55 protein-coding genes, 6 tRNA genes and 1 other RNA gene (2 of these 62 only partly in view) are annotated in these 56,299 nt (G+C 54.1%); 31 read left to right on the forward strand and 31 right to left on the reverse strand.

Going from position 1 to position 56,299, the window contains the following annotated elements:
* Both ACIPDS_RS18520 and ACIPDS_RS18525 read right to left on the reverse strand, forming a co-directional pair.
* Positions 1-54, reverse strand: a tRNA-Ala gene (locus tag ACIPDS_RS18520) (it extends 22 nt beyond the left edge of the window).
* A gap of 38 nt (positions 55-92) precedes the next feature.
* A tRNA-Ala gene (locus ACIPDS_RS18525) sits at positions 93-168 on the reverse strand.
* Between the two features lie 216 nt (positions 169-384).
* Between ACIPDS_RS18525 and ACIPDS_RS18530 the strand changes: the two genes are divergently transcribed.
* On the forward strand, positions 385-741 hold the full coding sequence (locus tag ACIPDS_RS18530; protein WP_166516066.1) for a YfeC-like transcriptional regulator: 357 nt from the start codon (positions 385-387) through the stop codon (positions 739-741).
* A gap of 9 nt (positions 742-750) precedes the next feature.
* The gene (locus ACIPDS_RS18535) at positions 751-1,152 is read left to right on the forward strand and encodes a YfeC-like transcriptional regulator (RefSeq protein ID WP_166516065.1); all 402 of its coding nucleotides are present in this window, start codon (positions 751-753) and stop codon (positions 1,150-1,152) included.
* Between the two features lie 40 nt (positions 1,153-1,192).
* Here the strand turns inward: ACIPDS_RS18535 and gltX are convergent, their stop codons facing one another.
* A complete protein-coding gene (gene gltX / locus ACIPDS_RS18540; protein WP_400738933.1) occupies positions 1,193-2,608 on the reverse strand; it encodes a glutamate--tRNA ligase in 1,416 nt (471 codons plus the stop codon).
* A gap of 247 nt (positions 2,609-2,855) precedes the next feature.
* Between gltX and ACIPDS_RS18545 the strand changes: the two genes are divergently transcribed.
* The 6 genes from ACIPDS_RS18545 (at position 2,856) to ACIPDS_RS18570 (ending at position 3,933) form a co-directional block, all read left to right on the forward strand.
* Positions 2,856-2,931: transfer RNA gene (locus ACIPDS_RS18545), tRNA-Val, on the forward strand.
* A gap of 46 nt (positions 2,932-2,977) precedes the next feature.
* Positions 2,978-3,053: transfer RNA gene (locus tag ACIPDS_RS18550), tRNA-Val, on the forward strand.
* A 46-nt stretch (positions 3,054-3,099) separates the two neighbouring features.
* Positions 3,100-3,175 (forward strand) — tRNA-Val (locus tag ACIPDS_RS18555).
* 4 nt (positions 3,176-3,179) lie between these two features.
* Positions 3,180-3,255 (forward strand) — tRNA-Lys (locus ACIPDS_RS18560).
* A gap of 29 nt (positions 3,256-3,284) precedes the next feature.
* A non-coding RNA gene (locus tag ACIPDS_RS18565) (RtT sRNA) lies at positions 3,285-3,410 on the forward strand.
* Between the two features lie 187 nt (positions 3,411-3,597).
* Complete coding sequence (locus tag ACIPDS_RS18570; protein ID WP_400738936.1) at positions 3,598-3,933, forward strand: FlxA-like family protein; 336 nt, start codon at positions 3,598-3,600, stop codon at positions 3,931-3,933.
* Here the strand turns inward: ACIPDS_RS18570 and ACIPDS_RS18575 are convergent.
* Positions 3,924-4,850: a LysR family transcriptional regulator gene (locus ACIPDS_RS18575; protein WP_400738939.1), complete on the reverse strand. Its 927-nt coding sequence runs from the start codon at positions 4,848-4,850 to the stop codon at positions 3,924-3,926. The two genes, ACIPDS_RS18570 and ACIPDS_RS18575, sit on opposite strands and share 10 nt — an antisense overlap.
* 89 nt (positions 4,851-4,939) lie before the next feature.
* Between ACIPDS_RS18575 and ACIPDS_RS18580 the strand changes: the two genes are divergently transcribed.
* Entirely contained in the window at positions 4,940-5,935 is a 996-nt protein-coding gene (locus ACIPDS_RS18580; RefSeq protein WP_166516062.1) for a bile acid:sodium symporter family protein, read from the forward strand.
* Here the strand turns inward: ACIPDS_RS18580 and ACIPDS_RS18585 are convergent.
* The 3 genes from ACIPDS_RS18585 to zipA form a co-directional block, all read right to left on the reverse strand.
* A complete protein-coding gene (locus tag ACIPDS_RS18585) occupies positions 5,932-6,144 on the reverse strand; it encodes a DUF3820 family protein (protein WP_052282371.1) in 213 nt (70 codons plus the stop codon). The genes ACIPDS_RS18580 and ACIPDS_RS18585 overlap by 4 nt on opposite strands.
* A gap of 1 nt (position 6,145) precedes the next feature.
* Complete coding sequence (ligA, locus tag ACIPDS_RS18590) at positions 6,146-8,161, reverse strand: NAD-dependent DNA ligase LigA (protein ID WP_400738944.1); 2,016 nt, start codon at positions 8,159-8,161, stop codon at positions 6,146-6,148.
* Positions 8,162-8,230: 69 nt separating this feature from the next.
* Positions 8,231-9,256 (reverse strand): cell division protein ZipA, encoded by a 1,026-nt coding sequence (gene zipA / locus ACIPDS_RS18595; protein WP_400738947.1) that lies wholly within the window; start codon positions 9,254-9,256, stop codon positions 8,231-8,233.
* A 230-nt stretch (positions 9,257-9,486) separates the two neighbouring features.
* Between zipA and cysZ the strand changes: the two genes are divergently transcribed.
* From cysZ to crr, 5 genes are all read left to right on the forward strand, one after another.
* Positions 9,487-10,248 carry a sulfate transporter CysZ gene (cysZ, locus tag ACIPDS_RS18600; protein ID WP_166516059.1) on the forward strand — a complete coding sequence of 254 codons (762 nt, stop codon included), beginning with the start codon at positions 9,487-9,489 and terminating at the stop codon, positions 10,246-10,248.
* A 257-nt stretch (positions 10,249-10,505) separates the two neighbouring features.
* Positions 10,506-11,477 (forward strand): cysteine synthase A, encoded by a 972-nt coding sequence (cysK, locus tag ACIPDS_RS18605; RefSeq protein WP_166516058.1) that lies wholly within the window; start codon positions 10,506-10,508, stop codon positions 11,475-11,477.
* A 383-nt stretch (positions 11,478-11,860) separates the two neighbouring features.
* Positions 11,861-12,118 (forward strand): phosphocarrier protein Hpr, encoded by a 258-nt coding sequence (gene ptsH, locus ACIPDS_RS18610; protein WP_002913505.1) that lies wholly within the window; start codon positions 11,861-11,863, stop codon positions 12,116-12,118.
* 45 nt (positions 12,119-12,163) lie between these two features.
* Positions 12,164-13,891, forward strand: coding sequence for a phosphoenolpyruvate-protein phosphotransferase PtsI (gene ptsI, locus ACIPDS_RS18615; protein WP_166516057.1), 1,728 nt, complete (start codon positions 12,164-12,166; stop codon positions 13,889-13,891).
* A gap of 40 nt (positions 13,892-13,931) precedes the next feature.
* Positions 13,932-14,441: a PTS glucose transporter subunit IIA gene (gene crr, locus ACIPDS_RS18620; RefSeq protein WP_035896914.1), complete on the forward strand. Its 510-nt coding sequence runs from the start codon at positions 13,932-13,934 to the stop codon at positions 14,439-14,441.
* Between the two features lie 139 nt (positions 14,442-14,580).
* Here the strand turns inward: crr and ACIPDS_RS18625 are convergent, their stop codons facing one another.
* Positions 14,581-14,820 carry a cytoplasmic protein gene (locus ACIPDS_RS18625; RefSeq protein ID WP_400738963.1) on the reverse strand — a complete coding sequence of 80 codons (240 nt, stop codon included), beginning with the start codon at positions 14,818-14,820 and terminating at the stop codon, positions 14,581-14,583.
* The gene (gene pdxK / locus ACIPDS_RS18630) at positions 14,817-15,683 is read right to left on the reverse strand and encodes a pyridoxine/pyridoxal/pyridoxamine kinase (RefSeq protein WP_400738966.1); all 867 of its coding nucleotides are present in this window, start codon (positions 15,681-15,683) and stop codon (positions 14,817-14,819) included. The genes ACIPDS_RS18625 and pdxK overlap by 4 nt, the downstream gene beginning before the upstream one ends.
* Positions 15,684-15,767: 84 nt before the next feature.
* On the opposite strand from pdxK, the gene ptsJ reads away from it, so the two are divergent.
* The 3 genes from ptsJ (at position 15,768) to ACIPDS_RS18645 (ending at position 18,369) form a co-directional block, all read left to right on the forward strand.
* Positions 15,768-17,063 (forward strand): transcriptional regulator PtsJ, encoded by a 1,296-nt coding sequence (ptsJ, locus tag ACIPDS_RS18635; protein ID WP_400738969.1) that lies wholly within the window; start codon positions 15,768-15,770, stop codon positions 17,061-17,063.
* Between the two features lie 13 nt (positions 17,064-17,076).
* The gene (locus tag ACIPDS_RS18640; RefSeq protein WP_400738972.1) at positions 17,077-17,781 is read left to right on the forward strand and encodes a type 1 glutamine amidotransferase; all 705 of its coding nucleotides are present in this window, start codon (positions 17,077-17,079) and stop codon (positions 17,779-17,781) included.
* A gap of 186 nt (positions 17,782-17,967) precedes the next feature.
* Positions 17,968-18,369: a YybH family protein gene (locus ACIPDS_RS18645; protein WP_400738975.1), complete on the forward strand. Its 402-nt coding sequence runs from the start codon at positions 17,968-17,970 to the stop codon at positions 18,367-18,369.
* On the opposite strand, the gene cysM is transcribed toward ACIPDS_RS18645, so the two are convergent.
* The 5 genes from cysM to ACIPDS_RS18670 form a co-directional block, all read right to left on the reverse strand.
* The gene (cysM, locus tag ACIPDS_RS18650; protein ID WP_400738978.1) at positions 18,366-19,277 is read right to left on the reverse strand and encodes a cysteine synthase CysM; all 912 of its coding nucleotides are present in this window, start codon (positions 19,275-19,277) and stop codon (positions 18,366-18,368) included. The two genes, ACIPDS_RS18645 and cysM, sit on opposite strands and share 4 nt — an antisense overlap.
* A gap of 119 nt (positions 19,278-19,396) precedes the next feature.
* Positions 19,397-20,491: a sulfate/thiosulfate ABC transporter ATP-binding protein CysA gene (gene cysA / locus ACIPDS_RS18655; RefSeq protein WP_166516050.1), complete on the reverse strand. Its 1,095-nt coding sequence runs from the start codon at positions 20,489-20,491 to the stop codon at positions 19,397-19,399.
* Positions 20,481-21,356: a sulfate/thiosulfate ABC transporter permease CysW gene (cysW, locus tag ACIPDS_RS18660; protein WP_400738982.1), complete on the reverse strand. Its 876-nt coding sequence runs from the start codon at positions 21,354-21,356 to the stop codon at positions 20,481-20,483. Before cysW ends, cysA begins: the two co-directional genes overlap by 11 nt.
* Positions 21,356-22,189 (reverse strand): sulfate/thiosulfate ABC transporter permease CysT, encoded by an 834-nt coding sequence (gene cysT, locus ACIPDS_RS18665; protein ID WP_400738984.1) that lies wholly within the window; start codon positions 22,187-22,189, stop codon positions 21,356-21,358. The genes cysW and cysT overlap by 1 nt, the downstream gene beginning before the upstream one ends.
* The gene (locus ACIPDS_RS18670; protein ID WP_400738987.1) at positions 22,189-23,205 is read right to left on the reverse strand and encodes a sulfate ABC transporter substrate-binding protein; all 1,017 of its coding nucleotides are present in this window, start codon (positions 23,203-23,205) and stop codon (positions 22,189-22,191) included. The genes cysT and ACIPDS_RS18670 overlap by 1 nt, the downstream gene beginning before the upstream one ends.
* 197 nt (positions 23,206-23,402) lie before the next feature.
* Between ACIPDS_RS18670 and ACIPDS_RS18675 the strand changes: the two genes are divergently transcribed.
* On the forward strand, positions 23,403-23,765 hold the full coding sequence (locus ACIPDS_RS18675) for an endonuclease domain-containing protein (RefSeq protein WP_400739276.1): 363 nt from the start codon (positions 23,403-23,405) through the stop codon (positions 23,763-23,765).
* Between the two features lie 183 nt (positions 23,766-23,948).
* Here the strand turns inward: ACIPDS_RS18675 and ACIPDS_RS18680 are convergent, their stop codons facing one another.
* The 4 genes from ACIPDS_RS18680 to ACIPDS_RS18695 all read right to left on the reverse strand — a co-directional run bounded on the left by ACIPDS_RS18680 (position 23,949) and on the right by ACIPDS_RS18695 (position 26,445).
* Positions 23,949-24,848: a Dyp-type peroxidase gene (locus ACIPDS_RS18680; protein WP_166516046.1), complete on the reverse strand. Its 900-nt coding sequence runs from the start codon at positions 24,846-24,848 to the stop codon at positions 23,949-23,951.
* A gap of 98 nt (positions 24,849-24,946) precedes the next feature.
* Positions 24,947-25,522: an RpoE-regulated lipoprotein gene (locus ACIPDS_RS18685; protein WP_400738991.1), complete on the reverse strand. Its 576-nt coding sequence runs from the start codon at positions 25,520-25,522 to the stop codon at positions 24,947-24,949.
* Positions 25,523-25,583: 61 nt separating this feature from the next.
* Positions 25,584-26,033, reverse strand: a complete 450-nt coding sequence (locus ACIPDS_RS18690) for a DUF2919 domain-containing protein (RefSeq protein ID WP_400738993.1) — start codon at positions 26,031-26,033, stop codon at positions 25,584-25,586.
* Positions 26,020-26,445, reverse strand: a complete 426-nt coding sequence (locus tag ACIPDS_RS18695) for a GNAT family acetyltransferase (protein ID WP_062774408.1) — start codon at positions 26,443-26,445, stop codon at positions 26,020-26,022. Before ACIPDS_RS18695 ends, ACIPDS_RS18690 begins: the two co-directional genes overlap by 14 nt.
* A gap of 213 nt (positions 26,446-26,658) precedes the next feature.
* On the opposite strand from ACIPDS_RS18695, the gene amiA reads away from it, so the two are divergent.
* Positions 26,659-27,528, forward strand: a complete 870-nt coding sequence (gene amiA, locus ACIPDS_RS18700) for an N-acetylmuramoyl-L-alanine amidase AmiA (RefSeq protein WP_400738997.1) — start codon at positions 26,659-26,661, stop codon at positions 27,526-27,528.
* On the forward strand, positions 27,528-28,427 hold the full coding sequence (gene hemF, locus ACIPDS_RS18705; RefSeq protein ID WP_400739001.1) for an oxygen-dependent coproporphyrinogen oxidase: 900 nt from the start codon (positions 27,528-27,530) through the stop codon (positions 28,425-28,427). Before amiA ends, hemF begins: the two co-directional genes overlap by 1 nt.
* Before the next feature lie 117 nt (positions 28,428-28,544).
* Here the strand turns inward: hemF and maeB are convergent, their stop codons facing one another.
* The 4 genes from maeB to aegA all read right to left on the reverse strand — a co-directional run bounded on the left by maeB (position 28,545) and on the right by aegA (position 34,878).
* On the reverse strand, positions 28,545-30,824 hold the full coding sequence (maeB, locus tag ACIPDS_RS18710; RefSeq protein WP_166516039.1) for an NADP-dependent oxaloacetate-decarboxylating malate dehydrogenase: 2,280 nt from the start codon (positions 30,822-30,824) through the stop codon (positions 28,545-28,547).
* 278 nt (positions 30,825-31,102) lie between these two features.
* Positions 31,103-32,152 (reverse strand): DUF1176 domain-containing protein, encoded by a 1,050-nt coding sequence (locus ACIPDS_RS18715; protein WP_400739004.1) that lies wholly within the window; start codon positions 32,150-32,152, stop codon positions 31,103-31,105.
* A gap of 109 nt (positions 32,153-32,261) precedes the next feature.
* On the reverse strand, positions 32,262-32,837 hold the full coding sequence (nudK, locus tag ACIPDS_RS18720; RefSeq protein ID WP_400739007.1) for a GDP-mannose pyrophosphatase NudK: 576 nt from the start codon (positions 32,835-32,837) through the stop codon (positions 32,262-32,264).
* A gap of 58 nt (positions 32,838-32,895) precedes the next feature.
* Positions 32,896-34,878, reverse strand: coding sequence for a formate-dependent uric acid utilization protein AegA (gene aegA, locus ACIPDS_RS18725; RefSeq protein WP_400739010.1), 1,983 nt, complete (start codon positions 34,876-34,878; stop codon positions 32,896-32,898).
* 327 nt (positions 34,879-35,205) lie between these two features.
* Here aegA and acrD point away from each other — a divergent pair, with 327 nt between their 5' ends.
* Positions 35,206-38,319: a multidrug efflux RND transporter permease AcrD gene (gene acrD, locus ACIPDS_RS18730; protein WP_400739013.1), complete on the forward strand. Its 3,114-nt coding sequence runs from the start codon at positions 35,206-35,208 to the stop codon at positions 38,317-38,319.
* Positions 38,320-38,445: 126 nt separating this feature from the next.
* Here acrD and ypfM read toward each other — a convergent pair whose 3' ends face one another.
* A complete protein-coding gene (ypfM, locus tag ACIPDS_RS18735; RefSeq protein ID WP_100780840.1) occupies positions 38,446-38,505 on the reverse strand; it encodes a protein YpfM in 60 nt (19 codons plus the stop codon).
* A 344-nt stretch (positions 38,506-38,849) separates the two neighbouring features.
* Here ypfM and ACIPDS_RS18740 point away from each other — a divergent pair, with 344 nt between their 5' ends.
* From ACIPDS_RS18740 to ACIPDS_RS18750, 3 genes are read left to right on the forward strand one after another with little or no spacing between them, the layout of a single operon-like run.
* Positions 38,850-39,209 carry an ArsC family reductase gene (locus ACIPDS_RS18740; protein WP_400739016.1) on the forward strand — a complete coding sequence of 120 codons (360 nt, stop codon included), beginning with the start codon at positions 38,850-38,852 and terminating at the stop codon, positions 39,207-39,209.
* A 46-nt stretch (positions 39,210-39,255) separates the two neighbouring features.
* Positions 39,256-40,383: a succinyl-diaminopimelate desuccinylase gene (gene dapE / locus ACIPDS_RS18745; protein WP_400739019.1), complete on the forward strand. Its 1,128-nt coding sequence runs from the start codon at positions 39,256-39,258 to the stop codon at positions 40,381-40,383.
* Positions 40,384-40,413: 30 nt separating this feature from the next.
* Positions 40,414-40,614, forward strand: a complete 201-nt coding sequence (locus ACIPDS_RS18750) for a YpfN family protein (RefSeq protein WP_062774430.1) — start codon at positions 40,414-40,416, stop codon at positions 40,612-40,614.
* A 140-nt stretch (positions 40,615-40,754) separates the two neighbouring features.
* On the opposite strand, the gene ypfH is transcribed toward ACIPDS_RS18750, so the two are convergent.
* The 6 genes from ypfH to dapA all read right to left on the reverse strand — a co-directional run bounded on the left by ypfH (position 40,755) and on the right by dapA (position 47,337).
* On the reverse strand, positions 40,755-41,453 hold the full coding sequence (ypfH, locus tag ACIPDS_RS18755; protein ID WP_400739023.1) for an esterase: 699 nt from the start codon (positions 41,451-41,453) through the stop codon (positions 40,755-40,757).
* A gap of 76 nt (positions 41,454-41,529) precedes the next feature.
* Positions 41,530-43,530: a tRNA(Met) cytidine acetyltransferase TmcA gene (locus ACIPDS_RS18760; protein WP_400739280.1), complete on the reverse strand. Its 2,001-nt coding sequence runs from the start codon at positions 43,528-43,530 to the stop codon at positions 41,530-41,532.
* A 16-nt stretch (positions 43,531-43,546) separates the two neighbouring features.
* Complete coding sequence (locus ACIPDS_RS18765) at positions 43,547-44,416, reverse strand: neutral zinc metallopeptidase (RefSeq protein WP_400739026.1); 870 nt, start codon at positions 44,414-44,416, stop codon at positions 43,547-43,549.
* 169 nt (positions 44,417-44,585) lie between these two features.
* Complete coding sequence (purC, locus tag ACIPDS_RS18770; RefSeq protein ID WP_166516029.1) at positions 44,586-45,299, reverse strand: phosphoribosylaminoimidazolesuccinocarboxamide synthase; 714 nt, start codon at positions 45,297-45,299, stop codon at positions 44,586-44,588.
* Between the two features lie 108 nt (positions 45,300-45,407).
* Complete coding sequence (gene bamC / locus ACIPDS_RS18775) at positions 45,408-46,442, reverse strand: outer membrane protein assembly factor BamC (RefSeq protein ID WP_400739030.1); 1,035 nt, start codon at positions 46,440-46,442, stop codon at positions 45,408-45,410.
* A 16-nt stretch (positions 46,443-46,458) separates the two neighbouring features.
* Positions 46,459-47,337 (reverse strand): 4-hydroxy-tetrahydrodipicolinate synthase, encoded by an 879-nt coding sequence (gene dapA / locus ACIPDS_RS18780; protein WP_062774442.1) that lies wholly within the window; start codon positions 47,335-47,337, stop codon positions 46,459-46,461.
* Positions 47,338-47,491: 154 nt separating this feature from the next.
* Between dapA and ACIPDS_RS18785 the strand changes: the two genes are divergently transcribed.
* Positions 47,492-48,067, forward strand: a complete 576-nt coding sequence (locus tag ACIPDS_RS18785) for a glycine cleavage system transcriptional repressor (RefSeq protein WP_400739034.1) — start codon at positions 47,492-47,494, stop codon at positions 48,065-48,067.
* Positions 48,064-48,534, forward strand: a complete 471-nt coding sequence (gene bcp, locus ACIPDS_RS18790) for a thioredoxin-dependent thiol peroxidase (protein ID WP_166516026.1) — start codon at positions 48,064-48,066, stop codon at positions 48,532-48,534. Before ACIPDS_RS18785 ends, bcp begins: the two co-directional genes overlap by 4 nt.
* 526 nt (positions 48,535-49,060) lie before the next feature.
* On the opposite strand, the gene ACIPDS_RS18795 is transcribed toward bcp, so the two are convergent.
* Positions 49,061-50,134: an AI-2E family transporter gene (locus ACIPDS_RS18795; protein WP_400739037.1), complete on the reverse strand. Its 1,074-nt coding sequence runs from the start codon at positions 50,132-50,134 to the stop codon at positions 49,061-49,063.
* Positions 50,135-50,350: 216 nt separating this feature from the next.
* Here ACIPDS_RS18795 and bepA point away from each other — a divergent pair, with 216 nt between their 5' ends.
* Both bepA and arsC read left to right on the forward strand, forming a co-directional pair.
* Positions 50,351-51,814, forward strand: a complete 1,464-nt coding sequence (bepA, locus tag ACIPDS_RS18800; RefSeq protein WP_166516024.1) for a beta-barrel assembly-enhancing protease — start codon at positions 50,351-50,353, stop codon at positions 51,812-51,814.
* An 11-nt stretch (positions 51,815-51,825) separates the two neighbouring features.
* Positions 51,826-52,185 (forward strand): arsenate reductase (glutaredoxin), encoded by a 360-nt coding sequence (gene arsC / locus ACIPDS_RS18805; RefSeq protein WP_400739040.1) that lies wholly within the window; start codon positions 51,826-51,828, stop codon positions 52,183-52,185.
* On the opposite strand, the gene ACIPDS_RS18810 is transcribed toward arsC, so the two are convergent.
* Positions 52,182-53,048 (reverse strand): XRE family transcriptional regulator, encoded by an 867-nt coding sequence (locus ACIPDS_RS18810; RefSeq protein WP_400739042.1) that lies wholly within the window; start codon positions 53,046-53,048, stop codon positions 52,182-52,184. The two genes, arsC and ACIPDS_RS18810, sit on opposite strands and share 4 nt — an antisense overlap.
* A gap of 165 nt (positions 53,049-53,213) precedes the next feature.
* Between ACIPDS_RS18810 and celB the strand changes: the two genes are divergently transcribed.
* The 3 genes in view from celB to ACIPDS_RS18825 are tightly spaced (at most 3 nt apart) and all read left to right on the forward strand, a layout consistent with a single transcriptional unit that may run on beyond the window.
* On the forward strand, positions 53,214-54,530 hold the full coding sequence (celB, locus tag ACIPDS_RS18815; RefSeq protein ID WP_400739045.1) for a PTS cellobiose transporter subunit IIC: 1,317 nt from the start codon (positions 53,214-53,216) through the stop codon (positions 54,528-54,530).
* 3 nt (positions 54,531-54,533) lie between these two features.
* Positions 54,534-55,487 carry a N(4)-(beta-N-acetylglucosaminyl)-L-asparaginase gene (locus ACIPDS_RS18820; RefSeq protein ID WP_400739048.1) on the forward strand — a complete coding sequence of 318 codons (954 nt, stop codon included), beginning with the start codon at positions 54,534-54,536 and terminating at the stop codon, positions 55,485-55,487.
* A 3-nt stretch (positions 55,488-55,490) separates the two neighbouring features.
* Positions 55,491-56,299: the 5' portion of a leucyl aminopeptidase family protein gene (locus ACIPDS_RS18825; protein WP_400739051.1), read on the forward strand. It continues 640 nt past the right edge of the window; 809 of the gene's 1,449 nt are visible here — the first part of the coding sequence; its start codon is at positions 55,491-55,493; the stop codon falls past the right edge of the window.

Below are 56,299 nucleotides of genomic sequence, written 5' to 3' on the forward strand. Positions count from 1 at the left end.
ACCGCTGACCTCCTGCATGCCATGCAGGCGCTCTCCCAGCTGAGCTATAGCCCCACAGTATTTACGTTCCAAAACCTGATGGGAACAGGATTTGGTGGAGCTAAGCGGGATCGAACCGCTGACCTCCTGCATGCCATGCAGGCGCTCTCCCAGCTGAGCTATAGCCCCAACGTAAAGCTGTCGTGTTGACGGGCGGCATAATATGAATTCCCTCGCACAGTGTCAACGGCAAAATACGCTAAAGGAAACTAATCGCTGAAAAATCAGGCAAACACGTGACATTACGTGCCTGCTCGCAAACATGAGTTATCCGTGTCACGTTTTCGTGTAAAACGATGCTATAACATGCACTCGTAATTCCCACACCGCGATTCAGGAAATTGTATGCTCAAGGAACGAATGACGCCGGAGGAGATTGCCCAACTGACAGGGTATAGCCGCCAGACAATCAATAAATGGGTGCGTAAAGAGGGGTGGACGACATCGCCACGTCCCGGTGTTCAGGGCGGTAAGGCTCGGGTGGTTCACGTTAACGAGCAGGTTATGGCCTTTATCCACAGTGCCCAACGGGTATATGAAAATGCCGCGCCTTATGTCGCGCACGGCAATGACACTACCTTCCAGACGCTAATGCTGACGATGGGGGAAGAAATGACCGAAGCCGAGCAGAAACAACTCACCTCATTGCTGTTGCGGGAAGGGATCAGTGGCGTACTACAACGATTAGGGATCCGTGGTTAAGCAGCCGTTATGAAAAAATTCCCGACAAAGATGTCTACCGAAGAGCTGGCCGAGCGTCTGGGTATGACCCGACAAACGATTAATCGCTGGATCCGCGAGCAAAAATGGCACACCGAACCGATGCCCGGGATAAAAGGTGGGCGGGCGCGGCTGATCTTTATGACGCAGGATGTGCTGGACTATCTCGCTAATACACCGGCATTGCGCGAAGAATATCAATATCCGCGAATGGAAGAGCCTGTGCGCAGCTATAGTGCGAATGAGGATGACGTGGTCTGGCAACAAAATATCGATATCTTGCGCAATATGACGCCAGTGGAACAGTTGAGGTTAAATAGGCTGCTGTTAAGGATCGGACTCAGCGGGTTTTTAACGCGGCTTGGGATCAATGAAGACGAAAATGAGGCATAAAAAAAGCGGGTTTCCCCGCTTTTTTACACATAAGGCAAAATTACTGCTGGCTTTCACGCTCAGCAATAAAGCCCAGCGCTTTATTAATACGCTCAACGCTGCGTGATTTACCGATAGCATGAACGGTTACGTCCAGCGCAGGAGACTGCCCTGCCCCGGTCACCGCAACGCGCAGTGGCATACCCACTTTACCCATGCCAACTTCCAGCTCATCAGCGGTAGACTGAATGGCGTGATGCACGTTTTCCGCCGTCCATTCGGTGATCGCAGCAATTTTGTCGCGAACCACTTCCAGCGGCTGACGGGCAACAGGACGCAGGTGTTTCTTCGCCGCATCGGCATCGAATTCAGCAAAGTCTTCGTAGAAATAGCGGCAGCTCTGCGCCATCTCTTTTAAGGTTTTGCAGCGCTCGCCCAGCAGAGTCACCAGCTCAGAGAGCTGTGGCCCCACGCGAGTATCGATATTTTCCTGCTCAATATGCCATTGCAGGTGCGTTGCCACGTACTCTGGCGCCAGAGTATTAATATAGTGATGGTTCAACCACTGCAGTTTCTCAGTGTTGAAGGCGCTGGCGGATTTGCTCACCGCACCAAGAGAGAACAGCTTGATCATCTCTTCACGGCTGAAGATTTCCTGATCGCCGCTGGACCAGCCCAGACGGACCAGATAGTTCAGCAGCGCTTCCGGCAGGTAACCATCATCGCGATACTGCATGACGCTGACCGCACCATGGCGCTTAGACAGTTTTTTACCGTCATCGCCGTTGATCATCGACACGTGCGCATATACCGGCACCGGGGCATTCAACGCTTTCAGGATGTTGATCTGACGCGGCGTGTTATTGATATGGTCTTCACCACGGATAACGTGGGTAATTTCCATATCCCAGTCGTCGACAACCACACAGAAGTTATAGGTTGGGGAACCATCGGTACGGCGGATGATCAGATCGTCAAGTTCAAGGTTGCTGAATTCGATTGGCCCACGGATCTGGTCGTCAAAAATAACGGAGCCGTCCTGCGGGTTAGCGAAACGCACAACGCACGGTTCATCATCAGCATGATGCTCGTGACCATGGCGGCAGCGACCGTCGTAACGTGGTTTTTCACCCTTCGCCATTTGCTCTTCACGCAAAGCGTCAAGACGTTCTTTAGAGCAGTAGCATTTGTAAGCCGTGCCTGCGACCAGCATCTCATCAATAACCGCGTTGTAGCGATCAAAACGTTTGGTCTGATAGTACGGGCCTTCATCCCACTCAAGATTCAGCCAATTCATCCCATCCATAATGGCTTCAATGGCTTCTGGGGTTGAGCGCTCGAGATCGGTGTCTTCAATACGCAGCACAAACTCACCGTCGTTGTGACGTGCAAAAAGCCAGGAGTAAAGAGCAGTACGAGCACCGCCGACGTGCAGATAGCCTGTTGGGCTAGGCGCGAAGCGAGTTTTGATTTTCATGAAATGGCCTTACGTTTATAAAGATGCCGACAGCCGGCAAACACGAGTAATAATAGTGGGCAATATTCTATCACTCCCATTCCGTTGTTCCCACCGCCAGCGCATGCTTTGCTGATTTTGCTTATAATTCATACATAATAGAGCGTTTAACGTGCGCATTGATTATTTTTACGACGAACGAACAATTTCTTTAGAAAATGCGTTGACTCATTTTCAACTCTCCCTATAATGCGACTCCACACAGCGGGGGTGATTAGCTCAGCTGGGAGAGCACCTCCCTTACAAGGAGGGGGTCGGCGGTTCGATCCCGTCATCACCCACCAACTACTTTATGTAGTCTCCGCCGTGTAGAACAGAAAATTGAGAAGTGGGTGATTAGCTCAGCTGGGAGAGCACCTCCCTTACAAGGAGGGGGTCGGCGGTTCGATCCCGTCATCACCCACCACTTTCTCGCCAGCTGGATTTTCTGTCAAAATGTGAAGTACCGAAGTGGGTGATTAGCTCAGCTGGGAGAGCACCTCCCTTACAAGGAGGGGGTCGGCGGTTCGATCCCGTCATCACCCACCACTTCGGGGCGTTAGCTCAGTTGGTAGAGCAGTTGACTTTTAATCAATTGGTCGCAGGTTCGAATCCTGCACGCCCCACCAATGTAAAAAAGCGCCCTAAAGGCGCTTTTTTGCTATCTGCGATTTGTAAGATTCGAACCTGCCGCAGGTTCGGGCCGAACGAAGTGAGACAACGGAGCCGTTTACGGCGACGGCCCGAAGGGCGAGCGAAGCGAGTCATCCTGCACGCCCCACCAATGTAAAAAAGCGCCCTAAAGGCGCTTTTTTGCTATCTGCGATTCAGTGCATACCTTTCTTTTGCCGGATGGCGGCGTAAACGCCTTATCCAGCGTAGCCCGGCCAAGCGAAGCGCCGCCGGGAAAAGCTCAAGTCTCTCCCCTTTTGGCCGATACTCCTTATATTTCCCTTTATAAGGCGTGCATCATGACCACCATTACTGCCCCATCGATTGCCTCACTGAAAACCACCACCAGCACCGCCACTCCGAGCGGTAACGACACGGCATCCCAGATAGCCCGCATCACACAACAAATCGTCAAACTCACCCAGGAGCTCAAAGAAATCGCTGATAGCAGCGGCAGCGCCGAAGAAAAACAAAAACGCGCCGAGATGATCCAGCAGCAAATTACCATGCTGGAAGCGCAGTTGGCGCAATTGCAGCATGAACAGGCCGAAAAAGCCCAGCAGCAACAGGAAGCATCCGCGGTTACCGGCGTTAATCATCCCAGCGACGCCCACCAGATTGACGTTTATATCTGATACAACGGATCCTGCAAACGCGCATCCATCAGGCACTGCCCCTGTTCACGCACGACATCCCACAGCGCCTCGGCCGCCGTTGAGAGCGATCGTTTTTTACGCCGGGCCAGCATCAATTGACGATCGACGCCCGGCGACAGCCGTTTCACCACCAGCGGACTTCCCTCCGGCAGCGGCAGCGCCAGTGCCGGAATAATGCTGATACCAATCCCTGCGGTCACCATCGGAAACAGCGTCGCCGGATGACCAATTTCCTGCACGATATTCGCGTCAATATCATGCAGACGCAGCGCGGCATCAATCAACATCCGGCTGCCGGAGGCATAATCCTGAAGCACCAGACTCGCCCCCTGTAGCGCCTGCCACTCTACGCTCGGCAAGGCCGCGAAAGGATGGTCATTCCGACAAAGTAAAAAAAACGGTTCCGACAATACCGTCTCACACTGCAAATCCCCCACGACGCCCGGATCAATCACAATGCCAAAATCCACATCGCCTTGCCGGATGCTCTCCAGCACCCACTGTTGCGGGCGGTCATGAAGCACGAAGCGAATATCCGGGTAGCGCCGATTACTTTGCGCAATACATTGAGGGATCAGATGCGCCGAGATGGTCTGGCTTGCCGCAACCCGCACCGTACCGCTAAGCTGTTGGCCTATTCGCCCGGCCTCACGCAATGTGCCGTGAAGCTCATCAAGCTGACGTTCCAGCCTCAACGCCAGCTGCTTACCCGCCTCCGTCAGCACCACTTCTCGGGTCGTACGATCTAAAAGCCGCACACCGGTTTGGTTCTCCAGCTCCTTCACGCTATGGCTGACTGCCGACTGGCTCAGGCCGATGATCTCTCCAGCCCGACTAAAACTTTTCGCCTGCGCCACCGTGACGAATACCTTTAACTGCCGTAACGAATAATTCATCTGTTTTATTCATGAATGGATGCAATAAATCAATTTTATTTCTCAAAAATAAAAAAGCAAAATGTCTGCATCGATCTTCAGGAGTTTTTATGAAACTTTTCCGTATTCTGGATCCCTTCACGCTAACGCTTATCGCCGTCGTTCTGCTTGCCACCTTCTTTCCGGCGCGCGGCGACTTTGTCCCCTTTTTCGAAAACCTGACCACCGCCGCCATTGCGCTGCTGTTCTTTATGCACGGCGCTAAGCTGTCACGGGAGTCGATTATTGCTGGCGGAAGCCACTGGCGACTGCATTTATGGGTGATGTGTAGCACCTTCGTGGTCTTCCCGGTGCTGGGCGTGCTGTTTGCCTGGTGGGCTCCGATTAACGTCGACCCGCAGCTGTACGCCGGTTTCCTGTATCTGTGTATTCTGCCCGCCACCGTTCAGTCGGCCATTGCCTTTACCTCGCTTGCCGGCGGCAACGTCGCGGCAGCCGTGTGTTCCGCTTCCGCTTCCAGCCTGCTGGGGATCTTCCTCTCGCCGCTGCTGGTCGGACTGGTAATGAACGTACACGGCGCAGGCGGTAGCCTTGAGCAGGTGGGTAAAATCATGCTGCAGCTGCTGCTCCCGTTTGTGCTGGGCCACCTCTCACGTCCGTGGACGGCGGCGTTTGTGACCAAACACAAAAAGTGGATTGCAAAAACCGACCAGACATCGATTCTGCTGGTCGTCTATTCAGCCTTTAGTGAGGCGGTGGTCAACGGGATCTGGCACAAGGTGGGCGTCGGTTCACTGCTGTTTATCGTGGTGGTCAGCATCGTGCTGCTGGCGCTGGTTATTGTGATAAATACCGTGGTCGCGCGTCGGCTGGGCTTTGATAAAGCGGATGAGATTACCATTGTGTTCTGCGGCTCGAAAAAGAGTCTGGCCAACGGTATTCCGATGGCCAATATTCTTTTCCCGACATCCGTGCTGGGAATGATGGTGCTGCCACTGATGATCTTCCATCAGATTCAGCTGATGACCTGTGCGGTGCTGGCGCGTCGCTACAAAGCGCAGACAGAGAAATTGCAGGCCGAAGAAGCGGCCCGCATCGGCAGCTAGCGCTTCAGGGGCTGAACCAGTTGGCTTAGCCCCTCGGTTTTAATCAGTAGCGTCAGCTGCATTAACTCGCCAAGATGCCCGGCAGGAAACTCGTCCTTACGGGCAAACCACAGCAGATATTCTTCAGGCACATCAATCAGTCTGCGCCCCTTATATTTGCCGAACGGCATTTCAGTGTTAGCTATCTCAATAAGCTGCTCTTTATCCACCTCAGGCTCCTAACAGACGCAGCATTTCAGCTTCGTCGATCACCTCAATGCCCAGTTCCTGCGCTTTAGCAAGCTTAGAGCCCGCCGCTTCCCCGGCAATCACCAGATCGGTCTTTTTCGACACGCTGCCCGCCACTTTTGCGCCAAGCTCAATCAGACGCGCTTTAGCATCATCGCGGGACATCTGGCTTAAGCTGCCGGTCAGCACCACGGTTTTGCCGGCGAAGGGACTGTCGATCTCTTCAGCATTAATCACTACCGGTGCAGGCCAGTTCACGCCCTGTTTGAGTAGCTGCTGGATAACCTCACGGTTACTCTCTTCTGCAAAGAAGTTAAACACGTGATTAGCCACCACAACGCCGACGTCCGGGACTTTCTGAAGCTCTTCAACCGTTGCGGCTTCCAGTGCTTCAAGCGTCCCGAAAAAGGCAGCCAGCCCGGCCGCGGTCGCTTCCCCCACTTCACGGATGCCTAATGCATACAGGAAACGGGCAAAGGTTGTCTGTTTGGCTTTCTCCAGCGCGCTCACCACATTCTGCGCGGATTTCGGCCCCATGCGATCGAGCCCGGTCAGTTTTCCTGCCGTCAGGCTAAAGAGGTCGGCCGGCGTATGAACGTACTCTTTCTCCACCAACTGGTCGATAATTTTGTCGCCCATCCCGTCGACGTCAAGCGCACGGCGAGAGACGAAATGCTTGAGCGCTTCTTTACGCTGCGCACCACAGATTAAGCCACCGGTACAGCGGGCTACGGCTTCGCCTTCAACACGTTCAACGTCAGAGTTGCACACCGGGCAATGGGTCGGGAAAACGATCTCCTGCGTTTCGGCAGGACGCTCCGAAAGCACCACGTTGACGACCTGTGGGATAACATCACCGGCACGGCGGATAACCACTTTATCGCCAATGCGCAGCCCCAGACGGTCAATCTCATCGGCATTGTGCAACGTCGCGTTACTCACCAGCACGCCAGCGACCTGAACCGGCTCCAGACGCGCCACCGGCGTAATCGCGCCGGTGCGCCCTACCTGGAACTCGACGTCGCGCACGAAGGTCATTTGCTCCTGTGCCGGGAATTTGAATGCCACCGCCCAACGGGGAGCACGAGCCACAAAACCAAGCTGTTCTTGTAATGCCAATGAATTGACCTTGATGACCACACCATCAATATCAAAGCCTAACGTCGGGCGGTCTTCTTCCACCTGGCGATAGTAAGCAAGCACTTCCTCAGGTGAGTCGCATAGCTTCACGCGATTGCTGACCGGCAGTCCCCACGCTTTAAACTGCAGCAAACGGCCCAGATGGGTGTCCGGCAGTTCCCCTCCTTCCAGTACGCCCACGCCGTAACAGAAGAAAGTAAGCGGTCGCTTCGCGGTAATACGTGGGTCCAGCTGGCGCAATGAACCGGCAGCAGCATTACGCGGGTTAGCAAACACTTTGTTGCCGGTGCGACGGGCTTCGTCATTGATTTTTTCAAAGCCAGCCTGCGGCATAAAGACTTCACCACGTACTTCCAGACGCGCCGGAATATTTTCCCCATGCAGTTTCAATGGGATAGCACGAATGGTACGCACATTGGAGGTGATATCTTCACCGGTAGTCCCGTCGCCGCGCGTTGCCGCACTCACCAGAACACCGTTTTCATACAGAATACTGACCGCCAGGCCATCGAGCTTGAGTTCGCAGCACCAGGTCAGTTTGTCTGCACTTTTTAGGCGATCCTGCACGCGCTTGTTGAAAGCAAGGAAGCTCTCTTCATCAAACACGTTATCCAGCGACAACATAGGAACTTCATGGCGAATCTGACTAAATGCGCCCAGCGGCTGCGCGCCGACGCGCTGAGTGGGGGAATCGGGAGTGATAAGCTCAGGATGCTGTGCTTCCAGCTCACGCAGTTCGCGCATCAGGCGATCGTATTCGGCGTCCGGCAGTTCGGGAGTGTCCAGGACGTGATAGAGGTATTCATGATGGCGAAGCGTCGTTCGCAGTTCGGTCAGTTGTTGTTCTATTGGTTGCATATCACACCATCAATATAAAAAACCCCCGACAGGCGGGGGTTCAGGAAGGATTGGATAGTCGCGAAGCTATCAGGCGTTAGCGTCGATCACTTCACGGATACGATCCTGATACTCACGCATTTTTTGCGGAGTCATCATGCGGCGCTGATCGTCAAGCACCACACCGCCCACTTCATCAGCGATGTACTGCGCTGACTGAAGCATCAGCTTGAAGTTTTGCAGTTCATCACCGTAAGCAGGAACCTGCATAAACATCGTAACGCCAGGCGTTTGCATCTCGCCCATGTTATCCGGGTCAAAAGTCCCTGGCTTCAGCATGTTGGCAAGGCTAAACAGCGCAGGGCCGCTACCGTCAGGGCTGAGATGGCGATGGAAGATATTCATGTCGCCAAATTTAAAGCCAGCCTGCTGAATACTGTTAAGAAGGACTTCGCCGTTAATGAACGAGCCCTGGTGCGCAGAAACGTTCATCACGATAACCGTCTCTTTACGCTCACGTGCGACCGGCGCAGGTTCTGGCGCTGGTGCTGGCGGTTCAGGCTGCGGTTGCTGCACGGGTTGCTGGGAAGCAACGGGCGCTTCTACAGGCTGAACAGGCTGTGGCGCAACCGGCTGAGGTGCCAAAGGCTGCTGCTGCACAGGCTGCGGCTCAACCACCTGCGGACGTACTGGCTGCTGTACGTGCTGTGGCGCAGGCGTAGGCTGTACCGGTGGCTGCTGCACCGGCGCATGCTGTACGGGCTGTTGCACAGGCGGCGGCTGTACCGGCTCTTGCGGACGCACAGGCGCTGGCGCCTGACGCTCGTAAGGCGGCTGGTACTGGTGTTGAGGCGACTGGCGAGGGGCTTCATGCTCCCCGGTAACCCCAGGGGCGTGATTGACCTTGTGGACACGAACTTCACCCACGCCTTCAACATTGTCATCAAAGTCGTCTTCCGACACATCATCGGCTTCACGAGACTTCATACGCTTTATTGGACGATCGCGGAACATCGATGAACGTTCTTTACGGCTCGTCCAGAAACCATGAACCAGTAAAGCGAGTATGGCGATCGCGCCAACAATGATTAATATCAGACGCAAATCCTGCATCATTATATTCTCTGTTGTTCTAACACCTTGCCACCACGGCAAACATTTACTCACTAAGAGTATTTGCCCATCACGTCAAGTGCAAGTGCACTTAAGGGTTTCACCGCATAAAGATGGACTAAATCGTGTTTTTTGCTGTTTTTTCGAACATTTCTTAACTGGTCATTGTCCAACAACCCGATAATATAGAGTTGTCTTTTCAATGTAGTCAGACAAAGGAGCATTACCTGACCATGGTTTCATCGTCCACCCCTTCCGCGCGTAGCGGCGTTTACTACTTTTCTCAGGGCTGGAAACTGATCGGCTTGCCGGGTATCCGGCGTTTCGTCATTTTACCGTTGTTAGTCAATATCGTCCTGATGGGTGGCGCTTTCTGGTGGCTGTTCAGCAAGCTGGGCAGCTGGATCCCCTCGTTAATGAGCCGTATTCCCGACTGGCTACAGTGGCTGAGCTATCTGCTCTGGCCGTTGATTGTGCTGTCTATTCTATTGGTCTTTGGCTACTTCTTTTCTACCATTGCCAACTGGATTGCCGCCCCGTTTAACGGTCTGCTTGCCGAACAGCTAGAAGCACGACTAACCGGCGCGACCCCACCGGATACCGGTGTGATTGGCATCATGAAAGACCTGCCGCGTATTATGAAGCGCGAATGGCAAAAGCTCGCCTGGTATCTGCCGCGCGCCATCGTCCTTCTGCTGCTGTACTTTATTCCGGGTATCGGCCAGACCGTTGCACCGGTATTGTGGTTCTTGTTCAGCGCCTGGATGCTGGCCATTCAGTACTGTGACTATCCGTTTGATAACCACAAAGTCCCGTTCAAAACCATGCGTGATGCGCTGAGAACGCGTAAGGTCAACAACATGCAGTTTGGTTCGCTGGTCAGCTTGTTTACGCTTATTCCGGTACTCAACCTGGTTATTATTCCGGTCGCCATCTGCGGCGCCACCGCCATGTGGGTTGACTGTTATCGCGATAAGCATGCGATGTGGAAATAACCTCATTCCCGCATAATGCTTGGCTGACGTTGTAGGTCGGATAAGCGCTGCGCCATCCGACATAACCCCCCGCAAGTTGCCGGATGAGGCGTTACGCCGCCATCCGGCCTACCGTTTCCCTTATGCCCTGCCTTATTCCATCCGGCTTGCCATTATTTCCCTTCAGTATATAGATATGCTAAATCCTTACTTCCGCAGAATCTTTAAGCAGGTATGCTGGTTCAGTACCCCAAATTTCATACAGTTAAGGACAGGCCATGAGTAAGATTTTTGAAGATAACTCCCTGACTATCGGTCATACGCCGCTGGTACGACTGAACCGCATCGGTAACGGGCGCATCCTGGCGAAGGTTGAATCACGTAACCCAAGCTTTAGCGTCAAATGCCGTATCGGTGCCAATATGATTTGGGATGCCGAAAAACGTGGCGTGCTGAAGGCTGGCGTTGAACTGGTTGAGCCTACCAGCGGTAACACCGGTATCGCTCTGGCCTATGTCGCCGCTGCACGCGGTTACAAACTGACGCTGACCATGCCAGAAACCATGAGTATCGAACGCCGCAAGCTGCTGAAAGCGCTGGGCGCGAACCTGGTACTGACCGAAGGCGCGAAAGGCATGAAAGGTGCCATTCAGAAAGCCGAAGAAATTGTGGCCAGCAATCCAGAAAAATTCCTGCTGCTGCAGCAGTTCAGCAACCCGGCTAACCCGGAAATCCACGAAAAAACCACTGGCCCTGAGATCTGGGAAGATACCGATGGCCAGGTTGACGTATTCATTGCTGGCGTGGGCACCGGCGGTACGCTGACCGGCGTGACGCGCTACATTAAAGGCACAAAAGGCAAAACCGATCTGATCGCCGTTGCCGTTGAGCCTACCGACTCACCGGTTATCGCTCAGGCGCTGGCGGGTGAAGAGTTAAAACCTGGCCCGCACAAGATCCAGGGGATCGGCGCCGGTTTCATCCCGGGTAACCTCGATCTGAAATTGATTGATAAAGTGGTTGCCATCACCAATGAAGAAGCCATTTCTACCGCACGCCGTCTGATGGAAGAAGAAGGCATTCTTGCCGGTATTTCTTCCGGTGCCGCCGTTGCCGCTGCGCTCAAACTTCAGGAAGATGAAACCTTTACCAATAAGAATATTGTGGTTATCCTACCTTCTTCAGGTGAGCGCTATTTGAGCACCGCATTGTTCGCAGATCTCTTCACAGAGAAAGAACTGCAACAGTAGTGCCAGCACGTTAAATTCGTGTAAAAAAGCACCCATCTGGGTGCTTTTTTGTGGCGTGCATCAAAGTTTTACCCCCTCTGGCATTGCTTCACTTCCGTAGGTCTGGTATTTAACCATCATATTTATTTTGAGCCGCGAAATTATTCTTAACAGATTTTCCAGTAGCTGAATCGATTTTATGATTTGGTTCAAATCCTGCTTTCACGGCATAATGTTTAATGGTAAGCGAAACGTCAAAGGCCAGAAGCGGCTGCGTTGAGAGTTCATCTCCAGCGACAGCGGTGATTTAGTAGACGTCGCTTAATGAGTAATACAGGCTAAAGTGTAGCCACCAGGCTAGACTTTAGTTCCACAACACAAAACCTATAAGTTGGGGAAATACAATGTTCCAGCAAGAAGTTACCATTACCGCTCCGAACGGTCTTCATACCCGCCCTGCTGCTCAGTTCGTTAAAGAAGCTAAAGGCTTCACTTCCGAGATCACTGTGACCTCCAACGGCAAAAGCGCTAGCGCGAAAAGCCTGTTCAAACTGCAAACTCTGGGCCTGACCCAGGGCACCGTAGTCACCCTGTCCGCAGAAGGTGAAGACGAGCAGAAAGCAGTTGAACATCTGGTTAAACTGATGGCTGAACTCGAGTAAGTTCAACGAGTTTTTTTCAATATCAGTCACAAGTAAGGTAGGGTTATGATTTCAGGCATTTTAGCATCCCCGGGTATCGCTTTCGGCAAAGCATTGCTGCTGAAAGAAGATGAGATTGTCATCGACCGGAAGAAAATTTCTGCCGATAAGGTTGAGCAGGAAGTTGAGCGTTTTCTGAGCGGCCGTGCTAAGGCATCCGCTCAGCTTGAAGCTATCAAAACTAAAGCTGGCGAAACTTTTGGTGAAGAAAAAGAAGCCATCTTCGAAGGGCACATCATGCTGCTTGAAGATGAGGAGCTGGAGCAGGAAATCATAGCCCTGATTAAAGATAAAGGCATGACGGCCGACGCGGCTGCACATGAAGTTATCGAAGGTCAGGCAACTGCCCTGGAAGAACTGGATGATGAATACCTGAAAGAGCGTGCGGCTGACGTACGTGACATCGGTAAGCGCCTGCTGCGCAACATCCTGGGTCTGGCGATCATCGACCTTAGCGCTATTCAGGATGAAGTTATCCTGGTTGCTGCTGACCTGACGCCGTCTGAAACTGCACAGCTGAACCTGGACAAGGTGCTGGGCTTTATCACAGATGCGGGTGGCCGTACTTCCCACACCTCTATCATGGCGCGCTCCCTCGAGCTGCCAGCGATCGTGGGCACCGGTAGCGTCACTGCACAAGTGAAGAATGGCGACTATCTGATTCTGGATGCCGTAAACAACCTGGTTTACGTCAACCCAAATAACGAAAAAATCGAAGAGCTGCGTGCTGTTCAAGAGCAGGTTGCGACCGAGAAAGCAGAACTTGCGAAACTCAAAGATCTGCCGGCAATCACCCTTGATGGCCACCAGGTTGAAGTTTGCGCAAACATCGGTACCGTGCGTGATATCGACGGTGCCGAGCGTAACGGCGCGGAAGGCGTTGGCCTGTACCGTACCGAATTCCTGTTCATGGACCGCGATGCGCTGCCAACTGAAGAAGAACAGTTTGCTGCCTATAAAGCCGTTGCTGAAGCCTGTGGCTCTCAGGCGGTCATCGTCCGTACCATGGACATCGGTGGCGATAAAGAGCTGCCGTACATGAACTTCCCGAAAGAAGAGAACCCGTTCCTGGGCTGGCGTGCCGTGCGTATCGCTATGGATCGTAAAGAGATCCTGCGTGACCAGGTTCGCGCTATCCTGCGTGCCTCTGCTTTCGGTAAACTTCGCATCATGTTCCCGATGATCATCTCTGTTGAAGAAGTGCGTGCACTGAAAAAAGAGATCGAAATCTACAAGCAGGAACTGCGTGACGAAGGTAAAGCATTTGACGAAACCATCGAAGTCGGCGTGATGGTGGAAACACCGGCCGCGGCAACGATTGCTCGTCACTTGGCCAAAGAAGTTGATTTCTTTAGTATCGGTACCAATGATTTAACGCAGTATACTCTGGCAGTTGACCGTGGTAATGATATGATCTCGCATCTTTACCAACCCATGTCACCATCCGTTCTGACGCTGATCAAGCAAGTTATTGATGCTTCTCATGCTGAAGGTAAATGGACTGGCATGTGTGGTGAGCTTGCAGGCGACGAACGTGCTACACTTCTGTTGCTGGGGATGGGTCTGGACGAATTCTCTATGAGCGCCATTTCTATCCCGCGCATTAAGAAGATTATTCGTAACACGAACTTCGAAGATGCGAAGGTATTAGCAGAGCAAGCTCTTGCTCAACCAACAACGGACGAGTTATTAGCGCTAGTTAACAAGTTCATTGAAGAAAAAACAATCTGCTAATCCACGAGATGCGGCCCAAATTACTGCTTAGGAGAAGATCATGGGTTTGTTCGATAAACTGAAATCTCTGGTTTCTGATGACAAAAAAGACACAGGAACAATTGAGATTATTGCACCGCTCTCTGGTGAAATCGTCAATATTGAAGACGTGCCGGATGTAGTGTTTGCTGAGAAAATTGTTGGTGATGGCATTGCTATCAAACCGACCGGTAACAAAATGGTTGCACCGGTTGACGGCACCATCGGTAAAATCTTTGAAACCAACCACGCTTTCTCTATCGAATCCGATAGCGGCATCGAGTTGTTCGTTCACTTCGGTATTGATACCGTTGAGCTGAAAGGCGAAGGTTTCACCCGTATCGCAGAAGAAGGCCAGCGCGTTAAAGTTGGCGACACTGTGATTGAGTTCGATCTGGCCCTGCTGGAAGAGAAAGCCAAGTCTACCCTGACTCCGGTTGTTATCTCCAACATGGACGAGATCAAAGAGCTGACCAAGCTTTCTGGCAGCGTAACCGTGGGCGAAACTCCGGTTATCCGCATCAAGAAGTAATTCTTGCTGCATAGAGAAATGGCGCCGATTGGCGCCATTTTTTTTGCCTGTAGGCCGGATAAGCGCAGCGCCATCCGGCAATGTGCGGCGTAATTGCCTGATGGCGCTGCGCTTATCAGGCCTACGATTTTGCGACCGTTTACAACTCTGACGTCATCGGGCGAAAGCACGGCTCGCGCATCAGGATTTTCATCCCCTCCGGCCCGCTTTCCAGCATCCGACGCTCACAATCAGATACCTGAAGTTCACACTGGTAACCGCCGGTGACGCCAAATATCGCCCGCGCAACGCAAACATCTTCTAACGCATTGCGGCCACTGGTTTCGAAATGGCCGATAAGCCGACCGTTTTGATGAACGACCAGACGATAACTCTTCATCGCGCCTCCCCTGCCGGTGGCAGAATTAATTCATCGCAGCCGCACTTTTGCGTCCAGTTCATCACCTCAAGAACCCGTTCAGCGGCATCGCGCGCGGCATCAGAAAGCGTCTTGTGTTGAACAATGCCGCTAATCAATTCGGCACAGAAAAGATCGCCGGTGCCTTTTAAGTCCGTTTCCAGACGAGGATGATCGATGATGGCCGTCGCGTCCGCCGTGACCACGGCAACGGTAATATTGTCAGCCGTCTGGCCTGGTGCGCTTGTGATAACCACCCACTTGAGGGAGTCGGATAGCAACGAGCGCGCGGCGCTAATGGCTTCGTTCAGCGTTCCGCAAGGTTTACCGCTGAGCATCTCAAGCTCAAAGACATTCGGCGTTAATCCCTGAGCTAACGGCAGCAGATGCTTACGATAGGCTTCAGGAATTTCCGCCTTCACGTAAATCCCGCTGTCCACATCGCCAATCACCGGGTCAACCAGAATGCAGATATCCGGGTGCGTTATTTTCACCGTTTCAAGCCACTGTGCCAGAAGGGCAATTTGCTCTGCACTGCCCATATAGCCGGTGGTCACCGCTTTTAACTCGCGTAACCCATCACGTTCGTTCAGGGCTTTTAAATAGCCATCGAACCACTCAGCAGGAATGACGCCACCGTAAAACGTGTCGTAATGTGGGGTATTACTAAACAGCACCGTTGGCACGGCGGTCACCCGCAGCCCATGTGCTTTGATGGCCGGAACCGCAATGCTATTGCCTACGCTGCCGTATACCACCAGCGACTGCACGGCGACAATATCCGTTTGCAGCGCGCGATGCTTATCATTAAAGAGCACCGACTGTATATCACTCTCCTGCTCCATCACCTTCTCCTCTGACTCTGGACAGCGGGCCTACAGCTCACTATTATCGTCATATGCTAAAATTCATTTTGTCATAGGTCAATAATGATCGACGGAAAAAGCGCCAGTGAAATTTTCGACAGTATTCGCCAGCATATCACCAGCGGCAAACTGGCGAAGGGGCAAACGCTGCCGCCGGTACGTGAACTGGCGGCACAGCTTGATGTTAACCGTAATACCGTCGCCGCGGCCTATAAGCGGCTGGTCACATCCGGCCTGGCGCTCAGTCTTGGGCGCAACGGCACGGTAGTCAAAGAGACGCCGCCCCCTCTCGCGCTGGAAGGTGGCAATCCCCACTCACCGTTGACCGACCTCTCAAGCGGGAACCCCGATCCGGCAAGATTACCTGACCTCAGTCAGTATTTGCCGCGAATCCACCGTACTCCCCGTCTGTACGGTGATGCGCCGGTTTCATCTGAGCTGTCGCAATGGGCTCGCACATGGATGCAAGAAACCCTGCCTGTCGACGGTGAAATTAACCTCACCTCAGGGGCCATTGATGCCATTGAACGACTGCTGTGCGCACACCTGCTGCCGGGCGATAGCGTCGCCGTTGAAGACCCCTGCTTCCTGAGCAGTATCAGCATGCTCCGCTATAGCGGCTTTACCGCCAGTCCAGTTACGATTGACCAGGAAGGCATGCTGCCGGAGAAGCTTGAAGAAGCGCTCAGCAAAGGTGCCCGGGCCGTTATCATAACCCCCCGCGCGCACAATCCGACGGGATACAGCCTCAGCAAAGCGCGAGCGGCAAAGCTTAAGCACATTCTCAACCGCTACCCGCAAGTGCTGGTGATTGTCGACGATCACTTTGCCCTGGTTTCATCCGCGCCGTGGTATCCCATCATCGCCCCGCAAACGCTACATTGGGCGGTGGTGCGTTCAATGTCAAAAACGTTAGGCCCCGACCTTCGTCTGGCTTTAGTCGCCAGTGATAAAGCCACATCAGCAAAGCTACGGCTGCGTCTCAATTCCGGCAGCCAGTGGGTCAGCCATTTGCTACAGGATCTGGCCTACGCCTGCCTCAGCGACGAGTCCTATCAGCAAAGCCTTGCTGAAACCCGGAAGTTATACGCGGTAAAGCAGCATAAGCTTTATAGCGCGTTACGCGCGCGCGGGATTAACAATATTGCTCCCGGCGATGGTCTGAATTTCTGGCTGCCGCTTGGTCACGCTAGTCAAAGCACCGCATTTGCGCTGGCGAAAGCCGGATGGCTAGTGCGTGAAGGCGAGCCGTTCGGCGTTAACGCCCCAGCACAAGGTTTACGTATTACGATTTCCACACTCAATGATAGCGACATCACCCGGCTGGCAGCCGATATCCATCAAGCGCTAAGCCTTTAACAGGAGAAAATTCGTGCGAGTCCATTTTGTTATTCATGAATCATTTGAATCGGCCGGTGCGTATTTACCCTGGGCCAGGACGCGGGGTCACGAAGTGAGCTGGACTCGAGTCTATGAGAACGAAGGCGTTCCTGTTAATGCCGACGGATTTGATATGCTCGTCGTATTTGGCGGCCCGCAGTCACCGCGCACAACGCTTACTGAATGCCCTTATTTTGACTCGCTTGCGGAACAGAAGCTCATCCGTCAGGCCATCGACGCTGGACGCATTGTGGTCGGAATCTGCCTTGGTTCACAATTGATTGGTGAAGCGCTGGGGGCATCTGTCGGTCAGAGCCCGGAAAAAGAGATTGGTCACTTCCCGATTACGCTTACCAGCGCGGGTCAACAGCATCCATTATTCAACCACTTTGGTTCCTGTCTGACCGTGGGCCACTGGCACAACGATATGCCAGGCCTCACTGCTGACACGGTGATTCTCGCCGAAAGCGCTGGCTGCCCACGTCAAATTGTCCAGTACCGCGATAAGGTTTACGGCTTCCAGTGCCATATGGAATTTACTGCCGAAGCGGTTGAGGGGTTAATTCAACACTCCGAACAGGAGCTGGCGGAGGCCAAAGGCAAACCGTTTATCCGCTCAGTGGCAGAGATGCGCGCGCACGATTATCGTGAAATGAATCAGAAGTTATGGGAATTCCTTGATAAGCTGACCCAGTAGTTTCCCCGGAGTCGGCTTCGCCTCGTCCGGGCTACAGGGCACAAACTCGTAGCCCGGCCAAGCGCAGCACATCCGGGGAGTTTACCCCCTGTAGCCCGGCCAAGCGCAGCGCCGCCGGGGAGTTTGCACCTTGTAGCCCGGCCAAGCGCAGCGCCGCCGGGGAGGCACCCGCTCCCAGGAGAACCTATGTCAGCATCATCGCTAAAAGCCGTAATCGAAGCCTGCGACCGCGCCATCTCGCAGGAGGACTACGCGACGCTTATGGAATACTACGCCGACGACGCCACCCTGGTGGTCAAACCGGGCATGGTCGTCAGCGGCAAAGAGAATATTCGCAAAGCCTTTATCGCCATTGCCGATTACTTTCAACATCGACTGGTGGTAACACAGGGGCGAATGGAAATTATTGAAGGCGGCGATAACGCGCTGGTGATTATGGAAACCCGGCTGGATATTCCGTTGATGGATGGCGGCACCACGCAGGTTACGCGCCGTGCCACCTACGTTTTTCAAAAATTCTCGGACCGCTGGCTGTGTACCGTAGATAACTCCTACGGTACAGACCTGCTGGATAATCCCGAAATTTAAATCCCTGCGCCCTGGCTGAAGTGCTCTTCGCCAAACACGCCGGTTGAGAGGTAGCGATCGCCGCGATCGCAGATGATCGCCACCACCACCGCGCCGGGGTTTTGCTCGGCAATTCGTCGCGCACCCGCTACCGCGCCGCCGGAGCTGACGCCACAGAAAATACCTTCCTTAACCGCCAGCGCGCGCATGGTGTTTTCTGCGTCATTTTGATGAATATCCATAACCTGGTCGACCAGGCTGGCGTTAAAAATTCCGGGCATATATTCCGCAGGCCAGCGGCGGATCCCCGGAATGCTGCTGCCCTCTTCCGGCTGGAGGCCGACGATAGTCACCGCTTTTTGCTGCTCGCGCAGAAAACGCGATACGCCGGTAATGGTGCCGGTGGTGCCCATGCTTGAGACAAAATGCGTTATCCGGCCAGCCGTTTGTTGCCAGATTTCCGGCCCGGTTGATGTGTAATGCGCATAGGGGTTATCCGGGTTATTGAACTGATCAAGCAGCGTGCCTTCGCCGCGCTGCGCCATTTCCAGCGCTAAATCGCGCGCGCCTTCCATGCCCTGCTCTTTGGTCACCAGAATCAGCTCGGCCCCGTAGGCGCGCATGGCGGCGCGACGTTCCTGGCTCATGTTGTCCGGCATTAAAAGCTTCATCCGATACCCTTTGAGCGCCGCAATCATCGCCAGCGCAATGCCGGTGTTACCGCTGGTGGCTTCAATCAGCACGTCGCCGGGTTTAATTTCACCGCGTTTTTCCGCTTCAACAATCATCGATAACGCAGCGCGATCTTTTACCGAGCCCGCCGGATTATTGCCTTCCAGCTTGACCCAGATTTCGCTGCCGTTGTCCGGCCCCAGACGTTGTAATTTGACCAACGGCGTATTGCCGATGGTTTGTTCTAATGTGTTCACGTTTTCTGCCCAAGAAAAAGCCGGGTGACGCTTCGCTTACCCGGCCTACAAAATCACGGTATACGCCGTAGACCCGGTAAGCGAAGCGCCACCGGGCGATAAACCTGCAAATTAACCTATCAGGCAGACTCCGCAAGAGCAAGCGTCTCATGGGGCTCAATACGCTGGTCGCCATGATAGAGACGTGCGTTCTGCAAGCCAACAAAGAGACGGTCGCCACGCAGCGGTGCATCATCACCGCGCATCACTACCGTTAACGGTTCCTCATACCACCCGAGAGGCTGAACAACTAATTGGGTGTAGTGACCTTTCGGGCTGGCTTCCAGCACCTGAACCGGGAGCGGAGAATCAAGGCTGGTGCGACGGCTCACGTCCACCTCCCACGGGCGCAGGAACAAATCTACCGGCCCCTGATATGACGGCGTGTAGCCGAGTGGCCAGCGATGCGCTCCCACGTGGAACTGACCGCCACGGACCGTTCCTTGCAAGCGGTTAACCTCACCCATAAACTCCAGCACGAAGCGGGTCGCCGGTTCACGCCAGACCTGTTCTGGCTCATCAGCCTGCTCAATATTGCCCTGGCTCATCACCACCACGCGGTTGGCCACTTCCATCGCCTCTTCCTGATCGTGGGTGACGAAGACGCTGGTAAATTTCAGCTCCTCATGCAGTTGGCGCAGCCAACGACGCAGCTCTTTACGCACCTGCGCATCCAGCGCGCCGAAAGGCTCATCGAGCAGTAAAATCTGCGGCTCTACCGCCAGCGCACGGGCCAGCGCCACGCGCTGCTTCTGTCCACCGGAAAGCTGTGCCGGGTAGCGGTCTGCCAGATGGGCAAGCTGCACCATCTCCAGCAGCTTGGTAACCTTGGCTTTAATGGTCGCCGCATTGGGACGTTCACGGCGCGGCAGCACGGTCAGGCCAAAGGCGATGTTGTCGAACACCGTCATATGGCGGAACAAGGCATAATGCTGGAATACGAAGCCAACTTTACGATCGCGCGCATGCAGACGACTGACATCAGTCCCCTGGAAGCGAATATGTCCGCTGGTCTGGTGCTCCAGCCCGGCGATGATACGCAGCAACGTAGTTTTACCGGAACCGGATGGCCCGAGCAGCGCCACCATCTGACCGGAAGGGATATCCAGAGAGATATCATTCAGCACCTGGGTGCGACCAAAAGACTTCTTAATATTGGCAATCTCAATGCTCATGATTTCCCTCCTGTTGCGCGCGTTTTTCCTGATTATGCAAACGCCATTGCAACGCACTCTTTAAAAATAAGGTCAGAATCGCCATCAACGTCAGTAACGCCGCCGCGGTAAAGGAACCGACGGTGTTGTAATCTTGTTCCAGCAGTTCAATCTGTAAAGGTAACGATAAGGTCTCACCGCGAATCGAGCCGGAGACCACCGAAACCGCACCAAACTCGCCAATCGCGCGGGCGTTAGTCAGCACCACGCCATACAATAACGCCCAGCGGATATTCGGCAGCGTCACGCGCTTAAACATCTGCCAGCCGGAGGCGCCGAGCAATATCGCCGCTTCATCTTCATGGCTTCCCTGGCTTAACATCACTGGCACCAATTCACGGACCACGAACGGGCAGGTCACGAAGATGGTCACCAGCACCATGCCCGGCCAGGCAAACATAATTTGCAGGTTATGCGCTTCCAGCCAGCCGCCAAGCGGGCCGTTGGAACCATAGAACAGCAGATAAACCAGACCTGCCACCACCGGTGAGACGGCAAACGGGATATCCAGCAGCGTCAGCAGCAGCTGGCGACCCGGGAAGTTAAAACGCGTCACCAGCCAGGCCAGCAGCACGCCAAACACCAAGTTCACCGGCACGGTAATCAGCGCAATCATCACCGTTAACCAGATGGCGTGCAGCATGTCCGGGTCGGCGAGGTTTTGCAGTACCGGCATCAGCCCTTTGCTGAAGGCCTGAACGAAGATATAGATCATCGGTACCAGTAGAATAAAGGCCGACACCAGCATCCCGGTACCTATCAGAAACCATTTGCCCCAGTTGATGCGGGGCGCGTCATAACGCTTCAATTGAGTCACTTCCGCCATTAATGACCTACCACACGTCGACCAAAGCGACTTTGCAAGGTATTGATTGAAAACAGCAGCAGCAGAGAGGCCGCAAGTATCACCGATGCAATCGCGCTCGCCGCGGGATAATCAAACTCCTGCAAGCGAATAAAGATCATCAGCGAGGTCACTTCCGTTTTCCACGCAATGTTGCCAGCGATGAAAATCACCGCGCCAAATTCGCCGAGGCTGCGGGTGAACGACAGCGCAACCCCTGCCAGCAGCGCTGGAGAAAGCTCCGGCAGCACCACTTTACGGAAGCTCTGTAGGCGGGTCGCGCCCAAGGTTTCCGCCGCTTCTTCATACTCCGGGCCCAGCTCCTCAAGTACCGGTTGTACGGTACGCACCACAAACGGGATGCTGGTGAAGGCCATCGCCACCGCAATGCCAATCCAGGTGTAGGTTACTTTGATATCAAATTTCGCCAGCCATTCGCCGTAGAAGCCGTTTACGGAAAACAGCGACGCCAGCGTCAGGCCTGCAACCGCGGTCGGCAGGGCAAACGGCAAATCCATCAGCGCATCTAAAAGCGTACGGCCTGGAAAACGGTAGCGGCTTAAAATCCACGCCATCAGCAGGCCGAAAACGCCGTTAAAAATAGAAGCCACAAACGCTGACAGCAGCGTGACCTTATAGGCCGCCACCACCTGCGGGTTGGTAATAACCTCCCAGTACTGCGCCCAGCTCATTTGAGCAAGCTGCATCACCAGCGCGCTTAGCGGCAGTAACAGAATCAAGCAAACAAACAGCAGACTGGTGCCGAGGCTCAGGGTAAAGCCTGGCAGCACGCGTCTGGAGGAAACTGCAAACATTACTTACGCCCCGCCGCTAACAGCTTGTCTAACTCGCCACCGCTGGCGAAATGGGTTTTCATCACCTCAGGCCAGGCACCAAACTTATCTTCAACGCGGAACAGTTCGGTCTGCGGGAATTTATCCTTGAGCTTATCCATCACTTCCGGGTTATTCACGCGGTAGTAATAGTCAGTGATAATGGTTTGCGCCTGCGGGCTGTAGAGGTAGTTCAGATAGGCTTTCGCTGCCTTTTCAGTGCCGTTAGCTTTCACGTTTTTATCCACCCAGGCGACCGGGAACTCCGCCAGGATGTTGACCTTCGGCACCACGACTTCAAAGCCCTTGTCTTCATACTGCTTACGAATGTTGTTCACTTCCGATTCAAAGGTGATCAGCACATCGCCCAGACCACGTTCTACAAAGGTGGTCGTTGCGCCACGACCGCCGGTATCGAACACTTCGACGTTTTTGAGGAACTGAGTCATGAACTGCTGGGTTTTGGCTTTATCGCCACCGTCAGCTTGATCCGCCGCGCCCCACGCTGCTAAGTAGGTGTAGCGCGCGTTACCGGAAGTTTTTGGATTAGGGAAAATCAGCTTCACATCCGGGCGTACCAGATCGCTCCAGCTATGGATATTTTTCGGGTTGCCCTTACGCACCAGGAACGCCATGGTCGAGTAGAAAGGCGAGCTGTTGTTCGGCAAACGCGACTGCCAGTCGGCCGGGATCAGATTGCCTTTGTCGTGCAGGATCTGCACATCAGTCACCTGGTTATAAGTTACAACGTCTGCTTTTAAGCCCTGCAAAATCGCCAGCGCCTGTTTCGATGAACCGGCGTGAGATTGCTTAATGGTCAGCTTATCGCCGCCATTCTCTTTAGCCCATTGTTGCTCAAATGGCGGATTCAGGGCGGCAAACAGCTCGCGGGACACGTCATAGGAGCTATTCAACAGCTCAGTCGCCTGCGCCTGTGCAACCAGCAGTACCGAAGCCGCCAGCGTCAGGTATCCTTTTTTCAGTAAGTTCATAGCCATTGCGCACCCTAAGTATGAGGATTTTCTAAGCATCAGTGTATTTATAACGGGCACGAAAGGAGTAACGGTTTTATATACCGTTTGGTGATTTGGAAGTTGAAAAGAGAATAAGCGCCAGGAAAATGCTTTCTGAAGCGAGATTCCACAATCCTGAAGGCATTCTGACAAACAATAAATGTTCGGGCAAAGTGCTCGATATGGAAAATATATCTGATTTTGCTCGCCGGCTTAGGCGAGAACTAACGCCTCAGGAGCGCAGGTTATGGTATCAGCTTCGGGACCGCCGATTTGCACGGTTTAAGTTCCGTCGTCAGCATCCAGTTGGGCCATATATACTTGACTTTGCTTGCTGTACTGCTCGTCTGGCGGTGGAATTGGACGGTGGTCAGCATGATGAGAGGGCCAGATATGATGCAAGGAGAACAACATGGCTGGGGTTGCAAGGGTGGAGGGTATTGCGGTTCTGGAATAATGAGCTGATGGAAAATGAGGAGGCGGTGTTAGAGAAAATTCTTGAGGCACTGAGATCGTTTGTACCCTCACCCCGGCCCTCTCCCTGAAAGGGAGAGGGGGAAGAGCGAACTTCACCTTCGGCTTCACAACCAAAACCGCATCGAACGGTCCTCTCTCTGAAACAGGAGAGAGAAGAGCAAACTTCACCTTTGGCTTCATAGTAACAAGCCACACCATACGGTCCCCTCTCCCCTATGGGGAGAGGGCTAGGGTGAGGGGCTATTCCGAACTTACAGCGTCACCAACTTATCCAGCGAAGGCGCAAAGTAATACCCGCCGGTCACTGGCTTAGTAAAGCGCAGCATCGCATCACGCTTACCATCGGTGTCGCCAAACATACTCAGCAACTGCTGTTCAATGTTATGCAAACGCGCGCAGTAAGCGCAGAAATACAGGCCGTGTGTGCCGCTGGCGGTGCCATACGGCAGGCTCTGACGAACAATTTTCAGCCCCTTACCGTCTTCTTTAAGATCAACACGGCTCAGGTGAGAGGTCACCGGGCGCTCGTCGCCGTCGATCTCTTCATTGGCTTCTTTGGTACGGCCAAACATCATCTCCTGATCCGGCACGCTAATGCGGTTCAGTTGATTGAGATTGTGCTCCCAGCGCTGAACGAAGACATAACTGCCGCCCGCATCAACGCCGTCTTTAATAACCGCCACTTCTCGGCGTGTTTCTTCACCTGCGGGGTTTTCGGTTCCATCAACGAAGCCGCTCAGATCGCGTTCTTCCACCCAACGGAAACCATGTACTTCTTCTTTGACGTCAAGTGCATCACCAAACGCGGCCAGGGCGGCCTGAGCGACGGAGAAGTTAACGTCATGGCGCAGAGAAAGGATGTGAATCAGCACATCAAATTGCGTAGAAGGTGCCAGTCCTTTGCCATACGGAGGGAAATCTTTCAGCTCTTGTGCACCCACACCGCCGCTCAGCTCGCGCCAGGTATCATGACCAAACGCAACCACCGCGCCTAAATGGGCATCTGGAAATTTATCCTGAAACGCCGCAAGCTTTTCGGCAAAAATTTTGCTGCCAGCGCGCAGGGCATTGATGTCCCCTTTCACATTGGCTTCAATCCAAATCGCCGCACGGCAATGTTCCGGCAAAATGCCGCTCTGAACCTGAGACATCGCTCCTCCTGAAAAAAAACATGCCACGACATCGTGGCATATAAAAACCTCACACATTGTACCCGCTTTTCAGCGCAGCGGAGCAATCGAAGTCAAATTTAGCGACGCCAGATAATTTTTGATAGCGTCCAGTTTTTAAGGGTATCGTCTGGCGGCATCAGCCCCTGCGGCCCTTGCCAGTTCCCGGTGAACTGATAACTGATATGCGTACTGTCTTTGGCTTTGCATTCCACCACGTTGCTTTCATCGGCGGTTGCCGCCTGACAGTTATCGAAGGCTTTGTCATAGACGTCGCTGAATTCCGTACCAATCTTCACGCCATCGGCCGCTTCAATATCTTTATCCAGCACGTCGATGCGGCTCACTGTACCGTCCTCGCCGTTTACCACCAATGCCAGCTTGTCTCCCCGCAGCGCTTCAAAATAGCGGACAACCTCACCATTACGCCCCTTCATACCGCTACGCAGACGATAATCGCTCCCGAGAGCATCGCTAATCGCCTGTTCATTCAGCGCCGTTGTACCGGTTATTCCCCCCACGCCCTGCTCAGTGACGCCAGCAGAGGAGCCAAACCAGTTCCACGGGTTAGCCGCAGACCAGTTTACCGCTGAAAGCGTAGAGCAACCGGTCAACGCTAGCGGGAGTGTACATAACAGTAAACGCAGCGATTTCATTGATACTTCCTATATATTCAAGTCAGGCCTATTGGAGTCCACTAAACACAAAAAGTGCCGTTTATTCTGTGACTTCATTAAAACAGGCGCGTAGCCGTGCATTGGTTATTAACCACCACAGCGCAAAAATATCCAGTAAAAACAAACTTAAACCGATGCCAGATAGCGACTCGCCGGTGAACCAAAGCCACGGCTGCCAGCACAGAAGAACCAGCTGTGAGAGGATGAGCGCCGGTCGCAGCAGACGCCAGATGCGTGGAGAGTTCTGGCGACGCCCGCTGATTAAAAAAGCAAGCACTGCCGGCACGCCGGGCAAAAGGCCTATCCAGAAAAGGCTATGGTCAGGGTAAAACAGGTTTAGCAGCGCATCGCCCTGATCGCGCGAAGCGCCTGCCATCAGAAACAGTACCCAGGTCCGAGCCTGAAGCAGCAACAGGCACCAGAACAGAAACGGCAGGCGTAGGCGACCTTGCGAGTCAAAATCGGTGGGTGAGAAATCAATACTCTTCATCTTCAATCAAACGCTTACCCAGGCTTTGCGCGTCGGCATGTTCGTAGCCAAGGCGTTCATACATCCCCAGCACGACGTCGTTTTCTTCGCGCACCATAATCTGGATTTTTGGGCAGCCGCGAGCAATCAGTTTTTTCTCTAAACGATTAAGCAGCGCGTTAGCAATGCCGCGTCCGCGATATTCCGGGTGCACGCCAAGATAATAGGCCGAACCGCGATGACCGTCGTAGCCGCCCATAATCGTGCCGACCACTTCTCCGTTCACTTCGGCGACCAGAAACAGGCTAACGTCATGATTAACCTTACGCTCAATATCCATTTCAGGATCGTTCCATGGGCGCAGCAGATCGCATCGCTCCCAGAGAGTGATGACCTCTTCAAAATCTGCCTGGCGAAAAACGCGTATCTCCATGGTATTGACCACCTTTTCAGGTTTAAAAACAGTGATTATGGCGCGAACGACCGATTTAGCCAATATCTGACACGGCACAGTGAAAAAAATGGCATAATAAAGTACAGACACGTATTGAAATGAAAAGTAAAACAATTCTCATCACGAACAGTCGTAACGGGATACGCGATACGATATAACATATAGACTTTTGTTTTTACAACTCAGGCCGGAATGAGCACTTTTAAACCCTTAAAAATACTGACCTCGCGCCGTCAGGTGCTAAAAGCCGGATTGGCCGCGTTAACGTTGTCCGGCATTGCCTCGCAGGCAGCAGCGAAGGATGCCCCTTTAAAAACAGGCAACAGCCACAGCAAACCAGCCAAAAAGTCATCCAGCAGACGTCTGGTGATGCTAGACCCAGGACACGGCGGTATCGATACCGGCGCGATTGGTCACGGCGGCTCTAAAGAAAAACACGTGGTGCTGGCGATTGCTAAAAATGTGCGCGCCATTTTGCAAAAAAACGGTATTAACGCCAAGCTGACCCGTACCGGCGATACATTTATCCCGCTGTATGACCGAGTCGAGATTGCCCATCAACACGGCGCCGATCTGTTTATGTCGATTCATGCTGACGGCTTTACTAACCCGTCGGCAGCCGGTGCCTCCGTGTTTGCCCTCTCCAACCGTGGGGCCAGTAGCGCTATGGCAAAATATCTGTCGGAGAAAGAGAACGCCGTAGATGAACTGGCGGGCAAAAAGGCGAAGGATAAAGATCACCTCTTGCAGCAGGTGCTATTCGACCTGGTGCAAACCGATACCATCAAAAACAGCCTGACGCTGGGCTCGCATGTCCTGAAAAATATTAAACCGGTACACCGGCTACACAGTAAAGGCACTGAACAGGCGGCGTTTGTGGTATTGAAGTCGCCGTCTATTCCCTCTGTGCTGGTGGAAACGTCATTTATTACCAATCCAGCAGAAGAAAAGCTCCTGGGTACGGCGGCGTTCCGGCAAAAAATCGCGAGCGCCATCGCCTCCGGCATCATCAGTTATTTCCATTGGTTTGATAACCAAAAAGCTCACGCGAAGAGACGCTGATGACCATCAATATAGAGCAGGTTAAAGCATTCTTGCTTAAGCTACAGGACGATATTTGCCAACAGCTTATGCAGGTCGATGATGGCGTTTTTATTGAAGATAGCTGGCAGCGTGAAGCCGGTGGCGGTGGGCGTAGCCGCGTGTTACGCGACGGCGCGGTGTTTGAACAGGCTGGGGTTAATTTCTCCCACGTCCACGGTAGCGCGATGCCCGCATCCGCTACCGCCCACCGTCCTGAGCTTGCCGGGCGCAGTTTTCAAGCGATGGGCGTTTCACTGGTTGTGCATCCGCGCAATCCGTATGTCCCCACCAGCCATGCCAACGTCCGCTTCTTTATCGCTGAAAAACCAGGTGCCGAGCCGGTGTGGTGGTTTGGCGGTGGGTTTGATTTAACCCCGTTCTACGGTTTTCATGACGATGCCGTTCACTGGCATACCACTGCGCGCGCGCTGTGTCAGCCGTTTGGTGATGAAGTTTATCCACGCTATAAAAAGTGGTGCGACGACTATTTCCATCTCAAACATCGCAATGAGCAGCGCGGTATTGGTGGCCTGTTCTTCGACGATCTGAATACACCGGACTTTGAACACTGTTTTGCCTTTATGCAGGCGGTGGGCACCGGCTTCACCGAGGCCTACCTGCCTATCGTTGAACGCCGTAAAGCGATGGAATACGGCGAGCGCGAGCGGGAATTCCAGCTCTATCGTCGGGGTCGCTACGTCGAATTTAATCTGGTGTGGGACCGCGGCACGCTGTTCGGCCTGCAAACCGGTGGGCGCACGGAGTCGATACTAATGTCGATGCCGCCGCTAGTGCGCTGGGAATACAATTACCAGCCGGAATACGGCAGCCCGGAAGCGGCATTAGACGAATTTATTAAAGTCAAAGAGTGGATCTAACCGTAGCCCGGCCAAGCAAAGCGCCGCCGGGGCAAGCTCCGTGCCTTCCCGGCGGCGCTTTGCTTGGCCGGGCTACAAAATAAGAAGCCTCGGAGATTTTTTCCGAGGCTTTTTTAATTACAGCGGCTGCGTTTGCGCTTCAACCACCGCCAGCGCCACCATATTGACGATGCGGCGGACAGAAGCAATGGCGGTTAGCACATGCACCGGTTTTGCCACCCCCATCAGCACTGGCCCCACGGTCACCCCTTCAGAACTGGAAACGCGCAGCAGGTTGTAGCTGATACGCGCCGCTTCCATATTCGGCATCACCAGGATATTAGCAGAACCTTTTAACGGGCTATCCGGCATACGATCCTGACGGATACTCTCTACCAACGCGGCGTCGCCGTGCATTTCGCCGTCAATCATCAGATCCGGCGCGCGCGCCTTCACGATGTCTAACGCATCACGCATTTTGCTGGCTGACGGACAGTCGGAAGAACCAAAGTTAGAGTGTGACAGCAGCGCTACGCGAGGCTCGATACCAAACCGACGCACGCTTTCTGCCGCCATCAGCGCAATTTCAGCAATCTGCTCAGGCGTTGGGTCGTTATTCACATAGGTGTCAGCGATAAAGGTGTTGCCGCTTGGCAGCAGCAGCGCGTTCATTGCCCCCGCAGTATGGACGCCCTCACGGTAGCCAAACAGCGGTTTAATCACGTTAAAGTGCTCGTGATAATCCCCGATGGTGCCGCAAATCATGCCATCCGCTTCACCCCGTTGTACCATGATGGCGCCGATAGCCGTGGTGTTGCTTCTCATCTCACGCTGCGCCTGCTCCTGGGTAATCCCCCGGCGTTTCATCAGGCTGTAATATTCCTGCCAGTACTCTTTAAAGCGCGGGTCTGACTCATTGTTGACTATCTCAAAATCAACGCCCGGCTTAATTTGCAGACCCAGCTTCTGCAAACGCATTTCGATAACGCTCGGACGGCCAATCAAAATGGGTTTTGCCAGCCCCAGCGTCACCAGTTCCTGCGTGGCGTGCAGTACGCGGTTATCTTCACCTTCTGCCAGCACGATGCGCTTCGGCTCTTTACGCGCCTGCGAGAAAATCGGCTTCATAAACAGGTTGGTTTTGTAGACGAATTCGCTGAGTTTTTCGACATAGGCGTCAAAGTCGGCAATAGGACGCGTCGCTACGCCGGAGTCCATCGCCGCTTTAGCAACCGCCGGGGCGATCTTGACGATAAGACGCGGATCGAACGGTTTAGGGATAATGTAATCCGGGCCAAAGCTCAGATCCTGATCGCCATAAGCCGAGGTCACCACTTCGCTTTGCTCAGCATGCGCCAGTTCTGCAATAGCATGTACCGCAGCCAGCTTCATCTCTTCGTTGATTGCCGTGGCGCCGACATCCAGCGCGCCGCGGAAGATGAACGGGAAGCACAGCACGTTGTTCACCTGGTTTGGGTAATCAGAGCGGCCGGTACAGATAATGGCATCCGGGCGGACTTCTTTTGCCAGCGGCGGTAGAATTTCCGGTTCAGGGTTTGCCAGCGCAAGGATCATTGGCGCGCGCGCCATTTTCTTGACCATCTCCTGGGTCAGCACTTTAGGGCCAGAGCAGCCAAGGAAGATATCCGCATCAGCAATCACATCATCCAGCGTGCGTTTGCCGTCATCCTTCACCGCGTAAGCGGCTTTGGTTTCTGCCATATTTGGCTCACGGCCTTCAAAGATCACGCCCTTCGAATCACAGACCACAATATTGTGTTTCTGCATACCCAGCGCCACCAGCAGGTTCATACAGGCAATCGCTGCCGCGCCCGCGCCGGAAACCACCATACGCACGTCGGAGATATTTTTTTCCACCACGCGCAGACCGTTGAGGATTGCCGCTGTGCTGATGATAGCCGTACCGTGCTGATCGTCGTGGAACACCGGAATGTTCATGCGTTCACGCAGCTTCTGCTCGATGTAGAAACATTCCGGCGCTTTGATATCTTCCAGGTTGATGCCGCCGAAGGTTGGCTCCAGCGCGGCAACCACATCGATAAATTTGTCAGGGTTGGTTTCGTCCACCTCAATGTCGAAAACATCAATACCGGCGAACTTCTTGAACAAAACGCCCTTACCTTCCATGACGGGTTTACCGGCCAGCGCGCCGATATTACCTAAACCCAGCACCGCAGTACCGTTTGAAACTACCGCCACCAGGTTGCCTCGCGCCGTATATTTGTACGCCGCCAGCGGATCTTTTTCGATTTCAAGGCAGGGTGCAGCGACGCCCGGCGAGTAGGCCAGCGCGAGATCGCGTTGGGTTGCCAGAGGCTTAGTGGGTACTACCTGAATTTTTCCTGGGATGGGGAATTCATGGAAATCGAGGGCACTTTGTTTTAATTGGTCGTCCATTAAGGGTTCCTTTCACGTATCGAACTAAAAGGGTGAAGCGCAATTACGTTCCTGATGCACTCCCGAAGGAAGCACCCAGTATCGCCTGTGACGGCCAGGTAAACTTTGAAGGCTGCCATACTCTTGCGAACACGATTGGTTTTGTTATTTATTTATTGCTCGCATGTTAGCAACTATCGGTAGCAAGATCATGATTTCTGGGTATGCTTTTTTGTTATGCCATCCATAACCAAATTGATATGCTCAGGACCAGATACTCTTCCCCGTCATTGGCCTTGTTAACCCGCTACCCACTGTGCCGCCCAGGCATCCGCACGCTGCCAGTTGTCGCACTGCGGCTGCGCCGCATAACGCACGAGACGAAAACGCTGTCCGTCATAACGCCAGCGCGTCTGAATACCGCAATCCCCGAGTCCGCGCCCTTTTTCCAGCGTCACCAGTTCACGGCTTTGCTCGTTAAAGGTCAGGTTAACCAGTTCAATATCCCGCCCTTCAGCCCCGCTCGGCAGGAAAGGAAGGCGTAAGCGAATAGGAGTGGTGATAAACGGTTTTTTCCGTGACACCAGCCAGGCGCGGTAAATGGTGTTATAAGCCCCTGATTCACAGCTGGTCATCATCAGTGCTTTATCATCGGTCAGCGCGGTGATCCACACTTCCCGACGTAACGGATCCAGAGAACACTGGTTGTTATTCATGCGCCAGGTGCCAAAATCAAGCAGGTCATTGTACTCATCATGGCCGAGCGGCACAGGCGTCGGATTCACCTTCGCCACCGACTTTAACGCCGGTGCCGGGGGAACGCTCAGCGGCGGTTCATCACCTTTACGGATCCATGCCGTCTCATTGCCCACGCGCTTTTGCTGGGCATCAATAAACAGTAGCGCCGCTTTAAGCCCTTGCAGAGATATCACCTGCACGCCTTTTTCCAGGGTGATAGCATCTGCATCCTGAATCTGCTGCAAAAAAGCGTCGATGGTGGCGCTATCGCCGGTCGTCAGTAATTTCGGCTGCACCTTCCAGTGCTCGCCAGTCAGCTTTAATGGTTTACCGTCCAGCAGTAATCGCGGCTCGATAGGGGGAATGGCGGCAACCGGATTCACTAAACCCGCCAGTTCAATACGTAGCTGGGTGTCAGTATGCGCCCCTGCGCTGCGGCTTAAGGTCATCACTAGTCCATGATGAAGACCGACGTTGCGGGCCACGCAGAAGTTCTGGTTATTGCAGGTGACTAACCAATCGGAAAAGATCTGCTGTGCTGGCGCCGCCCACGCCAACGACGCCGGGAGCAACCCGATGCAGAAGAAAAACAGGAAAACGCGGTAACGCATGAACGGTACAACCCCAGAAGAAAAAAGCATCAACTTACACTCAGGGGGTATCTTCACGAGCGAGGCGGCAATGCTCAATCGGATTTATCGGATTGAGCATTGCGGGGGATTAGCGCATAAGGCCAGAGTGTTGCAGATATTGAAGTAAAATCACCGTCTTACCGTCACAAATTTCACCAGTGCGCACCATTTCAATGGCCTGAGTGAAGGGCAGTTCCAGGACATCGATGGCTTCATCCTCAACGCCGCCGCCCTCGTTATCACGTAAGCTGTCGTCATATTCCGCAATAAAGAAGTGGACGATTTCCGTCACGCCGCCGGGCGACATATACAGTTGAAAGACTTTCCGCACATTGCTGACCTGATAGCCGGTCTCCTCGATAGCCTCTTTACGAATGCAATCTTCCGGTTCGTCATCGTCGAGCAGTCCGGCGCAGGTTTCAATTAGCATACCGTCAGCATTGCCGTTGACCCAGGTGGCAATACGGAACTGGCGCACCAGCACCACGCTCTGCTTGTGGCTGTTGTAGAGCAGCACCGTCGCGCCGTTTCCACGGTCATAGACTTCACGTTTGTGGCGGACAGTCTCGCCGTCGCGTTGGGTTAAATCGTAGGTAATGTTGCGCAGGACAAAGTAGTTATCAGAAAGAATTTTATCTTTAATGACGTTGATATTGAGGGGCATTCTGGCTCCACGGCGATAAAACGGGTGCACCATCTTACGCCGCAGAGCCGGGGTATCGTCAATGCGTGTGAGTCATTTTCACGTCCAGATACAAAAGGATCCCCTGTGCTGCATGTCGCCCTTCCGCCATCGCGGTCACCACTAAATCCGCCCCGCGCACAGCGTCTCCCCCGGCGAAAATTTTAGGATTGCTGGTTTGATAGCGATAGCGTGAATTGACGCTTGCGCGAATGCGTCCCCAATCATCGACTTCAACACCCTGCGCATTCAGCCACGGCATACTGTGTGGATGGAAGCCAAAAGCCATAATTACCGCATCGGCAGGCATCACAAACTCGCTTCCGGGGATGGGCGTTGGGCGACGACGCCCGTTGCTGTCAGGCTCGCCAAGTTGGGTTCGCAACAAACGAATACCGCAAACGTGCCCGCTGGCATCCAGTTCAAGGGTCACCGGCTGGACGTTAAATTCAAACTCGGCCCCTTCTTCCTTCGCGTTTTTCACCTCTTTTTTCGAGCCCGGCATATTGGCTTCATCACGACGATAGGCGCAGGTGACTTTCTCGGCGCCATGACGCAACGCCGTGCGCACGCAGTCCATCGCCGTATCCCCCCCGCCAAGCACCACCACATTCAACCCTTTGGTATTGATATACGGCTCGTCGGGCAGTTCGTCTATTCCCATCACATTTTTGGTATTGGCAATCAGGAACGGCAGCGCATCGTATACGCCTGGGGCATCTTCATTGGGCAGATCCGCCTTCATTGAGCGGTAAGTTCCAACGCCGATAAACACTGCATCGTAATCGTCAAGCAGGGTCTTTAGCGTGATGTCTTTGCCAATCTCACAGTTCAACTCAAAGCGGATCCCCATGTCGGTGAATATTTCACGACGGCGCGCCATCAGCGATTTATCGAGCTTAAAGGATGGAATGCCGAAGGTAAGCAGGCCGCCGATTTCCGGGTGCCGGTCAAACACAACCGGCTGAACGCCCTGCCGTACCAGAATATCGGCGCATGCCAGTCCCGCCGGGCCCGCGCCGATAATCGCCACTCGCTTGCCGCTAGGGGCGACGTTGCCAATATCCGGCCGCCAGCCTTTGGCCAGCGCGCGGTCGGAGATATAGCGTTCAATATTCCCGATGGTCACCGCACCATGCTCATCACGAATGGTGCAGGCACCTTCGCAAAGCCGGTCTTGCGGGCAGACGCGCCCGGTGATCTCCGGCAGCGGGTTGGTCTGATGCGACAGCGCCACCGCCGCCTCAATATCACCGGCCTTAACGCGTTCAATCCACTGAGGAATATGGTTGTGTAACGGGCAGGTCCACTCGCAGATGCTGTGCTCGCCGCAGGTAAGGCAGCGCGCGGAAGCCTGCTGCGCCTGTTCTTCACGCAGCGGGAGATAGATTTCGTCGAAGCTGGTTTTACGCGCAGGCAGATTCAGCTTATCCGCCTCGCCGCGCACAGGAGTGGCCGCCATTTGCTGGACTTTGCTGCGCGTGGAGTGCGGCGCGGTCGCATGGGTGTCGCTATGCCACGGCTGCGCTTCCCGACAGGCGGTTTGCAGACGACGCGTTCTGGCAATTTCCGTCAGTTGCTGACTGGTCATTAATTGCAGCGCATCTGCCGGGCAGTTCTCTACGCATGCCGGGCCAGCCGGGCGTCCATGGCAAAGATCGCATTTATGGGCGGACGCTTTGACACCGCCTTCTTTGGTCGGTGACAGGACGATTTGCATCGTGCCGAACGGGCAAGCCACCACGCAGGATTTGCAGCCGATACACTTAGCCTGATCGACTAAAATAGCGTCATCAGCATGGCGGATGGCTCCGTTAGGACAGCTACGAGCACAGGGCGCGTCCTCACAATGATGGCAGGTTGCCGCCCCGCGCTTATCGCGCATTTTTACCACCGTAATACGCGGCACAAACTGTGATACGCTGAGGACATGCTGTTCTTCGTTATGCGACATTACACAGGCAACTTCACACGCCTTGCATCCAATGCATTGCTGGCTATCTACCCGAATAAAACGGTTCATACTTTCTCAGCCTATGGTTAAAAAGCCTTATATTTATAAGTCCTATTTATTAGCTGAGGAGGTAGCGTGCAGGCAATGTCCATTTGCCCAGAATCGGCCACTATTTCTCAGTATGATGTGGCAGATCAATAAATTTCAGCTTCAATGAAATTACGTTTCACATCGCAGCAGATGAGGAGCGTAAGGATGTGCAAATCATTTCGGCAAAGCGGCATGATAATTTACATTATCTTCTTATTTTCTCCACGATTGCTGGCGGCCATACGGCTACAGTGTCTGACGCAATTCAGTACGTATAAAAATGAATAACATGAGGTCCGGATCCTAATGGCGAATTTCTTTATCGATCGCCCCATTTTTGCCTGGGTGTTGGCAATCCTATTGTGCTTGACCGGCACACTGGCGATATTTTCCCTGCCCGTTGAGCAATATCCAGACCTCGCGCCACCGAACGTACGCGTGACCGCCAACTATCCGGGGGCATCCGCACAGACGCTGGAAAACACCGTCACGCAGGTCATTGAACAGAATATGACCGGCATCGATAACCTGATGTACATGTCGTCGCAAAGCAGCGCCACCGGTCAGGCCAGCATCACCCTGAGCTTTGTTGCCGGTACCGATCCAGATGAAGCCGTGCAGCAAGTGCAAAACCAGCTACAAAGCGCCATGAACAAGCTGCCACAGGCGGTACAGACTCAGGGCGTAACGGTGCGTAAAACCGGCGATACTAACATCCTGACCATCGCTTTCGTTTCTACCGACGGCAGTATGGATAAGCAGGATATCTCTGACTATGTCGCCAGTAACATCCAGGATCCGCTAAGCCGCGTTGACGGCGTGGGCGATATTGACGCCTACGGTTCCCAATATTCCATGCGTATCTGGCTCGATCCGGCGAAACTCAACAGCTTCCAGTTGACCGCCGCCGACGTCACCAGCGCCATCAAATCTCAGAACGCGCAGATTGCGGTCGGTCAGCTTGGCGGTACGCCGTCGGTCGATAAGCAGGCGCTGAATGCGACTATTAACGCTCAGTCGCTGCTGCAAACACCCCAGCAGTTTCGCGACATCACTTTGCGCGTAAACCAGGACGGTTCGCAGGTGACGTTGGGGGATGTTTCCACCATCGAAATGGGCGCGGAGAAATACGATTATCTGAGCCGCTATAACCGAAATCCGGCCTCGGGTCTGGGCATTAAGCTTGCCTCTGGCGCAAACGAAATGGCCACCGCCGAGCGCGTTATCCAGCGGCTGGATGAGCTCAAGCAGTACTTCCCACACGGGCTGGAATACAAAGTCGCCTACGAAACCACGTCATTCGTGAAAGCCTCGATTAAAGATGTGGTGAAAACGCTGCTGGAAGCCGTGCTGCTGGTATTCCTCGTGATGTATCTGTTCTTACAGAACTTCCGCGCGACGCTTATCCCAACGATTGCCGTGCCGGTGGTATTGATGGGGACGTTCTCCGTGCTCTATGCCTTTGGCTACAGCATCAATACCCTGACCATGTTTGCCATGGTGCTGGCCATCGGGCTGCTCGTGGATGATGCGATTGTCGTGGTCGAAAACGTCGAGCGTATTATGAGCACCGAAGGGCTGACGCCACGGCAGGCCACGCGTAAATCGATGGGACAAATTCAGGGGGCGCTGGTTGGGATCGCCATGGTGCTGTCGGCGGTATTTATCCCAATGGCCTTCTTCGGCGGCACCACCGGGGCAATTTATCGCCAGTTCTCCATCACTATCGTTTCGGCAATGGTGCTGTCGGTATTGGTGGCGATGATCCTTACCCCGGCACTGTGCGCCGCACTGTTAAAGCCCATCAACAAAGGGGAAGTCCACGGCACCAAAGGATTCTTCGGCTGGTTTAACCGTAAGTTCGACGCCAGCTCGCGCCGCTATGAGTCCGGGGTGGCCAAAATTCTGCATCGCAGCGTGCGCTGGATGCTGATTTACGTGCTGCTGCTGGGCGGTATGGTCTTGTTATTCCTGCGCCTGCCCTCTTCCTTCCTGCCGCTGGAAGACCGTGGCATGTTTACCACCTCCGTGCAGTTACCCAGCGGAGCTACGCAGCAACAGACCTTAAAAGTTGTTGAGAAAGTTGAAGATTATTTCTTTAAAAATGAAGCGGATAATGTGACCTCCATCTTTGCTACCGTCGGTTCTGGCCCCGGTGGTAACGGGCAAAACGTCGCCCGTATGTTTATCCGCCTGAAGGACTGGGATGAGCGCAACAGCACAACCGGTACCTCGTTTGCCATTATTGAACGCGCCACCAAAGCGCTGGGTAAAATTAAAGAAGCCCGCGTGTTTGCCAGCAGCCCACCGGCAATTAGCGGGCTGGGCAGTTCCGCCGGTTTTGATATGGAGCTTCAGGATCACGCCGGAGCCGGACATGACGCGCTGATGGCCGCCCGTGACAAACTGCTGGAGATGGCGGGTCGTGATCCGCAACTGACCCGCGTGCGCCACAACGGTCTGGATGATAGTCCGCAATTGCAGGTCGATATCGATCAGCGCAAAGCGCAGGCACTCGGCGTCTCCATTGATGATATCAACGACACGCTGCAAACCGCATGGGGTTCGAGCTACGTTAATGACTTTATGGATCGCGGCCGCGTGAAGAAAGTGTACGTTCAGGCCGCCGCCAAATATCGAATGCTGCCGGAAGATATCAATCAGTGGTATGTGCGTAATAACGCCGGTCAAATGGTGCCATTTTCCGCCTTCGCCACCTCGCGCTGGGAAACCGGTTCGCCGCGTCTGGAGCGCTATAACGGCTATTCAGCCGTCGAAATCGTGGGTGAGGCCGCACCGGGCGTGAGTACCGGTACAGCGATGGATGTGATGCAAAATCTGGTGCAAAAACTGCCGGCAGGCTTTGGCCTCGAGTGGACGGCGATGTCGTACCAGGAACGCCTGTCCGGCGCCCAGGCACCGGCGCTGTATGCCATTTCCTTGCTGGTTGTGTTCCTGTGTCTGGCCGCGCTTTATGAAAGCTGGTCGGTGCCGTTCTCGGTCATGCTGGTAGTACCGCTTGGGGTTATCGGCGCGCTGCTGGCAACCTGGATGCGTGGACTTGAGAATGATGTTTACTTCCAGGTGGGGTTGCTGACGGTGATTGGTCTGTCGGCGAAGAACGCCATTCTGATAGTGGAATTTGCCAATGACATGAACCAGAAAGGCGAAGATCTGATGACGGCCACGCTGGAAGCCTGTCGCCAGCGACTGCGGCCAATTTTGATGACTTCACTGGCCTTTATTTTTGGCGTCCTGCCTATGGCATTGACTACCGGTGCGGGTTCTGGCGGCCAACATGCGGTAGGTACCGGCGTCGTGGGCGGGATGGTCTCCGCCACCGTACTGGCTATTTTCTTCGTGCCGCTGTTCTTTGTGCTGGTGCGCAGACGCTTCCCGCTAAAAGAGAAGCCGGAATAAGAAACAGAAAAGGCGACATAATATTATGTCGCCTTTTTGTTTTTATATGCGGTTAACTACTCTGTACGACAACAACACCATCATGGTGAGTGAAAGAACACAGCGCCCAACTCACAATACCGAAAATTATTTACGAAGCATGTCTTCGATAAAATCTTTCCAGTTCCCTAGTTCACGTTCGATCATAACTACCTCTCTTATTATTATGCGTATTTTACGTACAAATATATGACCTGTGAATACGGTTTATCCGATTCCTTTGATTGCCGCTGCCAACCTATGTTTACTGCTTACGGTCACTATGGTACGGAATCCTGACATTTAATGTGACGGACAGCAACATTTTGAAATAGTTATTAGTTTGTGAACTTTATGATAATAAATATCGGTAAGGCAATATAACAACACTACAACTTAAGTCGTAGTTAGCATGATAAACTGTATGACTTTCAGCCGCTTTAGGTTGGAAAATGAATACCGACGGCTAACGTAATAACGAAGCCTAAAACCTGCGGATATAAAGGTGAAAAATGATAATCCTCTATGGAATAAAGAATTGCGACACCATTAAAAAAGCCCGTCGTTGGCTGGATGACCATCAGGTTGAATATCGCTTCCACGATTACCGCGTTGATGGTCTGTCAGCTGAGCTGCTGGCGAGCTTTATTGCCGAACTCGGCTGGGAGGCGCTGCTGAATACACGTGGTACCACCTGGCGTAAGCTCGATGAGAGCGTACGTGCCGCGGTGAATAACGCCGATGCCGCCGCTGCGCTGATGCTGGAAATGCCGGCAATCATCAAACGCCCATTGCTCTGCGCGCCCGCACAGCCTATGCTGCTGGGTTTCAGCGACGCCAGTTACGGTCAATGGCTTGCGCAATTGCGCTAAAGCGACTGTCCGGTTTGCCAATACCGAAAATAACGAGGTCTAGTTTATGTCTTGCCCAGTCATTGAGCTGGCTCAACAGCTTATTCGCCGCCCTTCCCTTAGCCCGGATGACGCGGGCTGCCAGGCGCTTATGATCGAACGTCTGCGTGCCGCGGGTTTTACCATTGAGCCAATGGATTTTGGCGATACCCAAAATTTCTGGGCCTGGCGCGGCAAAGGGGAAACCCTGGCCTTTGCGGGTCACACCGATGTCGTACCGGCGGGCGATGCCGATCGCTGGATCAATCCGCCGTTTGAACCCACGATTCGCGATGGCATGTTGTTTGGCCGAGGTGCGGCCGACATGAAAGGCTCGCTGGCGGCGATGGTTATTGCCGCCGAGCGTTTTGTGGCTCAGCACCCGAACCACCTGGGCCGCCTGGCTTTCCTTATCACCTCTGATGAAGAAGCCAGCGCCACCAACGGGACGGTGAAGGTGGTGGAAGCCTTGATGGCGCGCAACGAGCGGATGGACTACTGCCTGGTGGGCGAGCCCTCCAGTACCGAAGTGGTCGGTGATGTGGTGAAAAACGGTCGCCGGGGTTCAATGACCTGTAACCTGACCATTCACGGCGTTCAGGGGCATGTTGCCTACCCGCATCTGGCCGACAACCCGGTTCACCGCGCCGCGCCGTGGATGAACGAACTGGTCTCCATCGAGTGGGATCAAGGTAATGAGTTCTTCCCGCCAACCAGCATGCAGATCGCCAATATTAAAGCCGGCACCGGCAGCAATAATGTGATCCCAGGCGATCTGTTTGTTCAGTTTAACTTCCGCTTCAGTACCGAACTGACGGATGAGATGATCAAAGCGCGCGTCGTGGAATTACTGGAGAAATATCAGCTGCGTTATTCCATCGACTGGTGGATCTCAGGACAGCCGTTTTTGACCGCGCGCGGAAAATTAGTGGATGCCGTCGTAAACGCCATCGCGCACTATAATGAAATAGAACCACAATTGCTGACCACCGGCGGCACGTCAGACGGGCGTTTTATTGCTCAGATGGGCGCGCAGGTTGTAGAACTGGGGCCAGTTAACGCCACTATTCATAAAATAAATGAATGTGTTAACGCCGCCGACCTGCAGATGCTGGCGCGGATGTATCAGCGGATAATGGAACAACTTGTCGCCTGATGGCGCAACGGTAAGTAAGAGGTAATACGCATGGATTGGCTATCAAAATACTGGTGGATTCTGGTGCTGGTTTTTTTGGTTGGGGTGCTTATCAACGTGGTCAAAGATCTTAGCCGCGTCGATCATAAGAAATTCCTCGCCAATAAACCTGAGCTGCCGCCGCATCGCGACTGCAACGACAAGTGGGACGATGACGACGATTGGCCGAAGAAGGATCAGCCGAAGAAATAATTCGGTGCATTACCCGGCGTCGCGTTGGTACAAACCGGGAACATAGGTAACACTTTAGTGCGTAGGCCGGATAAGGCGTAGCCGCCATCCGGCAATCGGCGCCGTAGTAGCCCGGCTGAGCAACGCGACGCCGGGATCTGCTACATCATTTCAATAACATCATCATCGTTCGGCGTGCCGCCGCTTAACGCTTCATCGAAATAGTGCTTAGGCACGGTGTAGCGCAAATGATCCAGCGCAAACTGCATGCTGCGATCGTCAATGGCATGGCCTAAATCCTCAACGATATCCAGCGTTACATCACCGCCGGCAGCCTGAATCGCCTCCTGCGCTTTTACCGCCCAGGCAAGGTCGATAACCCGGTCTTCACCGCCGTGAATCAGGTGCACGGTGTTCGCTACACTTGCCGTTTCCGGCAAAGTGGCGAAACGACCATTAAAGGCGATCACTCGGGACGCCAGCGTCGGGTCGGCCTTAATACCTTCCAGTGACATAATCGCCCCCTGAGAAAAACCGATAAGCGCGGTCGCCAGTGGGCTCACGCCGCTGTGTTTTTGCCAGTAACGCACCATCTCGATAAAAGTGGGCATAATCGCATCAACGCGTGCCTGGCGGTTCTCTTCGGTGACGCCGGCCACCGAAAACCACTGGCGTCCAGGTGCGGGGCCACACGGCTGCGCGCCTCCAATGCTGACGATTAACGCATCCGGGAACAGCGGAGCAAACCAGCTACCGATTTCGCCCATGGCCACCGGATTATCGCCCACGCCATGAAACAACAGCAGCAACTGTTGAGCGGGCTTCGCGGGGCTTTGAACAACAAAATGATCGTGTGTCATGGCTGTCTCCTTGGTTTTGTCGGTCAGTTTACGCCGCACCAGAATAATGACCATGCCATTTAACTGAATGAGTCAGTTAAAAAAATTGCAGTTGCTGAATCTGTTCCGCGAGCCGATGGGTGCGTTCAGGATCCACGCTGCGCATTGCCTCAGCGGTTTCGGCGCGAAGCTGCACCAGCAGCGCTTTGCGGCCATTGATACCTAAACGGGCGCACAGTTCGCTTTCCTGCTGCCCCTGCAAGCGTCCGCGCAGCGCAGGAAGCGGCAGAATTACCCGCTCGCTAAGCTGATGCAAGCCAGCCAGTACCGCCAACAGTGGGCGATGAGCAAAAGCGAATCCCGCCAGATCTTGCCAGTCATCATCGGTAAGCATAGTGTCTGTCACAGGTTCGAGCGGGACTTTTTCATCCACCCAATCTTTCAGCCAGCGCCACTCACGACATAAGCGGGCATGTTCTCGCCGCATTAACGATGCGCCCGCGGCGGTTACTGGACTCATAGCCATCGCAGCATAGCAGCCGCTGCTGGCCTCACGCTGCGTGCCGATGCGCACTAACGTGAAGCCGCAGCGCTGCCAGAAGCGCCACAGCTCATCGGTGTAGCCAAAACTGACGGATAAATAATCGCAGTCCTCGGCGCTTTGCCGCGCCTGCATCACCAACTTTTGACCAATCCCCTCGCGCTGTCGCAGAGGATGCACCGCAATACGGCTGATTCGCCGTCCGCTAAGCGTCGCCGCCAGTGGGCTACCGCCATGCGCCGCCAGCGATTGTGCTACCAGATTCCCCCGCGGACGACGATAACCCGCCCACACGGCCTGACTCAATCCGGGCAGTAATCCCCCTTCATCGACCAGCCACAGCGCCCCCGCTGGGCCATTGGCACTCTGCGCGCAGAAAAAATGCTGCCCCGGCGCATCCATCATCCGGCGAAGATCCAGCGGTGAGGTGCGATAGTGGGCGCCTGAGAGAAGCTGATATAGCGCCACCGGAACATCGGGCTGCCGTTGCCAGGCCGATTGCGCAACGGGCAAAAACGTCAGCTCGCCCTCGGGAAACGAGGTAAAACCGTCATCATGAAAAATAAGCGCATCGTTAACTACCGCTTCCAGCGGGCATCCTGCGGCCCAGCGGATGGGCTGATTCAAGGTGAAATCCAGCCGCAGCGGGAATTCGGCACAGAATTTCAGCAGAAATCCCCGTCCGGTGCCTTCATAGCCCTGCACGGTGGTGGTCAGCAGAACGCGGGGAAAACGGGCCATCAGTTTTTTGAGTAAAGGTGCTGGGATCGCCGCCGCTTCGTCAACCACCAGCCAGTCTGCAACCACGTCCGATGCCAGTAGTGCGTCAGGGGCCATAAACTCGAAGCGCTCCCCGGCGAAGGCGGCAATCACCTCTGCTGAAGCCCGCGAAGGGGCGGTGACGATAGCGTCGCCATGCAGTTGCTGAATATGCATCCCCGCTAACGCCGACTTCCCTCGCCCGCGTTCCGCCGTAATCACGCAGACCCGTTCCGTAGCATGGGACAACGCCGTCAGAATAGCCTGCTGTTCTTGCGCCGGCTGACCGTTCGCCTGTCGCCATTCCGCTAAGGTGATGTCGGGCAGCGACGGCAATGGCTGCCCCTGCCGCCAGATAAGCGTCTGCGGGCTTGCGGTTAGAGCCCGGCAAAAATAGTCGACAAAATGGGGTGTGGCGATGGGCTCAGGCGCGTCGCTCCAGCGCAAGGAGTCAGCATCCGGGTGCCGGGGCCAATGTTGCCATGGCGGCACGAGCAGCATTAACCAGCTTCCAGCGCGCAGCGTGCCCGCCAGCGCGGCAAACGCCGAGACATCAAATCCGGTACGGGCATCAAATATCGCGTGCTGAAACTCGCGTCCCAGCAGCGTGGTCAGCTTTGCAGGAAGGCAAAAAGGATCGTTTGCGGGCTCACGCCCGACCCACAGGACATCCCCCGACAGCGCCTGGCGAAACGCCTGCGCCTGCTGCTCGCACCATGCGGCCTCACCGCTGACCACCAGCAGGCGGCGAATGCCAACCTGCTTCATTCGCGCGGCCTGCGCGAGCAGTTCTTCCATGACGTCAGACATCAATTCAGAGTGATTTGCTGAAGGTATTACACTGGGCAGGGTCGCCGCTGTCGAAGCCGCGTTTCAGCCAGGTATAGCGCTGCTGGGAGGTACCGTGTGTAAAGCTATCGGGAACCACTCGCCCCTGACTTTGCTGTTGCAGGCGATCGTCGCCAATAGCCTGGGCGGCGTTCAATGCTTCTTCAAGGTCACCGGCTTCAAGAATGCCCTGTTTTTGCATGCTGTTGCCCCAGACGCCGGCAAAGCAGTCGGCCTGCAATTCCATGCGCACAGACAGACGGTTTACTTCTGCCTCGGAGGCGTTCTGCTGCATCTGGCGCACTTTCGGCTCAATACCCAGCAGTTTTTGCACGTGGTGTCCGACTTCATGAGCAATCACGTAACCCTGGGCAAAATCCCCGCCCGCACCGAGTTTGCTTTTCATGTCGTCATAGAAGGAGAGATCGATATAGACCGTGGAATCGGTTGGGCAGTAGAACGGCCCCATCACGGATTGGCCTGTACCACAGCCGGTGCGCGTGGCGCCGCGGTACATCACCAGACGCGGCGGCTGATAGGTTTTCCCCATCTCTTTAAATTGCTGCGCCCAGGTATCTTCGGTTGTGGCGAGCACAACCGAGGTAAATTTCGCGGCTTCGTCGTCGTTTGGATTGCTGACGCGCTGAGAGGTTTGCTGCTGGCTCATTGGTTCGCCGGTCATCAGGCCGGTTAAATCCACCCCGTAATAGCCCGCAACCACCACGACAATCAGCAAAATAATTCCGCCTTTGCCGCTAGGGATGCGAAAACCTGGGCCACCTCCAGACATAGGGGATTGCGAACTGTTCCGCCGGTCTTCTACATTGTCGCTTTCACGACGACCTTGCCAACGCATAACTACCTCGATCTTATCTTATTAATATACTGGTATGATCGTAGGCGGTTACGGGAAGGATTACCACTGGAAATATATTGAAACTGCCCCGGCGGCGCTTCGCTTGGCCGGGCTACAAATTCAAATGTAGCCCGGTCGAGCGCATGCGACGCCGGGAAGGCACAAAAGCTTAGTCCAGCTTCACGCCCAAACGGTGCGCCACTTCTTCATAGGCTTCAATCAGGCCACCCAGGCTCTGACGGAAACGGTCTTTGTCCATTTTGTCCATGGTCTTTTTGTCCCACAGACGGCTACCGTCTGGGGAGAATTCGTCACCCAGCACCACTTCGCCTTTAAACAGCCCGAATTCCAGTTTGAAGTCGACAAGGATAAGACCCGCGTCGTCGAACAGTCTTTTCAGCACGTCGTTAGCTTTGTACGTCAGCTCCTGCATACGCGCCAGATTCTCTTTGCTCACCCAGCCAAAGGTTTCACAATAAGATTCGTTAATCATCGGGTCGTGCATGGCGTCGTTTTTCAAGAACAGATCGAACAGAGGCGGATTCAGCTCAATGCCCTCTTCAATCCCCAGACGTTTCACCAGCGAACCCGCTGCGCGGTTACGCACCACGCACTCTACCGGCACCATATCCAGTTTTTTCACCAGACATTCGGTATCGGACAACAGCGCTTCCATCTGGGTCGGAATACCCGCTTCGGCGAGTTTGCTCATAATGAAATGGTTGAACTTGTTATTCACCATGCCTTTACGGTCGAACTGTTCAATGCGAGCACCATCTCCTGCTGACGTATCGTTACGGAATTCGAGTACCAACAGATCCGGGTTTTCGGTGCTGTATACGGTTTTCGCTTTACCACGATACAACTCAGCTAGCTTTTGCATCTTTGTCACTCCAGTGAGAATTAAGATAAATATTTGTGCTTTTCTGCCGACGCACACGTTTGCGTCACTATACAGAAAAAAGGGCCGGATTGCTCCAGCCCTGTTTAATTACTTGCTTAATGCGGCCTGGAATACGGCTACCAGGGCGTCATTTTGCGACTGCGTCAGCGTATGGCCTTTTGGATCAATAAATTGCAGGCTACTACGGTTATCCAGGTCGCCGACCTGAAGTTTGTAGTCGCCGGAGACCAGACCCGGATCGCTTGCGCCAAGGTCTTTCCAGCCGCTGTCAGACAGTGGCTTATAGGTCACGGCAATGCTGCCCTGCGAACGGGTGCTGTCGGTGACTTTCATGCCCACTTTTTCAAGCGCACCCGGCAGGCGTTGCCATACCTGGTTGAACGGACCGCGTACCACCAGCATTGGCAGGCCGGTATCGTCAGACGCGCTCTGCACATCGAAGGTGGCGCCAGCAGAGCCTCGGGAGGCGTTCGCGGCGTCGGTTGCATTCTTGTCCAGACCGGCAGAGATAACGTTGAGCATTTCGGCGCTGTAGCGTTGCAGCGATGCACGATCGGCAACGGCATTGCCAGCTTGCTCAAGGTTAATCAGCTTCACCATCACCGCTTGCTGATAGCCCTGCGGCTGCACGGAGATTTGATAACGACCACGATACTGCTGGTCTTCGTCAAGACGGTTCCAGTCAACCCAGTCCGTCGTCAGCGTTTGGCTAGCATCATCACGTTTGGAGATGGTGTAGTTTTTCGCCTGAACGATGCTGACAACCTGTGGCCACAGGGAGCCGCTGCGGCCATTTTCAACCAGCAGCATAGCGGTATCACCGGTAAACTGGGTACGCGCACCGGAGACCAGCGCCAATGGCTGAGCTGGCGGACGAATGTCCAGCGCTTTACCCACTGCACCGCTGCCGTTAGCGACCGGAATGTTGTAGTCGCCATTTTCAATCGGCAGGATCATGCCCGCAGGCGCGTGAAGTTCACTTAACGGTGCGGCATCCAGATAGGATTCGTCACCGCTCACCTGACGCTTATAGCGCGAGTCGGAACTACACGCCGCAAGCAGTAGAACCAGTGAAACACCCGCAACCTTCGCCACGCGCGACTTCTGTACTGAGTAAGCCATCAAATCTCCCTAAACTTTACAGCAGACCGGCATGCTTTAATGCGGATGCCACTACATCACGACCGTGGTCGGTGATAGGTGTCATCGGCAAGCGCATGGTATCGGTCGCCACAAGTCCCAACTCCTTACATGCCCATTTCACTGGGATCGGATTGGGTTCGACAAATAATTTATTGTGCAACGGCATCAAACGCTGGTTGATAATACGTGCTTGTGCGAACTGGCCATCAGCCGCCAGCTTACACATTTCCGCCATATCACGCGCAGCAATGTTCGCCGTCACTGAAATAACGCCGTGACCGCCAAGCTGAATGAAGTCCAGCCCGGTAGCATCATCACCGCTCAGCAGGATGAAGTCGTCTGAAACCAGCTCTTTGATCTGATGAACACGACTTAAGTTCCCCGTGGCTTCCTTAATCGCGATAATATTTTTGATTTTCGCAAGGCGGCCTACGGTTTCCGGCAGCATATCGCAACCGGTACGTGACGGCACATTATACAGGATTTGTGGCAAGTCAGTATGCTCAGCAATCGCTTTGAAGTGCTGGAACAGACCTTCCTGGGTCGGACGGTTGTAGTACGGGGTCACCGTCAGGCAACCGACAACGCCGGAATCGTTAAAACGCTGGGTCAGGCTTATTGCCTCTGCGGTCGCATTTGCGCCCGTTCCAGCAATCACTGGAATGCGGCCATCGGCCAGTTCCAGCGTGGTCATTACCACGTCGCCATGCTCTTCGTGGCTGAGCGTTGCGGATTCGCCGGTAGTTCCTACCGACACAATCGCCGAGGTTCCGTTGGTGACATGGTAATCAATCAGTTTCTTCAGGCTTGAACGGTCGACATTACCTTTTTCATCCATCGGCGTGACAAGCGCTACAATACTTCCCGTGAACATGGGCCATCCTCTGTGCTGACGTGCGGACATGAATCTCAATGGTACGTTTGGTCTTGTAATAAAAGCAATAGACTGAGGGCCTTCAGAATGTTGTATGCCGGTTTTTTTTATGCTTTCCTAAGGTATACCGCACCTTTTTAAAGGAAGAACAGGTTTGACAGCCTCATTACAACACTATCTGGTTATTACAGCCCTGGGCGCGGATCGCTCTGGCATCGTCAATACGATTACCCGTCATGTCAGCAGCTGCGGCTGTAACATTGAGGACAGTCGGTTAGCGATGCTGGGGGATGAGTTCACATTTATTATGCTGCTTTCCGGCACCTGGAACGCCATCACCCTGATTGAATCGACGCTGCCGCTTAAGGGCGCTGAGCTGGATTTATTGATTGTGATGAAGCGCACCACCGCGCGTCCGCGTCCGGCGATGCCCGCCACCGTGTGGGTGCAGGTGGAAGTCCCCGATTCCCCGCACATTATCGAGCGATTTACCGCATTGTTCGATAGCTGGGAAATGAATATTGCTGAGCTGGTTTCGCGTACTCAACCGGGTACCGCTGAAAGTGCTGCACAGTTATTCATTCAGATTACCGCCCACAGCCCCGCTACGAAAAATGCATCAAATATCGAGCAAGCGTTCAAAGCCCTATGTACAGAATTGAGCGCGCAAGGCAGTATAAACGTTGTCAATTATTCCCAGCATGATGAACAGGATGGAGCTTTGAAATGAACCCACTGAAAGCCGGTGATATCGCACCGAAATTTAGTTTGCCCGATCAAGACGGCGAGCAAGTAAATTTGACCGACTTCCAGGGACAACGTGTCCTGGTCTATTTCTACCCGAAAGCGATGACTCCTGGTTGTACCGTTCAGGCCTGCGGCCTGCGTGACAACATGGATGAGCTGAAAAAAGCGGGCGTTGAAGTACTGGGGATCAGCACCGACAAACCTGAAAAGCTGTCGCGTTTCGCCGAAAAAGAGCTGCTGAACTTCACGCTGCTCTCCGATGAAGATCACAAGGTGTGCGAGCAGTTTGGTATCTGGGGTGAAAAAACGTTCATGGGTAAAACCTATGACGGCATCCACCGCATCAGCTTCCTGGTCGACGCTGATGGTAAAATTGAGCATGTGTTTGATGATTTCAAAACCAGCAACCACCACGATATCGTGCTGGACTGGCTAAAGGCTAACGCCTAATCGGGTAAGTCGATAATGTTTATGCCTGATAAGCTTCGCGCCATCAGGCATAGACGTGCACATTGCCGGATGGCGGCTTTGCCTTATCCGGCCTACGCTCAAGGGTAGCCAGGCCGAGCGCAGCAACGCCGGGAAGCACCGGCACCCATCCCGGGGTCGGCGTAAACGCCTCGCCCGGGCTACTCCTGGAAGTAGATGATCGTAGGCCTGATAAGCGTAGCGCCATCAGGCTTAACCGTGCACATTGCCGGATGGCGGCTTTGCCTTATCCGGCCTACGCTCGAAGGTAGCCCGGCCGAGCGCAGCGACGCCGGTAAGCACCGGCATTCATCCCGGGGTCGGCGTAAACGCCTCGCCCGGGCTACTCCTGGAAGTAGATGATCGTAGGCCTGATAAGCTTCGCGCCATCAGGCTTAACCGCGCACATTGCCGGATGGCGGCTTTGCCTTATCCGGCCTACGTTCGAGGGTAGCCCGGCCGAGCGCAGCGACGCCGGGAAATGTCGGTACTCATCCCGGGCTACTCGTTAATTTGGGGTTTCCTCTTGCGTAACCAATCCGTCCGGCCAGGCATGAACCACCGCTTTAATGAGCGTTGCCAGCGGAATGGCAAAGAACACGCCCCAGAATCCCCACAGCCCGCCAAAAATCACCACTGACAGAATAATCACCAGCGGATGCAGGTTAACGGCCTCTGAAAACAGCACCGGCACCAGCAAATTACCGTCCAGCCCCTGGATTATCAGGTACACCACAAACAGGCTCCAGAACTCCGTACCGAGACCAAACTGGAACAGCGCCACGCAAACCACCGGAATGGTGACCACAAATGCGCCGATATAGGGAATAAGAACCGATATGCCGACCAGTACCGCCAGCAGCAGCGAGTAGTTAAGGCCGAACATCAGGAAGCCGAGCCAAGTGGCGATACCGACGACAATCATCTCCAGCACCTTGCCACGAATATAGTTGGTGATCTGCTGGTTCATCTCTTTCCACACCTGCCCCGCCAGCCCACGGTTACGTGGCAGAACGCGGCGAACGGCGTTGAGCATCTGCTCTTTATCTTTGACGAGGAAAAAGACCATCAGAGGAACCAGGACCAGATAGACCGCAAGCGTCAACAGCCCCATTAACGACGCGACCGAATATTTGACCACTGAGTCGCCCATAGTCAGCATTCGGCTGCGCATATTCTCCGCCATGGCATCAATGATGCCCGCATCCATCAGCGCCGGGTAACGACGCGGCAAAGTGGCGGCAAAATCGGACAGTTTATTGAGCATGCCGGGCATATCATGGATAAGATTAATACCCTGCTGCCAGGCAATCGGCATCACGACAAATGACATCAGCAGCAAAATGCCGATAAACAGCACCATCACCACGCTTGTCGCCCAGGTACGCGACCAGCCCAGGCGCTCCAGACGCACGGTCGGCCACTCCAGCAGATAGGCCAGCACTATAGCCACCAGCAGCGGCGCGAGCAGGCCACTGAAGAAAAACAGAATGCAAAAACCAGCGACTAAAATCACCAGCAGGGCAATCGCTTCGGGGTCGCTGAACCGGCGACGGTACCACTGCATTAACATCTCGAGCATAAATCTATTCCCTGAGGCCTGTGTTTTCATACAGAACGTGAAGTGTATCTAAATGTCACAAAAAAGACTTCGCTTTTTGTATTTATCCCGGCAATCGCGCGATTATCGTTTTCAATAAGTAAGCAGATAGATACACTCGCTAAGCAGCCCATTACGGAACGTAACGGTATGCTGCGGGTCAAAACAGGCACATCCCATATTACAGGAAACGAGGTTATGTTCAGGCAGTTGAAAAAAACGCTGTTGGCATCCCTTATTGCGACACTTGCGCTCGGCCAGATAGCTCCTGCATTTGCAGAATCAGCGGATAATCTGCCGGACATGGGCACGTCCGCAGGAAGCACGCTCTCCATCGGTCAGGAGATGCAGATGGGGGATTACTATGTTCGACAACTGCGCGGCAGCGCACCGCTAATAAATGACCCGTTGCTGGTCCAGTACGTTAATTCTCTGGGGATGCGGCTGGTTTCGCACGCCTATTCTGTTCGAACTCCGTTTCATTTCTATCTCATTAATAACGATGACATCAACGCCTTCGCCTTCTTCGGCGGTAACGTAGTGCTGCACTCAGCGTTATTCCGTTACTCTGATACAGAAAGCCAGCTGGCATCGGTAATGGCGCACGAAATTTCGCACGTCACCCAGCGCCACCTGGCGCGCGCGATGGAAGATCAAAAGCGTAACGCCCCGCTGACCTGGGTTGGCGCGCTGGGATCTATCCTGCTGGCAATGGCAAGTCCGCAGGCCGGTATGGCGGCGTTAAGCGGTACGCTTGCGGGGACCCAGCAGGGCATGATCAGCTTCACTCGCCAGAATGAAGAAGAGGCAGACCGCATCGGCATTCAGGTGCTACAACGCTCAGGATTTGATCCACAGGCAATGCCGGCGTTTATGGAGAAATTGCTCGATCAGTCGCGCTATTCGTCACGTCCGCCGGAAATGTTGCTGACTCACCCCTTGCCGGAAAGCCGTCTGGCGGATGCGCGTAACCGCGCCAACCAGATGCGTTCGGTGGTCGTTCAATCCTCCGCCGATTTCTACTTTGCCAAAGCACGTACGCTTGGCATGTATAACTCCGGGAAAAATCAGCTTGGCAGCGATTTGCTCGATAGCTGGTCGAAGGGCAATATTCGCGAGCAGCATGCCGCGCAATATGGTCGTGCGCTGCTGGCGATGGAAGCGAAAAATTTTGCCGAAGCCAGCAAACAGCTTCAGCCGCTGTTAAGCGCCGATCCGCAAAACGCGTGGTATCTGGATCTGGCAACCGATATTGACCTCGGTCAGAACAAAACTAACGAAGCGATTAATCGACTCAAGAACGCGCGCGAGCTGCGAACCAACCCGGTATTGCAGTTGAACCTCGCCAACGCCCTGCTTGAAGGCGGCAAGGCCGGTGAAGCCGCAACCATTCTTAATCGCTATACCTTTGAAAACAAAGATGATACAAACGGCTGGGAGCTGCTCGCTCAGGCGGAATCGACGCTGGGCAACCGCGACCAGGAGCTGGCCGCCCGTGCCGAAAACATGGCTTTAGTCGGCCGACTGGACCAGGCGATTTCCCTGTTAAGCTCAGCCAGCGCACAAGTGAAACTGCGCAGCCTGCAACAGGCACGTTATGATGCGCGTATTGACCAGCTGCGGCAATTGCAAGAGCGCTTCCGCCCTTACCAGAAAATGTAACAGGAGAGACCATGACGGATACGGTCACCATCTACCATAATCCACGTTGCTCAAAGAGCCGCGAAACCTTGAGCCTTTTAAAGGACAACGGCATCGACCCAAGCGTCGTACTTTATCTGGAAACGCCGCCGGATGCCGCAACGCTGCGCCAGCTGCTGAAGATGCTCGGCATGAGCAGTGCCCGCGAGCTAATGCGCCAGAAGGAGGATCGGTATAAGGAACTCAATCTTAGCGACAGCCAGCTCAGCGAAGAGGCATTAATTCAGGCGATGGTTGAAAATCCAAAGCTGATTGAGCGCCCGATAGTGGTCAGCAACGGCCAGGCGCGCATCGGTCGCCCGCCGGAGCAGGTTCTGGATATCGTCGGTTAAGTACTTTGCGGCCGCAGCGCGTGTAAAAAGGCCTGCGGCGTCATATTCCCCAGCTTTTTCTGTTCCTTCCCGGTGTTAAAAATCGTGCACAGCCTGACTGCCAGCGCATCTGGCGTATAAATGCTTGCCGCCGGAATAATCTCCACCAGCGGCGATGTAACCTGTACGGCCACGCGCTCAGGCGTAACCGACGTTTTTCGCCCCTGAATCCCCCGCTCCGCCAGCCGCTGATTAAGCGCTGCAACCAGGGTATCACTTAGCCACTCATCGCTTTTAATCTCAACAGATTGGATATCACCCGGAAACTGCGCCAGCACTTGATCCAGCCAGCTCACCACCAGCGACGGCGACATACCGGAATAGACTCGTGCTGCGCACCATCCGCTGACGGGTTCCTGCGCCCACAACAGATGGTGATCGCCATCGTCATCCATGTGCAGTGACAACAAGCGGTAATGCAACGTGAGCGTGTGCGGTTTAATTCCGGCCTTCAGCGCTTTTTTACCGCACAGCTTGTCGCGTGTACCGCCATGATAAGAGGGCTTCAGGTAGCGGCTTAACGTGGCGCGGGAAAGCTCAATACCCAGCCCCTCAACCACCATAAACAGCAGATCGTCGAGCGGAGCCTGGAAAATATCCCGCAAAGCATTTATCAGGATGACCTGTTCTTGTCTCATTGCTTTGTGTACAACTCCCGGCGTGGTGCTCCGGTCGGAGGTTTGTTGCCGATTTCGCCAGCGCCGTACCGTGGTTACCGAAATACCCAGTTCTTTCGCCAGCTCACGGTCGCTTTTGTTTGATTCCTGCAAATATTTCCTGACCCTGGGCGTTGTCGTGGCATTGGCGTGCAGCTTAATTTCCATAAAAACCCTTGCAGTTAAATAACCAATCAGATGAGATTTATAGTGATTAAGTCAGGACGTTGTGACCCGTTTCACCTTTCCACCATGACCTTTCTTCGATAATCCTTTCGTCGTTCTCTATTACATAACACACACAATGTCCGTTAATCTTTTACGGAGTTCACAATGAACAATGTTCTGGGATTTTTAGAAGAGAAACTGATGCCGATTGCGGCAAAAACCGCACAGCAGCGCCATCTTGGCGCGATTCGCGGCGCGTACGTCTCCTTTATGCCTTTCATCATCGTTGGCTCTATCCTGCTGGTCATTTCGTCGTTTCCGAATCAAAGCTATCAGCAATTTATGTCTCACAGCTTTGGGGCGAACTGGAGCGCTATCGTTGAAATCCCGTTTAACGCCGTATTCTCAACGATGTCGCTATTTATCAGCTTCCTCGTCGCCTACCGGCTGGCAGAGCATTACGATGAAGATCGTCTGTCGTGCGGGATCCTGGCGCTGGTCAGTTTTCTGATCCTGACGCCGTTTATGAAGGTGGCGGAAAACGGCGGCATTACCGTCATGCCAGTGGAATGGATCGGCACTAAGGGGCTGTTTGTCGCCATGATTGGTTCCCTGCTGTGGACCGAGCTATTTTGCTGGCTGAAAAAGAAAAAGCTGGTGATCAAAATGCCAGACGGCGTGCCGCCTGCGGTGCAGGAGTCCTTTGCGGCACTTATTCCCGCGCTGGTGGTGATGGTAATCGTGCTGGCCATTCGCATTGGATTTGAAAATACCCACTATCAAACCATTCATCAGTTCATCTATGAAGTGGTTGCCACGCCGGTTCGCCATTTCGGCACCTCCTATTTTGGCGCGCTGATGACGGTGTTCAGCATTACCATTTTGTGGTCAGTCGGGATCAATTCCGGCTCAATGGTCAACGGCATCATTCGTCCGCTGTGGATGGAAAACCAGACCGACAACATCGCCGCCATTCAGGCCGGGGTGACGCCGCCGCATATTATTACCGAGCAGTTCTTCGACATGATTTGGATGGGCGGCGCGGGCGCCACGCTATCGCTGGTGATCGCCATGCTGATTTTTGCCCGCAGTAAGAGCATGCGAGAAGTGGCACGGCTTGGCGCGGGGGCATCGGTATTCAACATTAACGAACCGGTTCTGTTTGGTCTGCCGGTCATTATGAATCCCATCATGCTGATCCCGTTCAATCTGGTGCCACTGGTGCTGGTCACCATCCAGTATGTGGCGATGAAAATTGGCATGGTCGCGGTCACCACCGGGGTATTTATTCCGTGGACGCTGCCGCCGGTTATCAGCGGATTTATCGTTACCGGGCATATTTCCGGCAGCATCATGCAAATACTTAATCTATTGATTGGCGCAATGCTCTATCTGCCATTTATGCGCATTCTTGATAAGCAGTACCGCGCGGCAGAAGTCAGTGATGCCGAGGGATCCAATACGCTAGCAAAGCAGGAGTAAGAGATGTGGGGAATAATTGCAACCTGGCGTATGGCGCTGGAAGGGGTAAGTGACTCAGCGACGGCGCTTGCCGCAGGGAGTGCCGCGACAACCTCGGTTGTTGATGCCGTGGTCGCTGTCGAAGATTTTCCGTTGTATAAATCGGTGGGCTACGGCGGCCTGCCCACCGAGAATGGCGAGGTGGAGCTTGACGCTGCCTGGATGGACGGCGATACGCTGGCCTTCGGCGCGGTAGGTAATCTGGTCGATATTGCCAACCCGGTGAAGGTCGCTCATGCGCTGGGCCGTCAGCGTTATAACTCACTGCTGGTCGGCCAGGGCGCGAGGGAATGGGCGCTAAGTCAGGGATTTAGCGACAAAAAAATGCTCACCGACCGGGCGATGCAGCACTATCGCAAGCGCTGCCGCGAGACGCTCGATAAAGGTCTTAGCCCATACGATGGGCATGATACCGTCGGTGTTATCGCGCTGGATAAGCAAGGCTCCATGAGCGTCGCCACCTCCACCAGCGGCCTGTTTATGAAAAAACGCGGTCGCCTTGGTGACTCGCCGATTATCGGCTCCGGCTTCTATTGCGACAGCGAAATCGGCGCGGCAACCGCCACCGGCGTCGGTGAAGATCTGATGAAAGGCTGCACCAGCTATGAAATCGTGCGGCGAATGGAACAGGGAATGAGCCCGCAGCAGGCGGCGGATTCGGTGGTGTACGAGCTTGAGGATAAGCTAATGTCGCGCTTTGGTCGCGCGGGCGATCTCTCCGTCGTCTGTATGAATCGTAAGGGCGAATTCGGCGCGGCGACGAACATCAAAACCTTCTCTTTTGTCGTCGCCACAGCCATCCAGCCGCTGACGGTATTCCGCGCGGAGCGCGTCAAAGAGAAAACCCATTATCAACCGGTGGACGACGCCTGGATGCAGGCCTATGCCGACCGCATTCGTGCGCCTATCGAGGAGTAAATCATGATTCGCTACCGTTTAATCACCGCCCTCTCTCGCGAGCAGAATGGCTGTCATTTGATTACCTTTCCCGGCAGCACGCTGCTATTGGAAGAGTCTTTACGTGATAATCCGCTGATTGTCGAGATGACGGCGCTTGCCGAACAGGGAACGCTTGCGGATACGTGCTTTGGCTGTGGCCCTTTTGCACGTGTTACCGTGGTGCCGCGCAAAGCCTGGCACGACACGCTGACCGATTCACTTCTGAGCACGCTTCGTCCCCTTATTGCCGCGCCGGTTTGCAGCGCCGTCCTGCTGGACTGCACCGACATTCACGATACCGTGCTGGCAAAAACGCTGCGTTTACTCTTCAATCAGGCCCATAGGCTGACCGACCTCGGCCTGAAAAAAACATCAGACCACGCTGTGCGCCTGAAGCATATCGATGCCTACTGTTCCGTGAACGAGTCGGCCCGGCTGGAAGCATTATTCAACCAGCAACAGGCCATCGCCAACGGAATGGTTGCCGCCCGTCGTCTGGCGGATCTGCCGTCGGAGCAATGTACACCGCAGTTTGTCGTGGAAGAAGCCATGCGTTTGTGCGCTGACTTCCCGGCCTTGCGCTGCGAAGTGCTGGATGAGAAGGCGATTATTCAACAAGGGCTCGGTCTGCTGCATGCGGTAGGTAAAGGCTCGGCCCGCCCTCCTCGCCTGTTAGCCATTCATTATGACGGCGCAAGCAGCGGGCCGGTGCGTAGCTATGTCGGAAAAGGCATAACCTTTGATACCGGTGGCTTGTGGCTGAAAGAAGGCGCGGGTATGTACACCATGAA

This window comes from Kluyvera sp. NPDC087067 (assembly GCF_044745165.1).
In the GTDB taxonomy this organism is placed as follows: Bacteria; Pseudomonadota; Gammaproteobacteria; order Enterobacterales; family Enterobacteriaceae; genus Kluyvera.

Bases quoted from the DNA above. Each gene is read 5' to 3' on its own strand.
- ACIPDS_RS18530 (WP_166516066.1), top strand. From the start codon at position 385: ATGCTCAAGGAACGAATGACGCCGGAGGAGATTGCCCAACTGACAGGG.
- ACIPDS_RS18535 (WP_166516065.1), top strand. From the start codon at position 751: ATGAAAAAATTCCCGACAAAGATGTCTACCGAAGAGCTGGCCGAGCGT.
- gltX (WP_400738933.1), bottom strand. From the start codon at position 2,608: ATGAAAATCAAAACTCGCTTCGCGCCTAGCCCAACAGGCTATCTGCAC.
- ACIPDS_RS18570 (WP_400738936.1), top strand. From the start codon at position 3,598: ATGACCACCATTACTGCCCCATCGATTGCCTCACTGAAAACCACCACC.
- ACIPDS_RS18575 (WP_400738939.1), bottom strand. From the start codon at position 4,850: ATGAATTATTCGTTACGGCAGTTAAAGGTATTCGTCACGGTGGCGCAG.
- ACIPDS_RS18580 (WP_166516062.1), top strand. From the start codon at position 4,940: ATGAAACTTTTCCGTATTCTGGATCCCTTCACGCTAACGCTTATCGCC.
- ligA (WP_400738944.1), bottom strand. From the start codon at position 8,161: ATGCAACCAATAGAACAACAACTGACCGAACTGCGAACGACGCTTCGC.
- zipA (WP_400738947.1), bottom strand. From the start codon at position 9,256: ATGATGCAGGATTTGCGTCTGATATTAATCATTGTTGGCGCGATCGCC.
- cysZ (WP_166516059.1), top strand. From the start codon at position 9,487: ATGGTTTCATCGTCCACCCCTTCCGCGCGTAGCGGCGTTTACTACTTT.
- cysK (WP_166516058.1), top strand. From the start codon at position 10,506: ATGAGTAAGATTTTTGAAGATAACTCCCTGACTATCGGTCATACGCCG.
- ptsH (WP_002913505.1), top strand. From the start codon at position 11,861: ATGTTCCAGCAAGAAGTTACCATTACCGCTCCGAACGGTCTTCATACC.
- ptsI (WP_166516057.1), top strand. From the start codon at position 12,164: ATGATTTCAGGCATTTTAGCATCCCCGGGTATCGCTTTCGGCAAAGCA.
- crr (WP_035896914.1), top strand. From the start codon at position 13,932: ATGGGTTTGTTCGATAAACTGAAATCTCTGGTTTCTGATGACAAAAAA.
- ACIPDS_RS18625 (WP_400738963.1), bottom strand. From the start codon at position 14,820: ATGAAGAGTTATCGTCTGGTCGTTCATCAAAACGGTCGGCTTATCGGC.
- pdxK (WP_400738966.1), bottom strand. From the start codon at position 15,683: ATGGAGCAGGAGAGTGATATACAGTCGGTGCTCTTTAATGATAAGCAT.
- ptsJ (WP_400738969.1), top strand. From the start codon at position 15,768: ATGATCGACGGAAAAAGCGCCAGTGAAATTTTCGACAGTATTCGCCAG.
- ACIPDS_RS18645 (WP_400738975.1), top strand. From the start codon at position 17,968: ATGTCAGCATCATCGCTAAAAGCCGTAATCGAAGCCTGCGACCGCGCC.
- cysA (WP_166516050.1), bottom strand. From the start codon at position 20,491: ATGAGCATTGAGATTGCCAATATTAAGAAGTCTTTTGGTCGCACCCAG.
- cysW (WP_400738982.1), bottom strand. From the start codon at position 21,356: ATGGCGGAAGTGACTCAATTGAAGCGTTATGACGCGCCCCGCATCAAC.
- cysT (WP_400738984.1), bottom strand. From the start codon at position 22,189: ATGTTTGCAGTTTCCTCCAGACGCGTGCTGCCAGGCTTTACCCTGAGC.
- ACIPDS_RS18670 (WP_400738987.1), bottom strand. From the start codon at position 23,205: ATGGCTATGAACTTACTGAAAAAAGGATACCTGACGCTGGCGGCTTCG.
- ACIPDS_RS18675 (WP_400739276.1), top strand. From the start codon at position 23,403: ATGGAAAATATATCTGATTTTGCTCGCCGGCTTAGGCGAGAACTAACG.
- ACIPDS_RS18680 (WP_166516046.1), bottom strand. From the start codon at position 24,848: ATGTCTCAGGTTCAGAGCGGCATTTTGCCGGAACATTGCCGTGCGGCG.
- ACIPDS_RS18685 (WP_400738991.1), bottom strand. From the start codon at position 25,522: ATGAAATCGCTGCGTTTACTGTTATGTACACTCCCGCTAGCGTTGACC.
- ACIPDS_RS18690 (WP_400738993.1), bottom strand. From the start codon at position 26,033: ATGAAGAGTATTGATTTCTCACCCACCGATTTTGACTCGCAAGGTCGC.
- ACIPDS_RS18695 (WP_062774408.1), bottom strand. From the start codon at position 26,445: ATGGAGATACGCGTTTTTCGCCAGGCAGATTTTGAAGAGGTCATCACT.
- amiA (WP_400738997.1), top strand. From the start codon at position 26,659: ATGAGCACTTTTAAACCCTTAAAAATACTGACCTCGCGCCGTCAGGTG.
- hemF (WP_400739001.1), top strand. From the start codon at position 27,528: ATGACCATCAATATAGAGCAGGTTAAAGCATTCTTGCTTAAGCTACAG.
- maeB (WP_166516039.1), bottom strand. From the start codon at position 30,824: ATGGACGACCAATTAAAACAAAGTGCCCTCGATTTCCATGAATTCCCC.
- ACIPDS_RS18715 (WP_400739004.1), bottom strand. From the start codon at position 32,152: ATGCGTTACCGCGTTTTCCTGTTTTTCTTCTGCATCGGGTTGCTCCCG.
- nudK (WP_400739007.1), bottom strand. From the start codon at position 32,837: ATGCCCCTCAATATCAACGTCATTAAAGATAAAATTCTTTCTGATAAC.
- aegA (WP_400739010.1), bottom strand. From the start codon at position 34,878: ATGAACCGTTTTATTCGGGTAGATAGCCAGCAATGCATTGGATGCAAG.
- acrD (WP_400739013.1), top strand. From the start codon at position 35,206: ATGGCGAATTTCTTTATCGATCGCCCCATTTTTGCCTGGGTGTTGGCA.
- ACIPDS_RS18740 (WP_400739016.1), top strand. From the start codon at position 38,850: ATGATAATCCTCTATGGAATAAAGAATTGCGACACCATTAAAAAAGCC.
- dapE (WP_400739019.1), top strand. From the start codon at position 39,256: ATGTCTTGCCCAGTCATTGAGCTGGCTCAACAGCTTATTCGCCGCCCT.
- ACIPDS_RS18750 (WP_062774430.1), top strand. From the start codon at position 40,414: ATGGATTGGCTATCAAAATACTGGTGGATTCTGGTGCTGGTTTTTTTG.
- ypfH (WP_400739023.1), bottom strand. From the start codon at position 41,453: ATGACACACGATCATTTTGTTGTTCAAAGCCCCGCGAAGCCCGCTCAA.
- ACIPDS_RS18760 (WP_400739280.1), bottom strand. From the start codon at position 43,530: ATGGAAGAACTGCTCGCGCAGGCCGCGCGAATGAAGCAGGTTGGCATT.
- ACIPDS_RS18765 (WP_400739026.1), bottom strand. From the start codon at position 44,416: ATGCGTTGGCAAGGTCGTCGTGAAAGCGACAATGTAGAAGACCGGCGG.
- purC (WP_166516029.1), bottom strand. From the start codon at position 45,299: ATGCAAAAGCTAGCTGAGTTGTATCGTGGTAAAGCGAAAACCGTATAC.
- bamC (WP_400739030.1), bottom strand. From the start codon at position 46,442: ATGGCTTACTCAGTACAGAAGTCGCGCGTGGCGAAGGTTGCGGGTGTT.
- dapA (WP_062774442.1), bottom strand. From the start codon at position 47,337: ATGTTCACGGGAAGTATTGTAGCGCTTGTCACGCCGATGGATGAAAAA.
- bcp (WP_166516026.1), top strand. From the start codon at position 48,064: ATGAACCCACTGAAAGCCGGTGATATCGCACCGAAATTTAGTTTGCCC.
- ACIPDS_RS18795 (WP_400739037.1), bottom strand. From the start codon at position 50,134: ATGCTCGAGATGTTAATGCAGTGGTACCGTCGCCGGTTCAGCGACCCC.
- bepA (WP_166516024.1), top strand. From the start codon at position 50,351: ATGTTCAGGCAGTTGAAAAAAACGCTGTTGGCATCCCTTATTGCGACA.
- arsC (WP_400739040.1), top strand. From the start codon at position 51,826: ATGACGGATACGGTCACCATCTACCATAATCCACGTTGCTCAAAGAGC.
- ACIPDS_RS18810 (WP_400739042.1), bottom strand. From the start codon at position 53,048: ATGGAAATTAAGCTGCACGCCAATGCCACGACAACGCCCAGGGTCAGG.
- celB (WP_400739045.1), top strand. From the start codon at position 53,214: ATGAACAATGTTCTGGGATTTTTAGAAGAGAAACTGATGCCGATTGCG.
- ACIPDS_RS18820 (WP_400739048.1), top strand. From the start codon at position 54,534: ATGTGGGGAATAATTGCAACCTGGCGTATGGCGCTGGAAGGGGTAAGT.